This is a genomic window from Streptomyces sp. NPDC029169 (genome assembly GCF_055563935.1).
In genome coordinates this window covers 113146-170816 of the sequence record NZ_JBVHXA010000019.1, presented here as the reverse complement: position 1 = coordinate 170816, position 57671 = coordinate 113146, and the positions used below count along the sequence as shown (strand labels likewise).

Here is a 57671-nt window from a genome sequence, read left to right as displayed (position 1 = left end):
CGCCGGAGGTCTGGCCCCACTTCTGCTCGGCCGAGGAGATGAACTCGTCGACGACGGTCTGCGCGCCGTTGACGAAGTCACCGAACTGGGCCTCCCAGATGACCAGGGAGTCCGGGCGGGCCAGCGAGTAGCCGTACTCGAAGCCCATCGCCGCGTACTCGCTGAGCAGCGAGTCGTAGACGTTGTAGTGGGCCTGGTCCTCGGCCAGGTAGAGCAGCGGGGTGTAGTCCTCGCCGGTCTCCTGGTCCACCAGGACCGCGTGCCGCTGGCCGAAGGTGCCGCGACGGGAGTCCTGGCCGGACAGCCGGACCGGGGTGCCCTCCATGAGCAGCGAGCCGATGGCGAGGGTCTCGCCGAAGCCCCAGTCGATCGTGCCGTCGTCGATGGAGGCCGCGCGGCGCTGCATCTGCGGCATCAGACGCGGGTGGACCGTGATCCGCTCCGGGATGTTCACCTGCGACTCGGCGATCCGCTTCACGACCTCCTGGGAGACCGCGGTGGTGACCGTGACCGGGAACTCCGGCTTGGCGTCCGGGACGTGCGCCGGGGCCGGCGCCGAGGTGGCCTCGCGGACCTCCGCGAAGACCTTCTCCAGCTGGCCCTGGAAGTCCTGGAGCGCCTGCTCCGCCTCTTCGAGGGTGATGTCGCCGCGACCGATCAGCGACTCGGTGTACAGCTTGCGCACCGAACGCTTCTTGTCGATCAGGTTGTACATCTGCGGGTTGGTGAACTGCGGGTTGTCGCCCTCGTTGTGACCGCGGCGGCGGTAGCAGATGAGGTCGATCACGACGTCCTTGTTGAACGTCTGGCGGAACTCGAAGGCGAGCCGCGCGACGCGGACCACGGCCTCCGGGTCGTCGCCGTTCACGTGGAAGATCGGCGCCTCGATCATGCGGGCCACGTCCGTCGCGTACATCGAGGAACGCGAGGACTCCGGGGCGGCGGTGAAGCCGACCTGGTTGTTGATCACGATGTGGACCGTGCCGCCGGTGCGGTAGCCGCGCAGCTGCGACATGTTCAGCGTCTCGGCCACGACACCCTGGCCCGCGAAGGCCGCGTCACCGTGCAGGGCGACCGGCAGGACGGTGAAGTCCGTACCGCCCTTGTTGATGACGTCCTGCTTGGCGCGGACGACACCCTCCAGGACCGGGTCGACCGCCTCCAGGTGCGAGGGGTTGGCGGTGAGCGAGACCTTGATCTGCTCGCCGTCGAGGCCGGTGAAGGTGCCCTCGGCGCCCAGGTGGTACTTCACGTCGCCGGAGCCGTGCATCGACTTCGGGTCGAGGTTGCCCTCGAACTCGCGGAAGATCTGCGCGTACGACTTGCCCACGATGTTCGCGAGGACGTTCAGCCGGCCGCGGTGGGCCATGCCGATGACGACCTCGTCCAGGCGGGACTCGGCGGCGGAGTCGATGACCGCGTCGAGCAGCGGGATGACGGACTCGCCGCCCTCCAGGGAGAACCGCTTCTGACCGACGTACTTGGTCTGCAGGAAGGTCTCGAAGGCCTCCGCCGCGTTCAGGCGGCGCAGGATCCGCAGCTGCTCCTCGCGCTCCGGCTTGGAGTGCGAGCGCTCGACGCGGTCCTGGATCCACTTGCGCTGCTTCGGGTCCTGGATGTGCATGAACTCGACGCCGGTGGTGCGGCAGTACGAGTCGCGCAGCACGCCGAGGATGTCGCGGAGCTTCATCATCGACTTGCCGGCGAAGCCGCCGACCGCGAACTCGCGCTCCAGGTCCCAGAGCGTCAGTCCGTGCTCGGTGATGTCCAGGTCGGGGTGCTTGCGCTGGCGGTACTCCAGCGGGTCGGTGTCGGCCATGACGTGGCCGCGGACCCGGTAGGAGTGGATCAGCTCGAAGACACGCGCGGCCTTGGTGACGTCGTCGTCGTGCGAGGTGTCGATGTCCTTGAGCCAGCGGACCGGCTCGTAGGGGATGCGCAGGGCCTCGAAGATGTCGTCGTAGAAGCCGTCCTCGCCGAGGAGGTAGTTCGCGACGATCCGCAGGAACTCGCCGGAGGCGGCGCCCTGGATGACCCGGTGGTCGTACGTCGAGGTCAGCGTCATGACCTTGGAGATGCCCAGCTTGTTCAGGGTGTCCTGGGAGGTGCCCTGGAACTCGGCCGGGTAGTCCATCGAGCCGACGCCCATGATCACGGACTGTCCGGGCATCAGACGCGGCACGGAGTGGACGGTGCCGAGGCCGCCGGGGTTGGTCAGCGAGACCGTGACGCCGGTGAAGTCGTCCATCGTCAGCTTGCCCACGCGGGCGCGCTTGACGATGTCCTCGTAGGCCTGCCAGAACTCGAAGAAGTTCAGCGTCTCGGCCTTCTTGATGCCCGCGACGACGAGCTGGCGCTCGCCGTTCGGCTTCACCAGGTCGATCGCGAGGCCGAAGTTCACGTGGTCCGGCTTGACCAGGGTCGGCTTGCCGTCCTTCTCCGCGAAGGAGTAGTTCATCGACGGCATGGCCTTGATCGCCTGCACCATGGCGTACCCGATGAGGTGCGTGAAGGAGATCTTCCCGCCCCGGGCGCGCTTCAGGTGGTTGTTGATCACGATCCGGTTGTCGAAGAGCAGCTTCACCGGGACGGCGCGGACGGACGTGGCCGTCGGCACCTCCAGCGAGGCGTTCATGTTCTTCGCGACGGCGGCGGCGGGGCCGCGCAGGGTGATCAGCTCGGGGCCGGCGGGGGCCTCGGTGGCCGGGGCGGCGGGGGCCTTCGCGGCGGGCGCGGCAGTGGCGGCCTTGGCGGGCGCCGGAGCGGCGGCGGGCTTCGCCGGGGCCGGAGCCGGGGTCGGGGCCGGAGCGGCCGGAGCCGGGGCGGCGGGGGCCGGGGCGGCCTGGGCGGGCGCCGGAGCGGGAGCCGGGGCGGCGGGCGCGGCAGGTGCGGCCTGTGCGGGGCTCACCTGCGGCGCGGCGGCCGGCGTCTCCGTGGCACCGGGCTTGTAGTCGGCGAAGAAGTCCCACCAGGCACGATCGACCGAATTCGGGTCCTGGAGGTACTGCTGGTAGATCTCGTCGACGAGCCACTCATTGGCGCCGAAGGCGGTCGCAGGGTTCTGACCCTGCCCGTCCTGGCCGGTGGAGGTACTCGGGGTACTGGGGGACTGAGACGACACGGCGGTAACCGCCCTCTTCCGCTTCACAAGGTGATGGACAGCGGAAATAAAGGCTACGCCTCCCTGGCCGAGAGGTGCAGGCCGGGCACTCCAACGTCGCGCAAGTCACACTTGACGCGGTGTTTCGGAGCAGGGATTGGCGGGAAACAAGCGTGGTTCTGCCCTCTCGCGGGTACGAGAGACCCGGGGTGCGGCCCCTGAGGTACGCATCCCTGACCACGTCCTGATCGTGTCCTGTCCATCAACACGCAGAACATGTGCTTCCGGTTCGACCCTACGTCAATCCCGCGCCGGAAGGCTGCCCGGAAGAGTGAGCTGGATACGGCAGCCGCGTGACGATTCGGCCACACCGATCTCGCCGCCGTGCAGATCCACCGCCCAGCGGGCGATCGCGAGCCCGAGCCCCGTACCGCCGTCGCTCCCCGGACCGGCCTGGGCCGCCACCTGTCCCCGGTTGAACCGCTCGAAGACCGTGTGCCGCAGCGCCTCCGGGATGCCCGGACCCTCGTCCTCGACCTCCAGGGCCAGCGAGTCCGGCCACACCCCGCGCCGCGCCCGTACCGTCACGCGGCCGTGCGGCGGCGAGTGCTTCACCGCGTTGTCGATCAGGTTCGCCATCACCTGGTGCAGCCGCTCCGCGTCCGCGTGCGCGGTCAGCTCGGGCGGCGAGACGTCCAGGTGCAGATGGACGTCCGTACGGTTGTGCAGGCCGGACGTGGAGGACAGGCCGCGCTGGGACGCGGCCAGATTGGCCTCCCTGAGCACGCCCGAGAGGTACGGCCAGACCTCGAAGCGCCGTGCCTTGAGCGTGACGACACCGTTGTCGAGACGTGACAGGTCGAGCAGGGTCTCCACCAGCCTGCCGAGCCGCTCGGTCTGCTTCAGGGCCGTCCGCATGGTCTCCGGATCGGCCTCCGAGACGCCGTCGACGACGTTCTCGAGCACGGCCCGGAGCGCGGCGATGGGGGTCCGCAGCTCGTGCGAGACATTGGCGACCAGCTCCTTGCGGTGCCGGTCGACGGACTCGAGATCGTCCGCCATGCGGTTGATCGTCGAGGCGAGGTCGCCCAGCTCGTCACGGCGGTCCGCGCCGCGCACCCGGCGGCTGAAGTCGCCGCGCGAGATCGACCCGGCCACCGTGTTCATCTCGTCCAGCGGCGCCGTCAGCGACTGCGCCACGAACTGGGTGATCAGCAGCGTCGCGATCATCGCGAAGATCGTGATGTAGCGGAACTCCGTGGAGGTCCGTATCGCCACCAGCGCGAGCCCCGAGGTCAGCAGGACCGCCCCGACGACCAGCGTGCCCAGCTTGGTCTTGATCGAGATCACGATCCGGCGCCTTCTCCGGCGCTCGGGGCGCTGCCCCCGGCGGCTCATGACGCCGGCGTCTCCAGTGCGTACCCCACGCCGTGGACCGTACGGATGCGCTCCGCCCCGATCTTCCGGCGCAGCGCCTTGATGTGGCTGTCGACCGTGCGCGTACCGGAGGCGTCCGCCCAGTCCCAGACCTCGGCGAGGAGCTGCTCGCGGGAGAGGACCGCGCGCGGCGTGTTCGCCAGGCAGACCAGCAGGTCGAACTCGGTCGGCGTCAGGTGCACGTCATCGTTCCGGACCCGGACCCGGCGCTGCGCGTGGTCGATCTCCAGCTCGCCGAGGCGCAGGATCCCGCTCCGCGGGGTCACGGCCGCGAGCGCGGCCCGCTCCACCCGGCGCAGCAGGACGTGCACCCGGGCGGCCAGCTCGCGCATCGAGAACGGCTTGGTCATGTAGTCGTCGGCGCCGACGCCGAGCCCCACCAGCATGTCCGTCTCGTCGTCCCGCGCGGTGAGCATGAGGACCGGGACCGGGCGCTGGGCCTGGACCCGGCGGCAGACCTCCAGGCCGTCGAAGCCGGGCAGCATCACGTCGAGCACCATCAGGTCCGGCTGCCAGGCCTCGGCCGCGTCCACGGCCGCCGGGCCGTCGGTCGCCGTCTGGACGAGGAATCCTTCCGCCCGCAGCCGCGCGGAGATCGCATCCACGATCGTCGTGTCGTCCTCGACGACCAGCACTCGTCGCTGCGCACCCGGAGTGGCCGCCGCACCGTGGTGAGTGGTGTGTGTCTGCTCCATTGCCCCGCCTCGCATCGCTGGTGTCGGCCAGCAGCCTAGAGGCACGGAGAGTGTCCCGGCTACGCAGGCCGGACGCCGAGGTGCACCACGTCAGGGACGCCCCGGGCAACGGGGATCTCTTCCGTCCGTACCCCGTTGAATCCGGCATTCCGCAAGGACTCTTCGAAATCGGCGGACGGCTGGGCGGACCATACGGCGAGGATTCCGCCCGGGTTCAGGCGCCTGGCGCAGGCGGCCAACCCCTCGGCGGAGTACAGGCTTTGGTTGTCCTCGGTGACGGTCCAGTCGGGTCCGTTGTCGATGTCCAGGCAGAGGGCGTCATACGTGTCGGGGGCGGTACGGACGTACTCGACCAGGTCCGTGTGCAGGATCACGTTGCGCGGATCGGCCAACGCCTGGCCGGAAATCGAGGTCAGCGGCCCTTCGAGGTGCCAGTCGATGATCGCCTGCTCGCGCTCGACGACCGCGATACGGCTCCAGCGGGGGTCGGCGGCGGCGTGGGCGAGGGAGAAGCCGACGCCGAGGCCGCCGATCAGGACGGAGGCGCCGGGCCGGCCGCCGAGGGCGTCCATCGCCGCGTCGATGAGGAGCCGCTCCGAGCGCCCGTCGGAGGTGTCCATCAGGAAGGTGCCGTTGGCGATGATCTCGAAGTGCTCGTCGCGCCGGCGCAGCACGACTTCTCCGTACGGTCCCTCGCGACGGTCGAGGGTGACGGGGGTGGACATGTTCTCTCGCTCCGATCGGCTCGGGGGTCGTCTCCGCCATCCTTGCGGGAGGGGATAGGCCGGGACAAACCGATTCCCGACTGCTGACGCGCGGGGTCAGGGGCCGTTCGGCGGGTCAGGGGCCGGTCGGCGGGCCGCCGTCGGGCAGCGCCTCGAAGACGCGCTGGAGCGCGGGCGGGCGCTCGCCGTCCCCGGCGACCACGACGCGGTACCGGTGGGTGAAGACGTACTGGAAGCCGTCCGGCACCGGCTGCCCCGTCGGCCGGGCCGGCACCTTCGCGTACGCAGGGTCCTCCAGCGCCGCGCGCAGCTCGGCCACTTCGGCGGCGGTCATACGGCCGGTGCGCGGGGCGTCGGTGCCGGAGCGGGTGGTGTAGGTGCCGTCGTAATGGACGATCAGCTGGTTGCGGACGCCGGCGAGGCCGCCGTTGACGTTCACCTCGAGGAGGACCTCGCGGGGGCCGGGTTCGTGGTCGTTCTTCACGGTCCCGTCCGGTGAGGTGGGGACGGGAGGCGCAGGGGCCGTGCTGGTGGGGGCCGTGCTGGTCGGGGGTGCTTCGGGCGGGGTGTTCTGGTTGCCGCAGCCGCCCACCGTCAGCGCGATCGCCAGCACCGCCGACGCCGACCAGAGCCTCGCGTACCGCCCTCCGCTCACCATGCCCCCGAGCATGCCCCTCACCCGAGCCGGTTGACCAGAGCCGCGTGCAGGGCGTCGAGGCGGGGCGTTTTCCCCGGGCGCTCCCGTCCGCTCCCGCAAGGCCGGGCCAGGCGCCGGCCGACGGGGCCGGGTCCGCCGCCGGGCTGACGGGGCCGGGTCCCCGTGCCGGGCCGACGGGTTCGGGTTCCGCGCCGGGCCGACGGGTTCGGGTTCCGCGCCGCCCCCACGGGGCCGGGTCCCCGTGCCGGGCCGACGGGTTCGGGTTCCGCGCCGGGCCGACGGGGCCGGGTCCCGCGCCGCCCCCACGGGGCCGGGTCCCGCGCCGGGCCGACGGGGCCGAGTCCCCGCGCCAGGCCTACGCGTCGGGCCCGCGCGCCGAGATCCAGGCGTCGGTCCTGCGCGCCCGGGGCCACGGCCGGGCCCGTGCGCCTGGGGCCCGGCCCGGGCTCGGGCACCCGGCTCCCCGCGCCGGGCCGACGGGGCCGAGGCCCCGTGCCGGGCCGCGCGCCTGGCCCCGCGCGCCCGGGCCCACGGCCCTGCCCTGCGCGCCCGGGGCCAGCGCCCGGCCCCGCGCGCCCGGGCCCACGGGGCCCCGCTCCGAGCCTCGGCAGAGTGATCGCTCAGGGCGAACAGCCGGCCGGGAACATCCATCGAGCCCTGTGCATTGAGTCCACATAGCTCAACTTGACTGCCGAAGGGGAGATCATGGCTTCGACGTCCTCACCGCTCACTCTGCCTGTGCTGCCGCTCGACGACGAGGTCGTGCTGCCTGGAATGGTGGTGCCGCTGGACCTGTCCGACAACGACGTGCGCGCCGCGGTCGAGGCCGCCCAGGCCGCCGCTCGCTCCGGCAGCGGTAAACCCAGGGTGCTCCTCGTGCCGCGCGTCGACGGCACGTATGCCGGGACCGGTGTGCTCGGCACCGTGGAGCAGGTCGGCCGGCTGTCCGACGGCGACCCCGGCGCGCTCATCCGCGGCCGCGGCCGCGTCAAGATCGGCGCGGGTACGACCGGCCCGGGCGCCGCGCTCTGGGTCGAGGGCAGCGCCGTCGAGGAGACCGTGCCCGACCCGCTGCCCGGCTCCGTGACCGAGCTGGTCAAGGAGTACAAGGCGCTGGCCACCAGCTGGCTGAAGAAGCGCGGCGCCTGGCAGGTCGTGGACCGCGTCCAGCAGATCGACGACGTCTCCGCCCTCGCCGACAACTCCGGCTACTCACCCTTCCTCACCGTCGAGCAGAAGGTCGAGCTCCTGGAGACCGCCGACCCGGTCGCCCGCCTCAAGCTCGCCACGGCCCAGCTGCGCGAGCACCTGGCCGAGCAGGACGTGGCCGAGTCCATCGCGAAGGACGTCCAGGAGGGCGTCGACAAGCAGCAGCGCGAGTTCCTGCTGAGGCGCCAGCTGGAAGCCGTACGCAAGGAGCTGCGCGACCTCAACGGGGAGACCGAGGGCGACGAGTCCGACGACTACCGGGCCCGCGTCGAGGCCGCCGACCTGCCGGAGAAGGTGCGCGAGGCGGCCCTCAAGGAGGTCGAGAAGCTGGAGCGGTCCAGCGACCAGTCCCCGGAGGGCTCCTGGATCCGCACCTGGCTCGACACCGTCCTCGAACTGCCGTGGAACGAACGGACCGAGGACCAGTACGACATCCAGGGCGCCAAGGCCATCCTCGATGCCGAGCACGCGGGCCTGGAGGACGTGAAGGAGCGGATCACCGAGTTCCTGGCGGTCCGCAAGCGGCGCGCCGAGCGGGGGCTTGGTGTCGTCGGCGGGCGGCGGGGCGGGGCCGTACTGGCCCTTGTCGGGCCTCCCGGCGTCGGCAAGACCTCGCTCGGCGAGTCCGTCGCGCACGCGATGGGGCGGAAGTTCGTCCGGGTCGCGCTCGGCGGCGTACGGGACGAGGCGGAGATCCGCGGCCACCGGCGTACGTACGTCGGCGCCCTGCCGGGCCGGATCGTACGGGCGATCAAGGAGGCCGGGTCGATGAACCCGGTGGTCCTGCTCGACGAGATCGACAAGGTCGGCTCCGACTACCGGGGCGACCCGGCGGCGGCGCTCCTGGAGGTCCTGGACCCGGCGCAGAACCACACCTTCCGGGACCACTACCTGGAGGTCGAACTCGACCTCTCCGACGTCGTCTTCCTCGCGACGGCGAACGTCCTGGAGGCCATCCCGGAGGCGCTGCTCGACCGGATGGAGCTGGTCCGGCTCGACGGGTACACGGAGGACGAGAAGGTCGTCATCGCCCGTGACCACCTGCTGCCGAGGCAGCTGGAGCGCGCGGGCCTGGAGCCGGGCGAGGTGGTCCTGGAGGACGCGGCCCTGCGGAAGCTGGCGGGCGAGTACACCCGCGAGGCGGGCGTACGGAACCTGGAGCGGTCCATCGCGCGGCTGCTGCGGAAGGTCGCGGCACAGCACGAACTGGGCGACCGCGAGCTGCCGTTCACGGTCGGCGTGGACGATCTGCGCGGGCTGATCGGACGCCCGCACCACATCCCGGAGTCCGCCCAGGACCCGGCCGAGCGCCGGACCGCGGTCCCAGGCGTGGCGACCGGCCTGGCCGTCACGGGCGCGGGCGGTGACGTCCTCTTCGTGGAGGCCTCGCTCGCCGACCCGGAGACTGGTGCGGCGGGGCTGACCCTGACCGGTCAGCTGGGCGACGTGATGAAGGAGTCGGCGCAGATCGCGCTCTCCTTCCTGCGGTCGCACGGCGCGGAGCTGGAGCTGCCCGTGACCGGTCTGAAGGACCGGGGCGTGCACATCCACTTCCCGGCGGGCGCGGTGCCGAAGGACGGCCCGAGCGCGGGCATCACGATGACGACGGCGCTCGCCTCGCTGCTGTCCGGCCGGCTGGTCCGCACGGACGTGGCGATGACTGGTGAGGTGTCGCTGACCGGGCGGGTCCTCCCGATCGGCGGCCTGAAGCAGAAGCTCCTGGCGGCCCACCGCGCGGGCACCACGACGGTCGTGATCCCGAAGCGGAACGAGGCCGACCTGGACGACGTCCCGGCGGAGATCCTCGAGAAGCTGGAGGTCCACCCGGTGACGGACGTGCGCCAGGTCCTCGAGATCGCCCTCGCCCCGGCGGAGGTGACGGTGAGCGCGGCGGCGTAATCCGGTACGAGGAGCGGGGCGCCCATGGGTGGGGCGCCCCACGCTCGTTGTCAGTGGCGGCTGCCATCGTGGACGGCATGGACGAGGACGCCTTCTGGGCACTGATCGAGTACCTGCGCCGGCAGCCGGGCGGGCGGGACGAGCGGCTCGAGTGGCTGCGGACGGAATTGGTGCGTCGGTCGGCCGCCGACATCGTCGGATTCCAGGCCCGCCTTGAGCTGGCGCGCAACCGGGCCTACACCCGGGAGCTGTGGTCGGCGGCGCAGTACCTCTTGTCCGGCTTGTGTTCGGACGACGGCTTCCACTACTTCCGGGTCTGGCTCGTGAGCCAGGGGCGGGAAGCGTACGAAGCCGCTCTGGTCGATCCAGACTCCCTGGCGGACCTGCCTGAGGTGCGGGGACTCGCGGCGCGCACGTTGGACGACTGGGCCGACGACGAGTGGCCCGAGTGGGAGCTGCTGGGGTACGTCGGGCAGGGCGCGTTCGACGAGTTGACCGGACAGCCCGACGACTCCGGTGACGCCTTCTACGAGGCGGTGTCGGCCGAGCAGGGCGACGACGCACCCGATGTCCTCGCCCCACCTCGTGGCCGGTGGCTGGAGGTCGACGAAATACCCCGGCTCGCCCGGCTTTTCGGGGGCCCTTCCCTTTCGGGGAAAACCTCGGCCTGACATCCACGGGGTCGGGGGCAGATCCGTACAGTGGTATGTGCGACGGGACAACTGCACGGAAATGCGGGGGAGTTAACCCATGGCCAGAGGCAGGCGGCAGGACGCGTGGGAGTTCTTCGGGGAACTCCTGAAGGAGCGGCGGGAGGCGGCGGGGCTTTCCCAGGTGCAGCTGGGGACCATGGTGTTCGTGTCGGGGGCTACATCGGTCAGTTCGAGCAGGCGATTCGAAAGCCTCAATTGGATGTGGCTCAGCGAATCGACGAGGTGTTGAAGACCGGGGACATTTTCGAACGGACGTGTCGCAAGCTGATCGACAACTCACCGTACGCGTCGTATTTCCAGGCGGCTGCGGAGTTGGAGGCGCTGGCAACGAAGATCTGCGAGTTCGAGTCCACATCGATACCTGGACTGCTCCAGACGCCGGCTTACGCGCGTGCGGTCGTGCGGGCCAGCAATCCGCTCGCCACCGAGGAGTACGTCGAGGAGACGGTACGGGCACGGATGGATCGCGCCGCGATCCTCAAGGACGCCACGCGGCCGGTGTACTGGGTGATTCTGCACGAGACCGTTCTCCGAAGATGGGTAAACCCCTCAAGCTCATGGAGTTCGAGGATGCGCCGCCAACGGCCCATACAGAGGCGGTGTATTCGGGCAACCTGCTCGATGATCCGGCGGTGGTGAAGCGGGCGCAGGCCGCCTACGATCTGCTCAGGGCCGCCGCCCTGTCGCCGGCGGCGTCCCTGGCCCTGCTCGAATCGGCGGCTGAGGACTACAGACGATGCGCGAGTACGACCTGAGCAACGCTCGCTGGTTCAAGAGCAGCTACAGCGACGGTGACGGCGGCAACTGTGTCGAGGTGGCGTACGACTTCGTCGACGACGCCTGGCGCAAGAGCTCCTACAGCGACGGCAACGGAGGCAGCTCCGTCGAGGTCCTCGACGACGTCCCCGGTGTCGTCCCCGTCCGTGACAGCAAGGTCCCCGCCGGTCCGGTCCTCGTGGTCGCCGGACCTGCCTGGGCCTCGTTCGTCGCGGGGCTCACGGGCTGAACCTCCCCGTGAGCTTCTGATGGTGGCCGCCCTCTCTCCGAGTGTGGCGGGGGCAGGGCTGTCCATCTCCGACTCGGGCCCGGCCGCCCCGAGCCTTCACGCGGCCTCCGGTACCGGGTGAAGACTCGGCAGCGACGGTCACGGACCAATGGGAGGTGGGGGAGCGGGATCCCGGCAGGTTCGTGGGGTGCGAGCGTGCGCTCGGCCGAACGGCTCAGCAGCGGATGTGAGGGAGCACCGCGGATCGTAGCTTCCTGAGCAGTGGGGGACGCCCCCTGCCGGGGAGGCCGGCCAACGAAGGAGTATCCGTGCATTCCACCCGACCACCTGCCCTTGCCGGTCGACAGGCCCTGGCGATTATGGCCGTGGCCACCACTACAGCCGCACTCACCGTGGCCGGCGTCACCCCGGCGGCCGCGCAGAGCACCCCGCCCGGCTGTCAGCGCATCAACCGCCCTGTCGGCCCCGGCCAGACCATTGTGTGCCTGAGCGGCATCAGGGCGGGCGAGGTCCTCGAGGGGTCCCGCGGAGTCGACGACATCTACATCTTCAACATCGTGACGAGGCCCAATTCCTCCAATCCCGTGGACACGGTCGAGGGCACCGTCAAGTCCACGGGCGGCACGGTCAACATCTTCGGCCGCGACGGGACCGGCTCGACTCCCGGCCGCGCCGGGGTCGGCGGCACAGGACTGATCACGACCCGTCCCAACCCCGTCAACCTGACTCCCCCCGTCAGCATCAACGTGACGGGTGGCGTCGGCTCCACCGGCGGAAACGGCGTGAACGGCACCATCAACCCCAACGACCCGACGACCGAAGCCGGGGAGGAAGGCACATTCATCGTCACCATCACCGGCGGCGCCGGGCGTTCAGGTCCGGGCGGGGCGGGGATCGGCGCCGATGGCGCAGTCGTCACCAACATCCCCGGTAACTCCGTCGTCGCCACTGGCGGCGTCGGCGCCCCTGGCGGCGACGGGATCGCCGGTCTGGCCAACGGCCCGACCAGCATTACCGGCAACGGAGGCGCAGGTCGCACGGCGCAGCAGGGCGGTGAGGGAATCACCGGCACTGTCACGGGAACCGGAACGCGCATGATGAGTGTGACAGCCACAGGCGGCCAGGGTGGCGCGGCTGCGCTCCAGCCGGGCAGCGTCGCCGGGGACGGTGGGGCCGGGATCGGCGGCACCGGCCGGATCGGCCCCGAAATCCCCCCGCAACTGCCGGGTCCCTTCCCCCTCTCGGTCACGGCCCAGGGTGGCCTGGGCGGGACCGCCTCCGGCGAGGGCGCTACTGCCGGAGCCGGTGGGGCCGGGAACGCCGGCATGGTCAGAGGCACTGCCATGCCTGACACTCTTCGGGCCTCCGGCGGAAGCGGAGGTGCGGCGGTCAACGGCGCCGCCGGCGGAGCAGGCGGCCCCGGGAACACGGGCACGATCAGCGCCCGTGCCGGCAGCGACGACATCACTGCCGCAGGCGGGGAGTCCGGTGCGGGTGACGAGCCGATCGCCAACGCCTCCGGCGCCCTCATCGACGGGGGAGTCCCCAACCCTCCCGACCCTCCCGTGGACCCCGACACGTGCGTTCTCAGGGGCATCGACGACAACGTCCCCGGACGCGTGGTCAACTGCACCATTGTCGCGGACGAACCCCCACAGCAAAGCTGAACAGGAGCCGGCTCCAGCACTCCGGACCACCGGGCACGGCAGGGCGGGGGCGGTTCCCCGACAGCCGAAGGCCCCCGCGGGCGCGCCGCCGCGCACCCGGGGGGCCGTCGGCTGACCGCGATCGCGCTCAGCCGTACGCCAGCGCCTGCACCCGCGAGAGGTCGCCGTTGAAGTGGTTGTGGTCGCCGACCGTCGGGCCGGACGACGTGTACTGCCACATCGTGTAGTACGGCCAGCCCGCCGGGAGTTCGCCGACCGTCGTCGCGTACCGGGCGATCCACAGCGGGTTGGTCGAGCCGAAGCCCGAGTAGTTGCCGGTGCACTGCTTCCACCAGCTCGTCGCCGTGTAGATCACCGGGTCGCGCCCGGTCCGGTACTTGTACCGGTTCACGAAGTCACGGATCCAGGCGACCATCCCGGACTGCGTCTTGCCGTAACAGGTCGCCCCGTACGGGTTCCACTCGATGTCCAGCGCGCCCGGGAGCGTCTTGCCGTCCCTGGACCAGCCGCCGCCGTTGTTCACGAAGTAGTCCGCTTGCGCCGCGCCCGTCGTCGTGTCCGGGGTCGCGAAGTGGTACGCGCCGCGGATCATGCCCACGTTGTACGAGCCGTTGTACTGCTGCGCGAAGTAGGGGTTCTTGTAGTAGGTGCCCTCGGTCGCCTTGACGTAGGCCCACTTCACCCCGCTGTTCCACAGGGTCGACCAGGCCACGTTCCCCTGGTGGCTGGAGACGTCCACGCCCTCCGTCTGGACGGCCTGGATCGATATGCCGCCGGGCTTGCCGCCCTGGCCGTCGTGCTTGATGACGCCCATACCCATGTACGCGGAGCCGCGCGCGGGTACGGAGTCGGCGTCGGCGTCGGCCGCGTTCGCCGGGCCGGAGAGGGTGAGGGGCAGGAGGAGGGCCAGGGCCGCGAGCGCGGCGCCGGCGAGGGACTTTCCGGATCTGTGCACGGGCATTGCGTGCCTCCGAAAGGCTCGGTGGGAGCGCGGGAGACAGTCCTGGTGTGGACATGTCAGCGAAGACGCTACGCACGTAGACCGGTTCGGCGGAAGGGGGCCTGTGTCCTGCCGTTGGTCTACGCCTGCGAAATACTGGGAGAGCTGCGGCGATGGCCGCGGCCGGAAGAAACTTTCAGCCACTGGAAAGCGCGCGAGAGGTGCTGACGTGCACGGAAGCGGTACGGGGAGTGAAGGCGAGCCCACCGGCGGGCCGCGCGACGGGAGTGGTGTGGACCAGGAATTCCTCGCCCTGGAACGGGAACTGGCGGTCTTTCTGCGCCGCGCCCGCGCCCAGTCCGGCGAGATGGCCCGCGAGGTCCACCCCGAGCTCGAATCCTCCGCGTACGGACTCTTCGTCCGGCTGGACGACACCGGACCCCAGCGCGCCACCGAACTCGCCGGCTACTTCGGCGTCGGCAAGGCGACCATGAGCCGCCAGCTCCGCGCCCTGGAGGACCTCGGACTCGTCGCCCGCGACCCCGACCCGGCCGACGGGCGCGCCTCGCTCGTCCGCCTGACGGAGGAGGGCCGGCGCCGCTTCCGCCGGGTACGGGACGCACGGCGCGGGCGGTACGTCCGCAAGCTCGCCGACTGGGACCGCGGCGAGGTCGCCGAACTGGCCCGCCTGCTCCACCAGCTGAACGCGCGCGCGGAGGGCTAGGGGGCCACTAAAGGAGCGCGTACACAGCCGTGGCGTCGTCGTGCTGCTTCCAGCGGTGGGCGGCCGTGCCGGACTCCTCCAGGGACCGGACCCGGGTCAGCAGGCCGTGCGCGCCCTCCTTGCCGAGCAGGGCGACGCAGTCCGCCCAGTCGCCCACCCCGAACAGCTCCACCCAGCGCGCCGCGCCGTCCGTGAGCGCCGCCAGCGCCCGTACCGCAGCCCGGGGCGTCGTCCCGGTCACCGCGCGCCGTGCCACGTCCGGGTCCGCCGCCGCCGTGAAGAAGCCGCCCTCCTGGTTCCGCAGCTGGTCGGTCGCCTCCAGCGAGCGCCGGATCTCGTCCGGGACCCGGTCGAGCCGGTCGTCGAGCACCGCCCGCACGGACCCGTCCGGCGCCTCCAGGAGCAGCACGGAATCCGACAGGACCAGGTACTCGACGGTCGCCGCGTCCCAGCGTGCAAGCACTACGGTCGCCTGAGGCGTGCGGACGTGAGAAAGGTCACAGGTGTCCCGGTGGGCGTCCGCGGTGCGCCGGATTGCCTCCGCCAGGATCCCGGACAGCGTCATGTCGCGCCGCGAAGCGGACAGTTCGGTCAGAGCGCCGCCGAGGCGGGCGGTGAACCAGGGCACGTCGTGCACACAACCGTCATCGCCGGCCGGCGGAGTCACCCCGTCCAGCACCACGACCGTCCCGCCCCCGCCGGACGCGGGTAGAGCCGCAGCCGCCCAGTCCTCGTTGGGGCGTTCGGGACGGCCGGGAAGCGTGGCGACTTCGGTGCGCATGATCCCCAGTCTGCCTCCGGCCGAGGGGGTCTGCATCACTCCTTCACGGCGCCTCCAAAGGGCCGAATTTGGCCTGTACCAACCCTTCGAGGGTCGTACGAGAGGCGGAAGCGGAGCCTCCGGCGAGCTGCGGGCGGGCATCCTGCCAAAGCCCGGGCGGAAGATCCAACCGGCGCCCCGCACTGCCACGCGGAAAGTGCCACAGGAAGTTGTTCGCCAACTCAGGAGTGATGTTCACTCGTTCGGGTGGCGGCGCGGCCGATGCGCGTCCCCTTCCCGGAAGCGCTGGAATGGTCGGAAGCCGTACCAGGGGTGGGGGCGCTCTTTCACGTGACCGGTCGTCACCTCTGCTTCATGGGCGGACGAGTCGAGAATGCGAGCACCGGTGCAGAAGAAGCGGCCTCGGAGCAACAACGGCACGCGGAGCCAGGCCCCCGGTGACCCGCTGACCACGGGCGACGCCACGGGCCCCGGCGTCATACCCACACCGGCCGTGCCCACCCCAGCCGTGCCTACACAGGCCGTACCCACACCGGCCAGCACGAGCCGCCCCAAGCGCGTCCGCAACCGCCTCGTCGCCGGAGTCGCCCTCGTCGGCGTCACCGTCCTCGCCGCCGGCGCCCCCGCCGTCCTCACCGCCTCCGGGCAACTGACGGACTCCCAGCGCCTGGTCACCCTCGCCGAGCTCGACCGCCAGGCGGTCACCCTCGCCCACTCCCTCGCCGACGAGCGCGACGAGGTCGTCGCGTACATCGCCGCCGGACGGGACGAGCAGACGGGCGACAGCAAGAAGAAGCGGCAGGTCACCAGCACCCGCTCCACCCGCGTCGACCGCCAGATCGACGAGATCCGGCCCGCCGCCCCGGCCGAGCTGCGCCGCGACCTCGCGGGCCTCAACTCCATCCGCCGTACCGCCCTCACCGGCGAAGGCACCGCCCTCGAAGCCCACAAGGCGTACACGGACGTCATCGCCAAGCTCCAGGCCCTCGCCGACGAGCTCGCCGCGCAGACCCCCGCCCGCGCCGCCCAGGACACCCGGGCCCCCGCCGCCCTCGGCCGCGCCGTCGAGCAGGCCTCCGCCACCCGCGGACTGCTCCTCGCCGCCCTGGCCGTCCCCCAGCCCGAGTCGACCGGCGTCACCTACGACCCCGTCACCGGCACCTACGTCCCCGCCGAGGCGGAGGGCGCCGACGAGGCCGACCGCACCCGCAACGCCCTCACGGCCGCCGCCCAGCAGGCCCGGGTCCGCGAACTGGCCACCCTCGCCGACTTCGACCAGGCCGCCACCGCCACCGGCCGCGACTCCCTCGCCGCCACGGTCACCGGCCCCGACGTGAAGAACGCCGAGCGGCTCCTCGCCCGGCTCACCGACCAGCCGCAGCTCACCAAGTCCGAGCTCAGGACCGACCCGGAGAAGCTGGAGGCCGCGCTCTCCGCCCGCGTCGAGCAGATGCGCGGCGTCGAATCGGCCCTCGCCGCCACCCGGGTGGAGCGCCTCTCCCAGCTCCGCGACGACGACGTCACCGCCCTCGAAGTACGCATCGCCTTCCTCGGCGGCTGCCTGCTGGTCGCGATCGGCATCTCCACCTACGTCGCCCGCACCCTCACCCGCCCCCTCGCCGTCCTCCGCATCGGCGCCGCGCGCCTGGCCGCCGCCCCGGAGCCGGAGACCGAGGAGCCGGTCCGCTTCACGGGCCGCAACGACGAGTTCGCCCAGGTCGTACGGTCCCTCAACACCCTCCACGGCAAGCTGGCCGACCTCGGCCGGCGCGCCGCGCAGCTCGACAGCGAGTGCGCCGAACTGGCGGGCGCCCGCGAGGCCCTCGCCGCCGAACTCGCCGCCCAGCGCGCCGAACTCCAGGGCCACACCGCCCTCCTCACCGCCGAGCTCGAACGGCTCCGGCACAGCGTCCGGCACACCTTCGTCAACCTCTCGCTGCGCAGCCTCGGCCTGGTGGAGCGGCAGCTCGGCGTCATCGAGAAGCTGGAGGAGCGCGAGCAGGACCCCGACCGGCTCGCCACGCTCTTCAAGCTCGACCACATGGCGACCGTCATGCGCCGCCACAGCGAGAACCTCCTCGTCCTCGCCGGCCACGAGCACGTCCACGGTCACCCCGGTCCTGTCCCGCTCGTCGACGTGCTGCGCGCCGCCGTCAGCGAGATCGAGCGGTACGAGCGGGTCACCATCCAGTCCCTGCCGCCGCACGCCCAGATCGCCGGCTTCGCCGCGGACGACCTCAGCCACCTGATCGCCGAGCTCCTGGAGAACGCCACCTCCTTCTCGCCGCCCGACGCCCAGGTCCAGCTCTCCGGCTGGCTCCTGGAGAGCGGCGAGGTCATGCTCTCCGTCCAGGACGAGGGCATCGGCATGACCGAGTCCCGGCTCGCCGAGCTCAACGCACGGCTCGCCGAGGCCGACCCGGCCGACGTCGAGGGCGAGGGGCTCGGCATCCGCGTCACCGCCCTGCTCGCCGCCCGCCACGGCGTACGGGTGGAGCTGCGCGAGCAGAAGCAGGGCGGCATCGCGGCGGTCGTCGTGCTGCCGCAGCTGCTGCTCCCGACGGCCCCGCCGACCGCGGGCCCGCCGGCCGTCCCGGTGGCGGGTGCGGCGCCCACGCTGAACCTCCCGGGCTCGGTCGCCGAGGCGAACTCCAACGCCCTCCCGACCCGCACCCGCGACCCCCTCGTCGAGGCCGCGGAACGCGCCTTCGAGGCGGCGACCGAGACGGAGACCGAGGCCCCGGTGGACTCCCCCGCGGAGCCTCCGGAGCCTGCCGAGCCTTTCGAGCCGACGCCCGCCGAGACCACCCTCCAGGTCCGCCTCCCCGACCCGCCCCCGGAACCCGACGCCCACGAGCGCGCCCCCGAGGAGACGACGGAGACCGCGGAGACCGCGGAGACCGCGGAGACCGGGGAGCCGGACGTCCAGCGCGTCACTGACAAGGGACTGCCCAAGCGCACCCCGAAAATCGTCCAGCAGTCCGACACCACGCCCGCCCCGCGCGCCGGCGGCATGGACCCCGAGGTGCTGCGCCGCAGGCTCGGCGGATTCCACCAGGGTGCCGAGGAGGGCCGCAGGGAAGTCGAGGCCGAGATCGAAGCACGCACCGAGGAGAAGACGGGGGACACAGTCGAGGAGGCACGCAGTTGACTGCGACCGGAACATTCGGACTGAGCAAGGAAGCCCGCAATCTGCACTGGCTGCTGGGCAACCTCGTCGAGGAGGTGCCCGGGGTCCGCTCGGTCGCCGTCGTCTCCTCCGACGGACTGCTCCTGCTGTCGTCCGACCCCGCGGCCCAGAACGCCACGCCCGCCGAGGAACGCCCGACGGGCCCGCGGGGCTCCAGCGCCGACCTCGCCACGATCGTCTCCGGCATCGGCAGCCTCACCGTCGGTGCCGCCCGGCTGATGGACGGCGGCGGAGTCAAGCAGACGATGGTCGCGATGGACGAGGGCAGCGTCTTCGTCATGTCCATCAGCGACGGCTCGCTGCTCGGCGTGCACGCCGAGCCCGACTGCGACATGAGCGTCGTGGCGTACCACATGGCCCTCTTCGTGGGCCGCGCCGGACACGTACTCACCCCCGAACTCCGCAGCGAGCTGCGCAAATCGATGGAGAGCACCCAGTGACGTCCGCCTCCCACGCCCACAAGCTGCCGATGCGAGGCGAAGGCCGGCGCCCCGCGCGCGTACGCCCGTACTCGCTCACCGGCGGCCGCACCCGCTTTGGCCACGTCCTGCTCGTCGAGACCTTCGTCGCCGCCCTGGAGGCGTCGCCCGAGCGCAGGGTGCTCACGGACGGCGGGCCGGCCCGCCGGCTCATGCCGGAGATGCGGGCCATCGTCGAGATCTGCCGCCGGATGCGTACCGTCGCGGAGATCTCGGCGCTCCTGAAGATGCCCTTGGGTGTCGTCCGGGTGCTGCTCAGCGACCTGGCCGACCAGGGAAAGATCCGTGTGTACGGGACCGGTCACGGCACCGGCCAGCCCGACCGCGCGCTGCTCGAAAGGGTGCTGAGTGGACTCCGCCGTCTCTGAAGCCGCTGCCCCGGCTCTCGCCACCGTCCCCGAGGTGAACGCCGAAGACGGCGCCCGGGACTGGCAGCTCGACCACACCCGCGCGCCCATCGCGACCAAGGTCGTCGTCGCGGGCGGCTTCGGCGTCGGCAAGACGACCTTCGTCCGGGCCGTCTCGGAGATCACTCCGCTCCAGACCGAGGCCCTGATGACCCAGGCCAGCGAGGAGAGCGACGATCTCACCGCGACGCCCGACAAGCTCACCACCACCGTGGCGATGGACTTCGGCCGGATCACCCTCGACGACGACCTCGTGCTGTACGTCTTCGGTACGCCCGGCCAGCAGCGCTTCTGGTTCATGTGGGACGACCTGGTGCGCGGCGCGATCGGCGCGGTCGTCCTCGCCGACACCCGCCGGCTCACCGACTGCTTCCCCGCCCTCGACTACTTCGAGAGCTGCGGACTGCCGTACATCGTCGCCGTCAACCACTTCGAGGGCACCGAGCCGTTCGAGCCCGAGGATGTCCGCGAGGCTCTCACCGTGCCTCCGCACGTACCCGTCGTGATCATGGACGCGCGCAAGCGGTACAGCGTCGTCGAAACGCTGCTCGCGATGGTCGCGCACGCGCTCGAAGCCAGCCCCGAACAGCCCGAGTGACTCGTTAGGAACACCCGCCATGCGGAAGATACTCATCGTCGGAGCCGGCCAGTCCGGCCTCCAGCTCGCCCTCGGACTCCAGTCGCAGGGGTACGAGGTCACCCTCATGTCCAACCGCACCGCGGACGAGATCCGGTCCGGCCGGGTCATGTCCACGCAGTGCATGTTCGACACCGCGCTCCAGCACGAGCGCGACCTCGGCATCGACTTCTGGGAGTCCCAGGCCCCGCGGATCGAGGGCCTCGGCGTGTCGGTGGCGGCCCCCGACTCCTCCCGCGCCATCGACTGGGTCGGGAAGCTCGACGGCTACGCCCAGTCCGTCGACCAGCGCGTGAAGATGGCCGGCTGGATGGAGACCTTCGCCCAGCGCGGCGGCCAGCTCGTCATCCACGGCGCGGCGGTCTCCGACCTGGACTTCTTCTCCCGTACGTACGACCTGGTCCTGGTCTCCGCCGGCAAGGGTGAGCTGGTCTCCATGTTCGGCCGGGACGCCGCCCGTTCCCCGTACGGCGAGCCGCAGCGCGCGCTGGCCGTCGCGTACGTCCACGGCCTCGGCCCGCGCCCCGAACACCCGGACTTCGACGCGGTCCGCTGCAACCTGGTCCCGGGCGTCGGCGAGCTCTTCGTCATGCCGACCCTGACCACCTCCGGCCGCGCCGACATCCTCTTCTGGGAGGGCATACCCGGCGGCCCGCTCGATGTCTTCCAGGGCGTCAAGGACCCGGCGGAGCACCTCTCCCTGACGCTCGAACTGATGGAGAAGTTCACGCCCTGGGAGTACGCGCGGGCCACCAAGGTCGAACTGACCGACGCGGGCGGCACCCTGGCGGGCCGCTACGCCCCGACCGTCCGCAACCCGATCGGCCGCCTCCCCGGCGGCGGTCTGGTCCTGGGCGTCGCGGACGTCGTCGTCGCCAACGACCCGATCACCGGCCAGGGCTCGAACTCGGCCTCCAAGTGCGCCGCCGCCTACCTCGCGTCGATCGTGGAGAACGGCGACAAGCCGTTCGACGAGGCGTGGATGCGGTCCACGTTCGACCGGTACTGGAACACGGCGCAGCACGTCACCAAGTGGACGAACGCGATGCTCGGCGTCCCGCCGGAGCACGTCCTGAACCTGATCGGCGCGGCCGGACAGCTCCAGCCGGTCGCCGACCGCTTCGCGAACGGCTTCAACGACCCGGCCGACTTCGAGAACTTCTTCTACGACCCGGAGAAGACCTCCGCGTACCTGGCCGAGGTCGCTCAGGGCTGACCCTGGTCGAACCCCTCGTCCCCGCCGTCCGTCGCTCCCGCCGGGAGCTCGGGCGGCGTGTACGTGGGGAGCGCGGGGGCGGTCGGATCGGGGCGGACGGCGCCCAGGAGCGGGTTGGCGGCGATGGGGGACACCTTCACGCGGGCGCCCGGGCGCGGGGCCTGGACGACGAGGCCGTGGCCGAGGTAGATCGCCACATGGGTGGCCTCGGGGAAGTAGACCACCAGGTCACCGGGGCGCAGCTCGCGCAGCGGCACCCTGGGGAGGGTCCGCCACTGCTCCTGGCTGGTGCGCGGGATCTCCCGGCCGGCGCTCGCCCAGGCCTGCGAGGTCAGCCCCGAGCAGTCGTACGACTCCGGTCCCTCGGCGCCCCACACGTACGGTTTGCCGATCTGCCGCACCGCGTACCGCAGCGCCTCCCCGCCCGCCCGTGAGGGGGTCCGCTTGCCGTCCAGGACGCCCGTGTCGAGGAGGTCGCTTTGGGCACCGGCGGTCTGGGTCCGTTCGAGTTCGGTGAGCCGGGCGAGCTGGTGGGTGGGGAGCGAGGCGAGCAGCTTCTGGACCTCCTTCAGCCGTTTCTGGACGTCGTCGCGTTGCTTCTTCTGCCGCGCGACGAGCCCCTGCTGCCGGTCCAGGGCCTTGCGGGAGGCGCTCGCCAGCTCGTCGGCCTTCTTCTCGGCCGCCGTGAGTCGCGAGACGGTCGTGGCCCGTTCGCGGGCCGCACGGGCCATCAGATGGCTCTGGTCCAGGGCGTGCTCGGGGTCGTCGGAGAGCAGCAGCCGCAGGTACGAGGAGAGTTCCGACCGCCCCTGGTACTGCTCCCTGGCCAGCCGCCCGGCCGCGTTCCGCCCCTGGGCGAGGCGCTCGCGGGCGCGGGTGAGGGCGTCGGTGACCTTCTTGGTGTCGGTGGTCTGGAGGCGCAGGGCCTCGTCGGTGGCGTTGAAGGCCTCGCTGGCCTGCTCGGCCTGGCGGTAGAGGGTCTGGAGGCGCGCGAGGAGCCCGGCAACCGAGTCGCCGCCGGGGGGAGGGAGTTCGGCGGCGTCGTCGAGGGGGGTGGCGTCGGTGCCGTCGGTGGGGTCGGTGACGTCCGCCGGGTCCTTGGTGTCGGGGATCTCCCCCGAGCCGTCCGTCGGCGGATCGTCCTCCCCGACCGCGGCCGGCGCCTCCGCAGGCGCCTCCACCGGCGGGTCCACCGGATCGTCCGCCGTCGCTGCCGGGACCCCCGCCAGTGCCGTCGCCGCGGCCAGCACCCCCGTGTAGACCGTGCGCAGCAGCTTTCCTGACACGTCATCACCTCCATCGAGATGATGCGGGGGTCAGGGGGTGCGATGAGCCTACGAAGGGGCGATTCGGGCTAAGGTGCTCACCCGTTCGGCTTGGACCACGGCCACTTCAGCTCGCGCCGCTCACGGCCCTCGGGGGCGTACTCGTACACCCAGCCGCGCGGCAGCCCGAGCCGCTTGGTGTGTCCGGCCGGTTCGCGGCGGTAGGCGTGGACCGTCGGCGGTCCGCCGTCCGCGTCCGGGACCGGCACCTCGTACCACTTCGGTGGATGCCCGGTCGGTCCGAGGAGGACGGGCAGGACCCGGCCGTCCAGAGGGCCGCCGCGGAAAGGGGTGTTCTCGCTCTTCACGGGACCAGTCTCATATGAGGTGTGCCGCCTCGCTCACCACGGGGGTCACGCGCCGTGCCAGCGTGCCGACCGGCCCCTCGGCGGTCTCCTGCGCGAGGAGCTGCTTGACGACCCTCGCCGTCTCCTCGTCCGTCGCGGCCGTGGCGGCGAGCAGCGCGATCAGATGGTCGACCAGCCAGTCCCGCAGCTCGGGGGTGGCCGGTTGCTTGTCCTCGTCGAGCCAGATCAGCGAGGCGGCCTCCACCGCCGCGATCCAGGTGCGGACCATCATCCGCAGCCGGGGCCCGGGCGCCTCCACCCCGAGGTGGACGAGGATCTGCTCCGCCGCGGCGCGCCGCACCTCGTCCACGATGGCCGTGGTCCGGGACGTCTCGGCGACGCTGCCGCCACGGAGGAGGGCGCTGAAACCGGCGTCGTGCTCGTCCACGAAGGCCAGATAGCGGTCCAGGACCCGGCCGAGCCGCTCGGTCGGCGGGCCGATGGGGGGCTCGGCGAAGCAGCGCTCCAGCGCGTCGGCGGAGGAGCGCAGGGCCGCCTCGTACAGCTGCTGCTTGCCGCCGGGGAAGTACCGGTAGACGAGCGGGCGCGAGACGCCCGCCGCCTCGGCGACGTCGTCGAGGGAGACCTCGTCGGGCGCCCGGTGCGCGAAGAGCGTCAGGGCGGCGGCGAGCAGCTGCACCCGTCGTTCCTCGACGCTGAGGCGGCGGTACGCGGGCGAGGCGGCACTGGTCATGCCTCGCAGGGTAACTCCGGAGGGCGACACTCAGGCCAACAGCCCGGACGCTGTATGCGATGTGCGGCTCCGCCGCGTGGCCAGAGCCGCCGCCCGGGGCCCCAGGTCCTCACGCCAGCAGGCCCGACGACTTCCAGAGCCGCCGCCCCGCGCCCCGGAGCACGCCGATGTCGTCCAGGAAGTCGGTCAGCCTCCTCGCGCCGGACTGCATGACCTCCCGGCGGTGGCCGCTCGCCCTGACCTGGGCGACGGCCTCGCGGCGGTCCAGGCCCACGTTCTCGTACACCTGGGGGTTGATGAAGCAGACGGAGAAGACGCGGGCCGCCTCGCCGCAGCTGAGGCGGGTGAACTCCTGCTCCCAGCGCGGGGCGGTCACCATCTGGCGCCGCAGCTCCTCGCGGGCGTAGCGCACGTGCCGTGCCTCCTCGACGACGTGGATGCGGGTGACGCCCCGTACCAGCGTCTGGACGCGCTCGTCCGGGAAGGTCAGCCGCTGCATCCAGTCCAGGATCTCCTCGCCGAGAAGGGTCGCGGCGAAGGAGCCGGGGGTCGTGGAGACGGTCTTCAGGACGCGGGCGAGGTTGTGGTAGACCCGCGGCACCGGGTAGGCGGGCGCCCCGCCCTTCTGGATCATCTTCGCGAACATCATCGAGTGGCGGCACTCGTCGGCGATCTCGGTGAGCGCGTAGCGCACGTGGTCGCTGGTGAGGGACTTGTCGTAGATGTGCCGGACGAGCAGCTGCATCAGGATGATCTCGAACCAGATGCCGAGCGAGGCGAGTGAGGCGGTCTCGTGCCGGGCGAGGTCCATCCGCTGCTCCTCCGACATCCGCCGCCACATCGGGGTGTCGTAGAGGGAGACCAGCTCCGGAGGCCAGAACCACTTGCCGTCCTCGAAGGGCGCGTCCCAGTCGAGCTCGGTCTCGGGGTCGAAGGAATGCTTGAGGGAGGACTCGAGCAGCCGCGCGGCGACCTGCTCCCGGTCACGGAGCGGGCCGAGGGCGTCCCGGAGGAGGGTGAAGTCCTGCTCGGTGGGGGCGGTACGCGTGGTCATGACGGTGCGACACCTCGCTGTGCTCGCGGTCGGGTTACCGGCGGTCGCCTCTTATGAGACTGCTCGTCAGTAACCCCGTCAATCCCTTGTGCGCGACTTGTTGACTGGGTGTCTACCAAGGTGTCAGCCTGCCCGGAGGACCACGTCCGGCGAGCAGTCCAGTGAGAGCAAGGAGTCGTCAGTGTCGACGCACGACCTCTACACGAAAGCCCCGGCCGACCCCATCTGGCAGGTCCCGGCCACCGGTTCGGCGCGCTTCGGCTGGGAATACGAAGACGGCCGCGAACGGCTCCTCGCCCTCTACCAGAAGGGCAAGGACAAGCAGTGGGACGGCGCCAAGCGCATCGACTGGGAGCTGGAGGTCGACCCGTACGACCCGCTCGGCACCCCGGACGACGTCCTCACGCTCTACGGCACCCGGCACTGGGCCAAGATGACGGAGAAGGACAAGGGCGAGCTGCGCCGGCACTACACCTCCTGGCAGTTCAGCCAGTTCCTCCACGGCGAGCAGGGCGCGATGATCTGCGCCGCGCGGATCGTCGAGTCCGTCCCCGACCTGGACGCCAAGTTCTACTCGGCGACGCAGACGATGGACGAGGCCCGGCATGCGGAGGTCTACGGCCGCTTCCTGCACGAGAAGATCGGGATGCTCTACCCGATCAACGACAACCTCCAGGGCCTCCTCGGCGACACCCTGCGCGACTCCCGCTGGGACATGCCGTACCTCGGCATGCAGGTCCTGATCGAGGGCCTGGCGCTCGCCGCGTTCGGCATGATCCGCGACACCACCGACAAGCCGCTCCCGAAGCAGATCCTCGCGTACGTGATGCAGGACGAGGCCCGGCACGTGGCCTTCGGGCGGATGGCGCTGCGCGACTACTACAGGCAGCTGTCGGACGCGGAACTGCGCGAGCGCGAGGAGTTCGTGATCGAGGGCTGCTATCTGATGCGGGACCGGCTGCGCGGGGTCGAGGTCCTGGAGAACTTCGGGATCGGGAGGAAGGAGGCGGAGGAACTCAGCGAGCAGAGCGAGTTCCTGCACCTCTTCCGCAAGCTGCTGTTCAGCCGGATCGTCCCGTGCGTGAAGGACATCGGCCTCTGGGGCGAGCGCCTCCAGAAGGCCTACCTGGACATGGGCGTCTTCGACCTCGGCGACTCGAACCTGGACCTGCTGATGACCCAGGACGAGGAGATCGCGGAGGCGCTGGACCGTGAGCGGTTCGCGACGGAGGAGCGGGCGCGGGTCGCGGAGGTGGCGGAGGCGATCGCGGAGGGCGCGGGGGAGGGGTAGGGCGGCCCCGGGCCCACGGGTGTCCGCGCGGGTGACGTAGCGTGCCCGGCATGAGCATGCCGCCGCCGCCCGCCAGTCAGCCGCCTCACAACCCGTACGGCGGTCCTGTGCCGCCCCCGCAGCCGCAGGGATACCCGGCTCAGGGCTTCCCCCAGCCCGGCGTTCCCCAGCAGTACCCGGGGCCCGGAGCCGGCGCCTGGGGGCAGCCGCCCATGGGCCCGCCGCCGAAGAAGAAGCTGTCGGCCGGGGCGATCGTCGCGATCGTCCTCGGGTCCCTGGTCCTGGTCGGCGGTCTCGGTTACGCGGCCAAGGTCGGGATCTCCGGGGTCGCCGGGTCCTTCCCCGAGGCGACGCACAAGCTCGTCGTGCCCAAGACGCTCCTCGCAGGCGAGTACACGCTGGTCTCCGACCTCTCCGAGACCGAGGGCAAGGAGATCGAGGACACTCCCGATCTCACCGTGAAGGACGCCAAGGCGGCGGTCGGACAGTACAGCGGCAAGGACGGGTCCGCCCTCGTCATCTCCGGAATGCACGGGCGCATCAAGAACGCCGAGCTCACCCGTTCCTCCATTCTCAGGGGCGCTGCCACGGAGAAGGGCTCCACGCTCGTCGTCCGGCCCAAGGAGTTCACCCCCGCCGGATACGGCGTGACCGTCAGCTGCCAGGTCACCACGTCGAAGGACGGCCTCGCCACGACCACGCTCCCCATGTGCGCCTGGGGCGACGGCAACACCGCGGCCGCCGTGGCCCTCGTCACGCCCGAGTCGGCGACCGCCGACCCGAAGGACATCGACCTGGCCGAGCTCGCCGAGACCACGGCCAAGATCCGCGCGGAGATCCGCAAGCCGATCAGCGGCTGACACAACGTTGGGGAAGTAAAAGGGGTGAGCCCCCGGCGCGTCGCGCCGGGGGCTCACCGCTGTGCGGAACGGGATGTCAGCCGAAGGCCTTGATGGTCCTCCAGTCCACCGACAGCACGGTCTTGACCACTGCGCCGGTGCCGGTGGTGGTCGGGTGGTACACCTTGATGTTTCCGGTGTCCTCGAAGCGGGCCCAGATGTCCGGGACGCCGTCCCTGGTGGCGTTGATGTCCGGGATGCCGATCGCGACCCCCACGGCGGCCGCGGTCCAGCCGGTGCCGTAGGAGACGTCGCCGTTGAGCGAGTTGGCGGCCAGCTTGATCGACTCCAGGTCGACGCTGCCGGCGACCGCGCCGGGCTTGCCGTGACGGACGTACATGTTGCCGTTGTCGACGTTGCGCCAGAGCAGGTCCGGCGTCGCGTCCTTGTTGATGTCGGCGATGTTGACGATGTCACGCGGGGCCCAGGCGGTGCCCTCCATCAGCGTGGCGGTCTCGAAGGTGGCGCCGGTGTAGCCGGACAGCACCCAGAAGGCCGTGCCGGCCCGCAGGGCCAGGTCGGGCTTCTTGTCGCCGGTGATGTCGCCGATCGCCTTCATCTGCGTCCAGGTGGACGGAGCCGGGGCGTTGGACGGCAGACGGAGCTTGATGCGGTCGTCGACGTTGAAGCTGCCGTAGCCGTCGCCCGGGTAGAGCCAGAACTGGCCGTCCGGGGAGACCGCGAACAGGTCGGTCGAACCGTCGCCGGGGTAGACGTCGTCGTAGTGCGCGATCAGCGCGGCCTTGGTGCCGTTCCACCAGTGGCCGGCCGGGTCGAGCTTGGTGTTGACGGTCTCGTAGGAGGCGGCCAGGCAGGTGTACAGCTCGCCGTCGGGGGAGCCGACACAGTTGCGCAGGTTGCCGTCGGCGTTGATGACGATGAGGTCGGCGATGTCGTCGCCACCCGTGTCGCCGGGGCCGTCGGCCCTGTCGCGCGGTGGCAGGTAGAACCGGTAGTCCCCGCGGATGCTCTGGTTGCCGTTGACGTCGTAGGCGTAGACGGTCAGCACGTTCGGGCCGGCGTGCTTGGGCTGCACGCCGGTGATGGTGACCTTGCCGTTGACCGGAGTCGGCGCGTCGACGTAGCCGACGCCCTCGAAGGCCCAGCGGAACTTGCTGGCGCCGGCGGCGGTGAAGGTGAAGTCACCGGACGAGCCGAACTTCACCGACGCCCACGTCTTGCCGTCGCTCGTGGCCTCCGTGAACACGGTGCTGGTGATGTCCGGCTGCGGCGGGGCGGTCGGGTCGACGGTGATCCGGCAGGGCTCGCTGCCGGTCGGGAAGAAGTACGAGGTGGAGCCTGCGGCCGGGTACGTCTCGTCCTCGGCGCGTACGTCCCACGAGTAGAGGGTGTTGGTCGTGATGCCCGCCAGCAGCGGGTCGTCGGCCTGGATGATCATCTTGCCGTAGCCGGTGCCGTCCGGGGCGACGGTGAGCTCCTTCTTGGTGGTCTCGCCGGTCTTCCAGAAGCGGAAGTGCAGATTGGGCAGGGTGCCGTCGGGGTCGTAGCCCTTGGCCTTCAGGGTGATGGTGGTCCGGCCGATCAACACGCTGTCGGTCGGGCCGGGCACGCAGTCGCCACCGGGCGAGGAAGTGCCGGAGGTCGGCTGGGCCGGGGGACGGTTGAACTGGCCCTCCATCACGGCACCCGTGGCCTTGAACTTGCGCCAGGTCTGGGTGTCGGTCTCGCTGGTCGCCCGCATGCCGAAGGTGATGTTCGACCAGCCCTTGTCCGCGCCTTCCTGAGCCGCGGACGTCACCGTGAATGCCTCGTACGCGTCCGGGCAGGAGCTCGACCAGCCGTGCGCGAAGGACTTCTTCTGCAGGACGCGCGACCAGCTCGGCTGCGCGTTCCAGGTCGTACCGGAGGAGATGGAGCCGGTCAGCCAGAACTCCATCTGACGGTCGCTGCAGGACCACGAATGGTTGTTGAGGATCTTGAACGAGGCCCAGTCGAACTTCGCGCCCTCGTAGGTGGAGGAGAACCGCATCCGCCAGAACGAGCGGGCCAGGCCGCCGGTCTCGCTCTCGTAGCCGACACGGGCGTCGGAGGTGCCGGAGGAGAAGTTGGTGCCGTTCCAGAAGCTGGAGTTCGGGTACTTCTTGTACGCCACGGTCCACGCGAGCCAGTCGCTGTTGAGCGGCGGGTCGATGAAGACCGGGAACTTCGTGTCCTTGTGCGTGAGCAGGCCGGTCTCGGCGACGTTCAGGTGGAGCCGGGCTTCACCGGTGTCGTTGCCGTCGAGGGTGACGGGCAGCTGCGCGGAGCGGGCGCCGGGCTCGATGCCGGTCAGACCCGACAGCTTGAGCACGTCGGCGGAGGTGGCCACCGAGGTGCGCGGCGGGGTGCCCGCCGGGAGTTCGGAATCGCGGCCGGAGGAGTCCCAGGCGAACGGGGTCGGGATGGAGCCGACCTCCTGGCCCGCCTTGTCCAGGACCTGGATCCGGTTCGCCTTCGCGTCGGTACGGAAGACCGCGGTCTTCGAGCGCAGGCCGTACGCGACGGTGGCGAGGTCCTTGTTCTGCGCGGCCTGCTTGTCCTTGACGATGAGGAGCTGGCCGAAGCCGCCCTCCTCACGCACGATCAGCAGCAGGTCGACGCCCGGGAAGACCTCGGGGTAGAGGGCACGCGGGCCGTCAAGGACCGGCTCGGGCAGGGTGCCCGGCCAGGTGTAAGCGATGGTGTGGCCACCGAGGTCGACCTCGGCGAGCAGGGTCTCGTTCGCGACGCCCTCGGCGAGGGGCAGACGGCTGTACGAGCGGTCGGCGCGAGCTGCCTCGGTGCCGCCGGCGAAGCGGACAGGCGTGGCGGCGTTCACCGGGCGGATGCCCAGCGGGCCGGCGTTCTTCGTCCGGCGCAGTGTGTTGTCGATCGGCGCCCAGTTGCCCTGGGCGTTCTTCGCACGCTGCGGCAGGGCGTGGATCTGGGTGTGCATCTTGCCGTTGGGCATCGCCCAGATCAGCTGGGTCTGGGTGGTCGCCGTGTCGACGAGCACCTTCTTGCCGGTCCGCTTGGCCTCGGCCGCGGCGGCGGCCTCGTCACGCGGGCCGGTCGACGCCTGCTTGGCGTCCGTGACGGGGGACTTGGCGGTCGGGGGCGCGCTCGGCTGCCACCAGGGCAGGAGCGCTGCGGTGAGTGCGGCCAGTACGAGGCCGAGGGTGAGTGACAGCCGTGTGCGCGTGCGCACGAATGGGCTGAGAAGACGAGGCGGCGCTGGCACGGCGGTCTACTCCCGTGTGAACCAGAGGGATTTCGGACAGCACAGACAGCCCCGTCGGACGGGACGCGGGGCGTAAGGCGCGCACACGATCACACGAACGGCAGGTGACGTCCATATCCTCAAGGTTTTATGGACATGTGACCTACCGTGGGGTAGGGCATAACGAGCCATCAGTTCATCCAGGTTTATGGCCTCCTGATAAGCCATTAGGTGGCGATCACCGCCGATGCCCGATCTATCGCGAAGGTCGACAGTGCGGGAATCTGTTTGCGCTTGCACTGTGGCCAATCTCACATCTGTGGCATCTCGGCCACCATCCGCGATGTTGAAAATCCAGCGGACATGACAGAAAGTGCGCACGCACGCGCCTGATCCAGGCGCGTGCTCTTTGGTGTTTCCGCACCTCGGTGTTTCCGCACCTCCTCCGTTGTCTTGTTCGTCTGGGTGGGAGTCGACGCGTATGCGTGCTTCAGAACCACTGTCATGGGTGGGGCGGGATCGCCTAGCCATGACAGAGTCACAACGACGGCGCCGTCGGCGAAGCCGCACGGCGACCGTCCTTTTGTTGTCATCGATATTGACGGTGACGAGCCTGGGCGGGCAGGCCCTGGCCGTTCCCGGCGACGGGATGAGCCGTGAGGAGCAGACCTCTCAGGTCGACCTCCCCGATATCCCGAAGAGCACCACGCTCCCCGATGACACCACGGCTCCGAAGGCGCTGAGCACGGCGCCCGAGCAGCCGATCACGCCATACACGCCGGTGGCGGTGGACCCCTGGGCGGCGGATACCGGTAAGGCGGACCCGTCGACGGCGACGCCGGGTACGACGGTCCAGGTCAAGAACTCGACGACCCAGGCGCTCCTGCCGGTCGGCGTGGGTGTGCCGGTGGGTCAGGACCCGGCGACCATCGCCGGTGACTGGCAGGTCGCGGTCAAGGCGACGACCACGTCCGAGGACACGGGCGTGCCCGGCATGATCATGGAGGTCGTGCCGCCGGCGACGGCGAACCCGACGGCGCAGGTGCTGCTTGACGTCGACACGACCGCTTTCAAGGACCGCTACGGCCAGCTGGCCGCTGAGCGTTTCGGTCTTGTCCTGCTGCCGAGCTGTGTGATCGACTCCCCGGAGACCGGTGACTGTGCGCCGGACACGGGCGTCGAGACCATGGCCGGCGAGAACGAGCCGGACGTCGAGGTCGAGCGGCTGCGCAGCACCGTCAAGGTGGTGCCTGCGGCGAAGACCAAGCTGAAGGCGACGTCGGCGAAGACCAAGGGTTCTGCGACCCGCCAGATCCTGTCCGGCACGGTTCCGGTCGCGAACCTGCTGCCGGACAAGGGCGATTCGTCGAAGGTCTCGGGCGCCTCGGTGCACAAGGCCGCCTTCTCGTCGAACGTGGGTGCCTCGGGCCGTCAGGTCGTGGGCGCGATGGACACCGGCTCCTCGGCGTCCGGTGACTTCACCGCCTCGCCGCTGCTGTCCTCCGGTTCCTGGGCGGCCGGCTCGTCGAACGGCGCGTTCACCTACAACTACCAGGTGCAGGTGCCGGAGACCGCCGGCGGCCTGATGCCGAAGGTGAACCTGTCGTACAACTCGCAGTCGGTCGACGGCCGCACCTCGGCGACGAACAACCAGGCCTCCTGGATCGGTGACGGCTGGGACTACAGCGCGGGCTCGATCACCCGGACCTACAACAACTGCCGCCAGGACTCCAAGAAGGCCGGGTCCAACAACTCGGACCACAAGACGGCCGACCTGTGCTGGGGCTCGGAGAACGCCACCCTGTCGCTGGGCGGCATGACCACCGAGCTGGTGTGGGACGCGTCCAAGGGCCAGTGGTTCACCGCCAACGGTGACGGCTCGAAGATCGAGCGGATCAAGGACACGTCCAAGGACCCGCGTTCGGGGATGAAGGACGCGGACGGCGAGTACTGGGTCGTCACGACCAAGGACGGCACCCGCTACCACTTCGGTCTGAACAAGCTTCCGGGCTGGTCGGACAACGGCACCGCCGCCGACGACCCGTACACCGACTCCGTCCTCGCGGTGCCGGTGTACGGCAACCACTCGGGAGAGCCCTGCTACGCGGGCCCGACCACCACGGACTGGAAGAACTCCTCCTGCAACCAGGCCTGGCGCTGGAACCTCGACTACGTCGAGGACATCCACGGCAACGCCATGTCCCTGTGGTGGGAGCGCGAGGAGAACTACTACGCGAAGAACTTCTACTTCAAGGGCCCGGTCAAGTACCACCGCGGCGGCTACCTGTCGCACATCTACTACGGCCAGCGCAAGGACTCGATCTTCTCCGCGTCGGCCCCGGCCAAGGTCGGCTTCACCGTCGCCGAGCGCTGCTACGACGCGTCGACGACGCACACGTGCAGCGACGACAACTTCAAGTCGAAGGACCCGGGCAAGTACCGTATCTGGTACGACACCCCGGCCGACCTGCGCTGCCAGGCCGTCACCACGACGTACACGCAGAAGTGCTGGAACGCCGGTCCGACGTTCTGGACCCGCAAGCGCCTGGACAAGATCGAGACCTTCACCCAGCGACTGAGCGGCTCGACCATCCGTCATCTGGTGGACTCCTACCAGCTGAAGCAGAGCTTCCCGGTCCTGAAGACGGGCGCGAACACGGCGCTGTGGCTGGAGTCGATCCAGCGCACCGGCTACGCCCGCAACGGCGCGACGGACGCCTCGGTGACGCTGAACGCGGTGCGGTTCGAGTCGAACTCCGACGACATGCCCAACCGCGTCTACCGCGGCGGCAGCGGCGCGACCGACCCGCGGCCCGGCTTCTCGCGGCTGCGCATCGAGCGCGTGATCAACGAGTACGGCGGCGAGACGGTCGTCACGTACAAGAAGCGTGAGGGCGAGTGCCTCTCCGGCACGGGCCTGCCGGGCAAGACCGACACCGCGTTGCTGAAGTCCAACACGCGTCTGTGTTACCCGCAGTTCTGGCACCCGGACGCCGAGATCGAGGACATCGACTGGTTCAACAAGTACGTGGTCGCCTCGATCGAGGAGCTGCCGAACGTCGACGGCTCGTACTCCACTCTGACGTCGTACGAGTACAAGAACGCCGGCTGGAAGCTGGCCGACGCCGAGTTCACGAAGAAGTCCACCCGGACCTACTCGAACTTCGCGGGCTTCGAGCAGACCGCGGTGATCACGGGCGAGAAGAAGGCCGCCGCCGACAGTGGCGAGGGCTCCACCCCGGCCGAGGAGGTCCCCGGCGCCGAGGGCCCGAAGACCAAGGCCGTCACCCGCTTCTTCCGCGGCATGGGCGACACCGTCCCTATGAAGGACATCACGGGCGCCACGCTCACCCACGACGGCCAGACCGTCTACGACCGTGAGGCGTTCGCCGGCCGGATCGCCGAGGAGTTCAGCTACTCCAACGCGACCGACGCCGACACCAACTGGCTCACCCGCAGCCTCACCGTCCCGCAGGCCACCGAGCTCGCGAGCCGCGACCGCGGCGACGGCCTGGACCCGCTGAAGGCATGGCGCGTCACGGAGCCCGAGGAGATCGCGTACACGAAGTCCTCCGGCACGGGTGACGACACCCGCACCCTGCGGACTGTGCGGACCAAGACGACGTTCGAGTCGACCTACGGTCTGCCGATCCTGGTGGAGTCGCTCGGCGACGCCGACCCCACCAAGACCAATGACGACTCCTGCACCAAGCTGGAGTACCTGCACCACACCGGCAAGAACCTGATCGGTCTGTCCAAGCAGGTCCTCGTCTCCCCGACGCTCTGCGCGAACGCCAACTGGCTCGACCTCAGCACGCTGAGCAGCGCCCAGCGGACGGCGTACGACGGCACCGCGTACGACACCGCTCTCGGTTCCACGACCCGCGGTCTGGCGACCGAGTCCTGGTCGCTGAACGACAAGGGCACCGGTTTCCAGACTGGCGGCACGGTCGGCTTCGACGCCATCGGCCGGGTGATCCGGCTGACAGACCCGGACCAGATGGCCCAGCCGGTTCCGAAGCCCTCCACGATCGCCTTCGACCCCCCCACCGGGCAGGCCTTCAAGGTCACCGAGACCAACCCGCTCGGTCACACCCAGGTCCAGGAGCTGGAGCCGGGCCGCGCGGTCGCGCTGAAGACGACCGATGCCAACGGTCACGTGAGCGAGGCCAAGTACGACCCGCTGGGCCGGATGGCCGAGGCATGGGCTCCGGGCCGCACCCCGGGTTCGGGCGTGGCGGACTTCCGTGCCGAGTACACGATCCCGGCCGAGGAGACCGACCCGACCGACCCCGCCGGCCGAAAGATCCGCAAGCCTCCGTACGTCACGACCTACAGCCGTGGCTACGAGGACCGGGTCGAGAAGTCCGTCACGATCTACGACGGTCTGGGCCGTGAGCGGCAGTCGCAGGAGGAGGCGGACGGCGGCGGCCGTCTGATCACCGACACGCTGTACAACAGCGCCGGTGAGGTCTATCAGACCAACAACGCCTACCTGAACGAGGCCGACCCGAGCGGTGAGCTGTTCACGCCGCGCGCGGACACCACGGTTCCGAACATCACCCGCTACAAGTACGACGGCCTCGGCCGCGTGGTCGAGGAGATGCCGGTCCTCAAGGTGAAGGCCCCCGGGACCACCGAGGCCATCTCCCAGCCGGTCCCCGAGAAGGCGACCCGCTACGAGTACGGTGCCGACTGGTCGAAGGTGATCCACCCGCAGGGGGCCTCCTCCTACCGGGTCTGGACCGACGCGCTCGGCCGCACCGTCCGCACGGACACGATCGACCCGGCGGCGCCCGGCGGCTTCACGTCGACGAGCTACGAGTACAACAACCGCGGCCAGGTGGCGAAGGCGACCAGCTCCGCCGACACCGCGCACCCGTGGTCGTGGACCTACGACCGCCGCGGCCAGTTGGAGACCGCGACCGACCCGGACACGGGCACGACGCGGAACACCTACGACCACCGCGGTCGTCTGCTGACCACCACCAACGCACGTGGTGTGACGGTCTGGAACGGCTACGACGAGCTGTCCCGGCCGGTGGCGCAGAAGCTCGACGGCCCCACCGGTACCCCGCTCGCCGCCTACTCGTACGACTCCGTCGTCGGCGGCAAGGGCATGCCCGCCTCCGCCACCCGCTACACGGACGGTCAGGCGTACACGCAGAAGGTCAACGGCTACACGAAGGACTACCAGCCGACGTCCACGACGCTGTCGCTGCCGTCGACGCTGGCCACCACGTGGGGTCTGCCGGCCGAGTACACCTACGGCTACACGTACTCCGACACCGGCATGCTGGAGGAGGCGAGCCTCCCCAAGGCCGGCAAGTTCGATGCGGAGAAGCTGGTCGTCCGCTACAACAAGGACGGCAAGCCGGTCTCCCTCTCGGGCAAGGACTGGTACGGCACGGAGACCGTCTACTCGCCGTACGGTCAGGTGATGCGTTCGACCCTGGGCGCGCTGCCGTACCGGGTGTGGGCGCAGAACTCGTTCGACGAGTCCACTGGTGAGCTGAAGAACCAGCAGGTCTACCGCGAGCAGACCCCGCTGCCCAACAACAACCTGGTGACGAACCGCGAGTACACCTACGACCCGGCCGGCAATGTCACGGGCATCCGTGAGCACGCCACCGGGATCGAGGAGCGGCAGTGCTTCACCTACGACCCGCTGGGTCAGCTGAAGGAGGCCTGGACCTCTAAGGACCAGACCGCCTGCACCTCGCCGACCAACACCGACGGCACCCTGAACGTCGCCGCCGGCACGGACAGCTCCGGTTACTGGCAGCAGTACGAGTACGACCTGCTGGGCAACAGGAAGAAGCTGGTTGAGAAGGACCTGACCGGCGCCACGGCCAAGGACGCCACGACCGACTACGCCTATGGCAAGGCGGACGGCTCCCAGCCGCACACGCTCACCAAGGTGTCGAAGACCTACACCACCCCCGCGGGTGCGCGGGTCAAGGCAGAGGCCGAGCGTCTGTACGAGCTCACCGGTGAGACCAAGTCGATCACCTCGATCCAGAACGGCGACAAGCAGACGCTGACCTGGACGGCGGACGGCCAGGTCGACCGGATCACAGGTCAGGGCAACGGTGGCAAGACCCCGTACGTGGGCCTCGCCGACAAGTGCCTCGACCTCAAGTCAGGCCTCGCGGCTGCCTCCCAGCCGATCCAGCTCTACAGCTGCAACACCTCGGTCGCCCAGAACTGGAAGTTCACCCCGACTCCGGCCCCCGTGGCCGGGACGCAGACCGACCCCAACCGGGGCACGCTCACCGTCTACGACAATTGGTGTGTCCAGCCGGCCGCGAACACGGCCGGGGCTGCGGTCCAGATCCAGAAGTGCAATGCCACGGCCGCGCAGGAGCTGCAGCGGAACACCGCCGGTCAGCTCACGCACATCGTGTCGGGCCTGTGCCTGGCGGTGCAGGGCGCCAACTCGGCCAGCGGCACGCCGATCGTGCTGGCCACCTGCGACGGCACGTCCGCCGCGCAGCTGTGGGCTCCGCAGAATGACACCCGTCACATCTACGGCCCCGACGGTGAGCGCCTGCTGACCATCAAGGGCAAGCAGGCCACGCTGCACCTGGGCGAGGCCGAGGTGACCGTCCAGCAGGGCGGTGTCCTGATCAACTCGCAGCGCACCTACGCCACCCCCGGTGGTCAGGTCATGCGCTACGCCTACGGCACGGGTACCGAACAGCTGGTCGCTCAGACAGGTGACCACCAAGGCTCCACCTACGCCGAGGTCGCCATGAGCGGCACCATGGCGGTGCGGATCCGGAAGCAGGACCCGTTCGGCAACCAGCGCGGCGCCGACACCGTCGGCGCCAACCTGCAGAGCCACAAGGGCTTCCTGGGCAAGACGAGGGACGACGCCTCCGGCTTCCAGCCGCTGGGCGCACGTCTGTACGACCCGGTGGTCGGACGGTTCCTGTCGGCCGACCCGTTGATGGACCTGAACGACCCGCTGCAGGCCAACGGGTACGTCTACGCCCACAACAACCCGGTCACGCACTCCGACCCGACCGGTCTGGCGATCACCCTGACCGCCTCGGAGAAGGCGGCGGCCCTCGCGGGCGCGGGCCTGTCCGCGGCCCAGGTCGCGCAGGCGCAGGCCACCATGGGCAAGTCCCTGACCTCGGTGATTCTCGCGGCTGCCTGGAGCATCCTGAGCGACTTCATCGGACTCAGCGACGCCATGGCCTGCTTCGGCGGTGACATGTGGTCCTGCGGCAGCTTGATCATCGGGGCCATCCCGTGGACCAAGCTGGGCAAGATCCCGTCCGTTCTGAAGGCGGTCAACCGCACGATCGACGCCATTCAGGCGTTCAAGGCGGCGAAGAAGGCCGCCGAGGCCGTCCTCAAGGCCGCCAAGGCCGCCGAGGCCGCGGCCTTGAGAGCCAAGAAGGCCGCCATCGAGAAGGCCAAGAAGGAGGCCGCGCAAAGGGCCAAGAAGAAGGCGGCAGAAGCCGCCAAGCGGAAGGCCGATGCAGCGGCCGCCGCGAAGAAGAAGACCGGTAACCCCGTCCAGAAGAGGGCGCAGGCCAAGGCCGCTCCGAAGTCCTCGTCCCACTCCGGTGGAGGCAAGGGCAAGGGCGGCGGGGGCCCGGGCGGGGGCGGCAAGGCCGGCACTTCCAAGGCCGGCACCTCCAAGCCGGGCGGCAGTTCCGGCGGCTCTTCGCGCAGCAACGGTGGTTCGAGCGGCAGCGGTAGCTCTGGCAAGGCCGAGGAAGGCGCCACCTGCAACAGCTTCGTGCCCGGCACGAAGGTGCTGATGGCCGACGGCTCCACCAAGCCGATCGAGAAGGTCAAGACGGGCGACAAGGTCGTCGCGACCGACCCGAAGACCGGGGAGACCCGGATCGAGACGGTCACCGCCGAGATCAAGGGCCAGGGCATTAAGCACCTGGTCAAGGTCACGATCGATGTCGACGGCAAGGCCGGCTCGAAGACGGCCCAGGTCACCGCGACCGATGGCCACCCCTTCTGGGTCCCCGAGCTGCGTGAGTGGATCAAGGCCACCGACCTGAAGTCCGGTCAGTGGCTCCGGACCAGTGCCGGCACCTTCGTCCAGATCGCGTCCATCCAGCGCTGGACCACACAGCAGGCCTCCGTTCGCAACCTCACCGTCAGCGACCTCCACACGTACTACGTGCTGGCGGGAGCTACGTCCGTCCTCGTCCACAATTGCACTACCAGCCCCCACTCCGTGGAGCGGACCGAGCAGCTCGGCGGTGCGTACGACCGGGAACGGGTCGACCAGATCGCCGAAAGCATGAGCGCAGACGGTTGGGTCGGAGAGCCCATCGAGGTCTTCGAACAGCATGGTCGGATCTACGTGATCAACGGCCACCACCGAGTTGCGGCGGCCAAGAAGGCGGGGATCGACGTTCACTATCGATCTCTTACGCTTGAGGAGGTCTTGGCTTACAAGTACAAGTCCGCCGACGACGTGGTCTGGGCGGCCGTCGAGGTGGGCCCGGACTTTCCCGAGGAAAGGAGAGGGAGGAGGCGCCGGTGAGCCAGTCGAGTGAAGCCGCTGTCTGTGTGCGTTCCTTCCTGCGGAATCGCACGCTCATCATGACGGCGCTGGCAGCCGAATACCCCCAGTTCGACGCTCTGGAGCGTGTTCTGCAGGCTGTCCGCGCAGGTGAGCTGGACAAACGAGCGCGCACAGAAGCCGGCTTCTCGTACGCGGTCCATGGGCGCGGGTGTCGGATGGTCGCCCCCGACGGGGCCGAGATCGACATGGACCTGCTCCTGGACGGGGCAGAGGCGTTTGACGCTTGGCGCTTGGAGGTTCTGGCGCGAAGCGTCGGCATGAGTCCCGTTCCCCCTAAGGACGACCTTGTTCGGGAGTGCCGTGACATGGTGCGCAAGGGAGTCCTCGATGAGCCGGAGCCAGGATGGTTCCGACTCGTCGGATGACGAGTAATCGCTCGGGTGGGCATTCCATCGGATGTGGAATGCCCACCCCGCGAAGGTGGCCCGCTCCCGGGTCCAGCGTGCAGACATGCCGCAGCGGCCCCTCCGGATATGTTGCCGGAGGGGCCGTTGGCATGTGCGACGGCGCGGTCGGCGCAAGACGGGAGAGGCTCGTTGCGCAGGGGGCGAGAGCCTGCATATTCCAGGGTCAATATCGTGGCGGTTCGTCGCTCGTCAGAGGGGCGGTCCGGCGTTCACCCTGGGTAGCCTGGCTGTACCAGGCAGACTCCGCCCCGTGGGAGCAATCATGAGCGCCGCACGCGAGTACGGGCTGGACGACCAGTACGAGTGGCCTCGCCCGCCGGAGGGCGGCTGGACGGCGGACGACCTGGACGGGCTTCCGAACCTGCCTCCGCACACGGAGCTGATTGACGGGAGCCTCGTCCTGACGAGTCCGCAGACCCGGTTTCACACGCGTGCCATGCGCCTGCTGAGAACGCGTTGATGGCCCAGGCGCCGCGGACACCGGCCCCCGCCAGACCTGGTTCAAGCCCGAGGACGTACTCCTCGCGGTCGAGGTCGTCGCCGACGACTCCGTGGAGCGGGACCGCGAGGTCAAGCCCCGCAAGTACGCGCAGGCCGGCGTCACGCACTTCTGGCGTGTGGAGGAGAACGACGGTCTTCCGGTGGTGTACGTCTACGAGCTCGACCCGGCCACCAAGGCGTACGCGCTGACCGGCATCCACCACGACCGCCTCAAGACGAGTGTCCCGTTCCCGATGGACATCGACCTGACGGGCATCAACCGCCGCCACCCATAGCACCCCGCCCCGCCCTCTCCAGCCGCAGCGCCTCCGCCATCACCGCCAGGCGTAGGGGTGCCCGTGTTGCCCAGGCCGTGCTGGGCCGTTCCCGTCTTGCCGCCGACCGTCACGCCCGGGCCAGGGCCATCTGGAGAGGCGTCGCCACCTCCTGGCGGTTCAGTCAGTTCCTCCACGGCGAGTAGGGCGCGATGGTCCGCGCCGCGCGGATCATGGAGTCCGTCCCGGACCTGGATGCCACGTTCTACTCGGCGACGCAGACGATGGACGAGGCGCGGCACGCGGAGGTCTATGGCCGTTTCCTGCACGAGAAGATCGCGGAGGCGCTGGACCGTGAGCGGTTCGCGACGGAGGAGCGGGAGCGGGTCGCGGAGGTGGTGGCGGCTGGTTTCGGACGTCTCCGAGAGATCCGCGCGGAGATCCGCAAGCCGATCAGCGGCTGACACAGCGGCCGGGAAGCACGGGAAGCACGGGAAGCACGGGAAACGGGGTGAGCCCCCGGCGCGTCGCGCCGGGGGCTCACCGCTGTGCGGTACGGGGCATCAGCCGAAGGCCTTGATGCCGTTCCAGTCGACCGACAGGACGGTCTTGACCGCCGCGCCGGTGTCGGTCGTGGTCGGGTGGTAGACCTTCATGTTTCCGGTGTCGGTGAAGCGGGCCCAGATGTCCGGGATCTTGTCGTTGTTGACGTCCGGGATGCCGATCACGGTGGAGACGGCCGCCCCGGTCCAGCCGGTGCCGTAGGAGACGTCGCCGTTCAGGGAGTTGGCGGCCAGCTTGATCGACTCGAGGTCGACGCTGCCGGTGACCGCGCCGGGCTTGCCGTGACGGACGTACATGTTGCCGTTGTCCGTGTTGCGCCACAGCAGGTCGGGCGTGCCGTCGAGGTTGATGTCGGCGATGTTGACGATGTCACGCGGGGCCCAGGCGGTGCCCTCCATCAGCGTGGCCGTCTGGAAGGTGGCGCCGGTGTAGCCGGACAGCACCCAGAAGGCCGTGCCGGCCCGCAGGGCCAGGTCGGGCTTCTTGTCGCCGGTGATGTCGCCGATCGCCTTCATCTGCGTCCAGGTGGACGGAGCCGGGGCGTTGGCGGGCAGGCGGATCTTGATCCGGTCGTCGACGTTGAAGGTGCCGTAGCCGTCACCGGGGTAGAGCCAGAGCTGACTGTCGGGGGTGACCGCGAACAGGTCGGTCGAACCGTCTCCCGGGTAGACGTCGTTGAAGTGCGTGATCAGCGAGGCCTTGCCGGCGGTGTTGATCCAGTGGTTCGGCGGGTCGACCTTCTTGCCCGCGGTCACGTAGGACGCGGCCAGGCAGCTGTAGAGCTCGCCCTCGGGGGCACCCACACAGTTGTCCAGCGTGCCGTCCGGGTTGAGGACGAGCAGGTCGGGGATGTTGTCGCCACCGGTGTCCCACGGGCCGTCGGCCACGTCGCGCGGCGGCAGGTAGAAGCCGTAGCTGCCGCGGATGCTCTGGTTGCCGTTGGCGTCGTAGGCGTAGACGGTGATGGTGTTCGGGCCGGCGTGCTTGGGCGTCACACCGGTGATGGTCACCGTGCCGTTGACCGGAGTCGGCGCGTCGACGTAGCCGACGCCCTCGAAGGCCCAGCGGAACTTGGTCGCGCCGGCGGCGGTGAAGGTGAAGTCACCGGGCGCGCCGAACTTCACCGACGCCCAGGTCTTGCCGTCGGAGGTGGCCTCCGTGAACACGGTGCTGGTGATGTCCGGCTGCGGCGGGGCGGTCGGGTCGACGGTGAGCTGGCACGGCTCGCTGCCGTCCGGGAAGAAGTACGAGGTGGAGCCTGCGGCGGGGTACGTGGAGTCCTCGGAGCGCACGTCCCACTTGAAGAGCGTGTTCGCCGTGAGGCCCGTCAGCAGTGGGTCGGTGGCCTCGATGACCATCTGGCCGTATCCCGTGGAGTTCGCGGTGGCGACGTACTCCTTCTTGGTGGTGCTGCCGTCCTTCCAGAAGCGGAAGCGAAGCTTCGGCACGGCGCCGTCCGGGTCGGAACCCTTGGCCTTCAGCGTGATCGTTGTACGGCCGATCAGCATGCTGTTCGTCGGGCCGGGCACACAGGCGCCGCCCGGGGACGAGGTGCCGGAGGTCGGCTGGTTGGGCGGGCGGTTGAACTCGCCCTCGATCCGGGCGCCGGTGGCGCCGAACTTGCGCCAGGTCTGGGTGTCGGTCTCGCTGGTGGCCCGCATGCCGAAGGTGATGTTCGACCAGCCCTTGTCCGCAGCCTCCTGGGCGGCGGAGGTCACGGTGAAGTACTCCCAGGCGTCGGGGCAGGAGGTGGACCAGCCGTGCGCGAAGGACTTCTTGTGCAGGACGCGCGACCAGCTCGGCTGGGCGTTCCAGGTCGTACCGGAGGAGATGGAGCCGGTCAGCCAGAACTCCATCTGGCGGTCGGTGCAGGACCAGGAGTGGTTGTTGAGGATCTTGAACGTGGCCCAGTCGAACTTCGCGCCCTCGTAGGTGGTGGAGAACCGCATCCGCCAGAACGAGCGGGCCAGGCCGCCGGTGTCGCTCTCGTAGCCGACACGGGCGTCGGACGTGCCGGAGGAGAAGTTGGTGCCGTTCCAGAAGCTGGAGTTCGGGTACTTCTTGTACGCCACGGTCCACGCGAGCCAGTCGCTGTTGAGCGGCGGGTCGATGAAGACCGGGAAGTTCGTGTCCTTGTCGGTGAACAGGCCGGTGGCCGCGACGTCCAGGTTCAGCGTCGCGGAACCGGTGCCGTCACCGTCGAGGACCACGGGAAGCTGCGCGGACTTCGCGCCGGGCTCGATGCCCGTCAGGCCCGACAGCTTCAGCACGTCGGCCGGGGTGGCCACGGAGGTGCGCTGCGGCGTGCCCGGCGGCAGCTCGGAGTCGCGGCCGGCCGAGTCCCAGGCGAACGGGGTCGGGATGTTGCCGACCTCCTGGCCCTTCTTGTCGAGGACCTGGATCCGGTTGGCCTTCGCGTCCTGGCGGAAGACGGCCGTCTTCGAGCGCAGGCCGTACGCGACGGTGGCGAGGTCCTTGTTCTGCGCGGCCTGCTTGTCCTTGACGATCAGGAGCTGGCCGAAGCCGCCCTCCTCACGCACGATCAGCAGCAGGTCGACGCCCGGGAACACCTCGGGGTAGAGGGCACGCGGGCCGTCGAGCACCGGCTCGGGCAGGGTGCCCGGCCAGGTGTAGGCGACGGTGTGGCCGCCCAGCTCGACCTCGGCGAGCACGGTCTCGCCGGTCAGCGGCGCGCGGACGTACGAGCGGTCGGCGCGCTCCGCGGACCGGGTACCGCCGGCGAAACGCAGCGGCGTGGCCGCGTTCACCGGACGGATGCCCAGCGGACCGGCACCCTCCGTCCGGCGCAACGTGGTGTCGATCGGCGCCCACTTGCCCTGGGCGTTCTTCGCGCGCTGCGGCAGGGCGTCGATCTGGGTGCGCAGCTTGCCGTTGGGCAGCGCCCAGAGCAGCTCGTTGGCGGTGGTCGCCGTGTCGACGAGCACCTTCTTGCCGGTCCGCTTGGCCTCGGCCGCGGCGGTGGCCTCGTCACGCGGGCCGGTCGACGCCTGCTTGGCGTCCGTGACGGGGGACTTGGCGGTCGGGGGCGCGCTCGGCTGCCACCAGGGCAGGAGCGCTGCGGTGAGTGCGGCCAGTACGAGGCCGAGGGTGAGTGACAGCCGTGTGCGCGTGCGCACGAATGGGCTGAGAAGACGAGGCGGCGCTGGCACGGCGGTCTACTCCCGTGGGAACCAGAGGAATTCGGACAGCACAGACAGCCCCGTGGCAAAGACCACGGGGCGCAGGCGCGCACACGATCACACGATCGTCAGGCGCCGTCCATATCTGAAGGATTTATGAAGACGTTATGTGGTTCCGTGCGAGAATCTGACGTCCATATGAAGACGCCTATATTTTGGCGATTTGACGGAGCGTTAAGTTCCGCTTGACCCGGATGCCCGATCTATCGGATAGGCCGCCACCGCGGCAGTCTGTTTGCTAATGCGCCGTGGTGAATCTCACCTCCGGGCCCCTCTGTTCGCTCTCGGCGATCTTGAATCTGGGGCGGACATGACAGAGAGTTCGCACGCACGCGACTGATCCAGGCGCGTGCTCTTTGGTGTTTCCGCACCTCGGTGTTTCCGCACCTCCGTTGTCTTGTTCGTCTGGGTGGGAGTCGACGCGTATGCGTGCTTCAGGTCCACTGTCATGGCTGGGGCGGAACCGCCTAGCCATGACAGAGTCACAACGACGGCGCCGTCGGCGAAGCCGCACGGCGACCGTCCTTCTGTTGTCATCGACATTGACGGTGACAAGCTTGGGCTCGCAAGCCCTGGCCGTCCCCGGCGACGGGATGACCCGCGAGGAGACGACCTCTCAGGTCGACCTCCCCGACATCCCGAAGAGCACCACGCTCGCCGATGACACCACAGCTCCGAAGACGCTGAGCACGGCGCCGGAGCAGCCGATCACGGCGTACACGCCGGTGGCGGTGGACCCCTGGGCGGCGGACGCCGGCAAGGCGGACCCGTCGACGGCGACGCCGGGTACGACGGTCCAGGTCGTGAACTCGACGACTTCGGCGCTGCTGCCGGTCGGCGTGGGTGTGCCGGCGGGTCAGGATCCGGCGACGATCAACGGTGACTGGCAGGTCGCCATCAAGTCGACGACCACGTCCGAGGAATCGGGCGTGCCGGGCATGGTCCTGGAGGTCGTGCCTCCGGCGGACGCGGATCCGACCGCGCAGGTGCTGCTGGACGTCGACACGACCGCCTTCAAGGACCGCTACGGCCAGCTGGCCGCCGAGCGCTTCGGTCTGGTGCTGCTGCCGAGCTGCGTCCTGGACTCCCCGGAGACCGGTGACTGTGCGCCGGACACGGGCGTCGAGACCATGGCGGGCGAGGCCGAGCCGGATGTCGAGGCCGAGCGGCTGCGCAGCACCGTCAAGGTGGTGCCGGCGGCGAAGTCCAAGCTGAAGGCGACGTCGGCGAAGACCAAGGGTTCCGCGACCCGCCAGATCCTGTCGGGCACGGTTCCGGTCGCGAACCTGCTGCCGGACGAGGGTGCTTCGTCGAAGGTCTCGGGCGCCTCGGTGCGCCAGGCCTCCCTCCCGTCGGCGGACGGCCGTCAGGTCGTGGACGCCTCGGGCCGTCAGGTCGTGGGCGCGATGGACACCGGCTCCTCGGCGTCCGGTGACTTCACCGCCTCGCCGCTGCTGTCCTCCGGTTCCTGGGCGGCCGGCTCGTCGAACGGCGCGTTCACCTACAACTACCAGGTGCAGGTGCCGGAGACCGCCGGCGGTCTGATGCCGAAGGTGAACCTGTCGTACAACTCGCAGTCGGTCGACGGCCGCACGTCGTCGACGAACAACCAGGCTTCGTGGATCGGTGACGGCTGGGACTACAACCCCGGCTCGATCACCCGGACGTACAACAACTGCCGCCAGGACTCCAAGAAGGCCGGGGCCAACAACAAGGACCACAAGACCGCCGACCTGTGCTGGGGTTCGGAGAACGCCACCCTCTCGCTCGGCGGCATGACCACCGAGCTGGTATGGGACGAATCCAAGGGCCAGTGGTTCACCGCCAACGGTGACGGCTCGAAGATCGAGCGGATCAAGGACACCTCCAAGGACCCGCGCTCGGGGATGAAGGACGCGGACGGCGAGTACTGGGTCGTCACGACCAAGGACGGCACCCGCTACCACTTCGGCCTGAACAAGCTGCCGGGCTGGTCGGACAACGGCACCGCCGCCGACGACCCGTACACCAACTCCGTCCTCGGTGTGCCGGTCTACGGCAACCACCCGGGCGAGCCCTGCTACGCGGGCCCGACGACCACGGACTGGAAGAGCTCCTCCTGCAACCAGGGCTGGCGCTGGAACCTCGACTACGTCGAAGACATCCACGGCAACGCCATGTCCCTGTGGTGGCAGCGGGAGGAGAACTACTACGCGAAGAACTTCTACTTCAAGGGCCCGGTCAAGTACCACCGCGGCGGCTACCTGACGCACATCTACTACGGCCAGCGCAAGGACTCGATCTTCTCCGCGACCGCCCCGGCGCGCATCGGCTTCACTGTCGCCGAGCGCTGCTACCCCGAGGCGGGCCTGACCTGCACGGACGCTCAGGATCAGGTCGACAACTTCACGGACAAGGACCCGGGCAAGTACCGCATCTGGTACGACACCCCGGCCGACCTGAACTGCAAGCAGGTCACCTCGACCTACACCCGCAAGTGCTGGAACGCCGGTCCGACGTTCTGGACCCGCAAGCGCCTGGACAAGATCACCACCTCCGCGCAGCGTCTTACCACCACCTCCGCGCGCCAGGTCGTCGACGAGTACCAGCTCAAGCAGAGCTTCCCGGTCCTGAAGACCGGCGCGAACACGGCGCTGTGGCTGGAGTCGATCCAGCGCACCGGCTACGCCCGCGAGGGCTCCACCGACGCGTCGGTGAAGCTGAACCCGGTGCGGTTCGAGTCGAACGCCGACGACATGCCCAACCGGGTCTACCGCGGCGGCAGCGGCGCGACCGACCCGCGGCCCGGTTTCTCGCGTCTGCGTATCTCGCGTGTCGTCAACGAGTACGGCGGCGAGACGGTCGTCACGTACAAGCCCCGTGAGGGCGAGTGCCTCTCCGGCACGGGCCTGCCGGGCAAGACCGACACTGCGGCGCTGAAGTCCAACACGCGCCTGTGCTACCCCTCGTTCTGGCACCCGGACGCCGAGATCGAGGACATCGACTGGTTCAACAAATACGTGGTCGCCTCGATCGAGGAGCTGCCGAACGTCGACCAGTCCTTCTCGACGCTGACCGCGTACGAGTACAAGAACGCCGGCTGGAAGCTGGCCGAGGCCGAGTTCACGAAGAAGTCGACCCGGACGTACTCGCAGTTCGCCGGCTTCGAGCAGACCTCGGTCATCACCGGTGAGCGCAAGGCCGCGGCCGACAGCGGCGAGGGCACCACGCCCGCCGAGGAGCTCCCCGGCGCCGAGGGCCCGAAGACCAAGGCCGTCACCCGCTTCTACCGCGGCATGGGCGACACCGTCCCCATGAAGGACGTCCACGGCAACACGATCACGTACAACGGCCAGCCCGTGTACGACCGTGAGGCCTTCGCCGGCCGCATCGCCGAGGAGCTGTCCTACACCAACGCGACGGACGCGGACACCAACTGGCTGACCCGCAGCATCACGATCCCGGAGGCGACCGAGCTGGCCCGCCGCGACCTCGGCGACGGACTGACCCCGCTGCAGGCCTGGCGGGTGACCGAGCCCGAGGAGATCGCGTACACGAAGTCCTCCGGTACGGGTGACGACACTCGGACGCTGCGGACGGTCAGGACCAACACGACCTACGAGTCGACCTACGGTCTGCCTACCTTGGTCGAGTCCGTCGGCGACACGGGCAAGACCGGTGACGAGTCCTGCACCAAGCTGGAGTACCTGCACAACACGGCCAAGAACCTGATCGGTCTGTCGAAGCAGGTCCTGGTCTCCTCGACCAGCTGCGCGAACGCCAATTGGGCCGACCTGACGACCCTCAGCGGGGGGCAGCGCACTGCCTTCGACGGCACTGCCTACGGCACTCCACTCGGCGCCACCACCCGTGGTCTGGCGACCGAGTCGTGGTCGCTGAAGGGCGACGGTACCGACTTCCAGAGCGACGGCACGGTCGGCTTCGACGCCCTCGGTCGCGTGATCCGGGAGACCGACACCGACCAGAAGTCGAACACGCTCACGTACGACCCGCCCACCGGGCAGGCCTTCAAGATCACCAGCACCAACATGCTCGGCCACACCCAGGTCCAGGAGCTGGAGCCGGGCCGCGCGGTCACGCTGAAGACCACCGACGCCAACGGTCACGTGAGCGAGGCGAAGTACGACCCTCTGGGCCGTCTCGCCGAGGCCTGGGCCCCGGGCCGCACGCCGGGTTCGGGCGTGGCGGACTTCCGCGCCGAGTACGTGATCCCGGCCGAGGAGACCGACCCGACCGACCCTGCCGGCCGCAAGATCCGCAAGCCTCCGTACGTCACGACCTACAGCCGTGGCTACGAGGACCGGGTCGAGACGTCCGTCACGATCTACGACGGTCTGGGTCGCGAGCGGCAGTCGCAGGAGGAGGCGGACGGCGGTGGCCGTCTGATCACCGACACGCTGTACAACAGCGCCGGTGAGGTCTACCAGACCAACAACGCCTACCTGAACGCGGCCGACCCGAGCGGCCAGCTGTTCACCCCGCAGGCGGACACGACCGTCCCGAACATCACCCGGTACAAGTACGACGGTCTCGGCCGCGTGCTGGAGGAGATGCCGGTCCTCAAGGTCAAGCTCCCGGGCACGACCGAGGCCATCTCCCAGCCGGTCCCCGAGAAGGCAACCCGGTACGAATACGGTCCCGACTGGTCGAAGGTGATCCACCCGCAGGGAGACGCCTCCTACCGGGTCTTCACCGACGCCCTGGGCCGCACCGTCCGCACGGACACCTTCAACCCGGCTGCGCCCGAGTACACCAACCCGATGGGCACCAAGGAGCGCTACACGTCGACGCGCTACGAGTACGACAACCGCGGTCTGATGTCGCAGGCGACGAGCTCCGTCGACCCGACGCATCCGTGGAGATGGACCTACGATCACCGGGGCCGGATGGAGACCTCCACCGACCCCAACTCGGGCACCGTCAGGACCACGTACGACCAGCGCGGTCGCACACTGACCAGCAGCAACGACCGCGGTGTGACGGTCTGGAACGGCTACGACGAGCTGTCGCGGCCGAAGGAGCAGCGCCTCGGAAGCTCGACGGGTACGCTGCTGGCCCAGTTCACGTATGACTCCGCCCCAGGCGGCAAGGGCATGCCCGCCACCGCCACGCGCTACACGGACGGCCTGGCGTACGTCCAGAAGGTCAACGGCTACACGAAGGACTACCAGCCGACGTCCACGACGCTGTCGCTGCCGTCGACGCTGGCCACCACGTGGGGTCTGCCGGCCGAGTACACCTACGGCTACACGTACTCCGACAACGGCATGCTGGACGAGGCGACTCTTCCGAAGGTCGGCAAGTTCGATGCGGAGAAGCTGGTCGTCCGCTACAACAAGGACGGCAAGCCGGTCTCGGTCTCGGGCAAGGACTGGTACGGCACGGAGACCGTCTACTCGCCGTACGGCCAGGTCATGCGCTCGACCCTGGGCGCGATGCCGTACCGAGTGTGGGCGCAGAACTCGTACGACGAGTCCACCGGTGAGCTGCAGAAGCAGCAGGTCTTCCGCGAGCAGACCCCGCTGCCCAACAACAACCTGGTGACGAACCGCGAGTACACCTACGACCCGGCCGGCAATGTCACGGGCATCCGTGAGCATGCCACCGGGATCGAGGAGCGGCAGTGCTTCGCGTATGACCCGCTGGGTCAGCTGAAGGAGGCCTGGACCTCCAAGGACCAGACCGCCTGCGCCTCGCCGACCAACACCGATGGCACGCTGAACGTCGCCGCCGGCGCTGACGGCTCCGGTTACTGGCAGCAGTACGAGTACGACCTGCTGGGCAACCGGAAGAAGCTGGTCGAGAAGGACCTGACGGGCAACACGGCCAAGGACGCCACGACCGACTACGCCTACGGCAAGGCGGACGGCTCCCAGCCGAACACCCTGACGAAGGTGTCGAAGACCTATACGACCCCTGCGGGTGCGCAGGTCAAGGCCGAGGCGGAGCGTCTGTACGAGCTCACCGGTGATACCAAGTCGATCACCTCGCTCCAGAACGGCGACAAGCAGACGCTGTCCTGGACCTGGGACGACAAGGTCGACCGGATCACCGGTCAGGGCGCCGGCGGCAAGACCCCTTATGTGGGCCTCGCCGACAAGTGCCTCGACCTCAAGTCCGCCCTCGCCGCGGCGAGCCAGCCGATCCAGCTCTACACCTGCAACAGCTCCGTCGCCCAGAACTGGGAGTTCACCCCCACCCCGGCTCCGGTCGGCGGGTCGCAGCCCGACCCGAACAAGGGCACGCTCTCCGTCTACGACGACTGGTGCCTCCAGCCGGCGGCCAACACGGCCGGCTCGGCGGTCCAGCTGCAGAAGTGCAACGGTTCGGCCGCGCAGGAGCTGAAGCGGAACACCGCTGGTCAGCTGACGCACATCGCGTCGGGTGGCAGCCTGTGCCTGGCGGTGCAGGGCGCCAACTCGGCGAGCGGCACCCCGATCGTCCTAGCCACCTGTGACGGCACCTCCGCCGCGCAGCTGTGGGCGCCGCAGAACGACACCCGTCACATCTACGCCCCTGGCGGCAGCAGGCTGCTGACCATCAAGGGCAAGCAGGCCACCCTGCACCTGGGCGAGGCCGAGGTCACCGTCCAGCAGGGCGGCGTCCTGGTCAACACCCAGCGCACCTACACGGCACCGGGTGGCGCGGTCATGCGCTTCGCCTACGGGACCGGTTCGGAGTCGCTCGTCGCCCTGACCGGTGACCACCAGGGTTCCACCTATGCCGAGGTCGCCATGAGCGGCACGATGGCGGTGCGGATCCGCAAGCAGGACCCGTTCGGCAACCAGCGCGCCGCCGGCGCCACCAGCGCCAACCTGCAGGCCCACACCGGGTTCCTCGGCAAGACCAGGGACGACGCCTCCGGCTTCCAGCCGCTGGGCGCCCGGCTGTACGACCCGGTCGTCGGACGCTTCCTGTCCGCCGACCCGATCGTCGACCTGAACGACCCGCTTCAGTCCAACGGCTATGCGTACGCCCACAACAACCCGGTCACGTACTCGGACCCGACCGGTCTGGCGATCAGCCTGACTGCTTCCGAGAAGGCCGCGGCCCTCGCAGGCGCGGGTCTGTCCGCGGCGCAGGTCGCGCAGGCGCAGGCCACCATGGGCAAGTCGCTGTCCTCGGTGATCCTCGCGATCGCGTGGGAGACGCTGAAGGACTTCATCGGCATCAACGACGCCATGGCCTGCTTCGGCGGCGACATGTGGTCCTGCGGCAGCATCATCCTGGACGCGATTCCGTGGACGAAGCTGGGCAAGATCCCGTCGGTCATCAAGGCGATCAACCGCACCATCGACGCCATCCAGGCGTTCAAGGCCGCCAAGAAGGCCGCCGAGGCCGTCCTCAAGGCCGCGAAGGCCGCCGAGGCGGCAGCCTTGAGAGCCAAGAAGGCCGCCATCGAGAAGGCCAAGAAGGAGGCCGCACAACGGGCCAAGAAGAAAGCCGCCGAACAAGCCAAGAAAAGGGCCGACGCGGCGGCGGCCGCAAAGAAGAAGACCGGTAACCCCGTCCAGAAGCAGTCCCAGGCCAAGGCGGCCCCCAAGGCCTCTTCCCAGCCCAAGGGCTCCGGAGGCGGCAAGGGATCCGGTGGAGGCAGCAAGAGCAGCGGCTCCAAGCCTGGCGGCGGTTCCGGCGGTTCCGCCCGCAACAGTGGCGGGTCCAGCGGCAGCGGCGGCTCGGGCAAGGCCGAGGAAGGCGGCACCTGCAACAGCTTCGTGCCTGGCACGAAGGTGCTGATGGCCGACGGCTCCACCAAGCCGATCGAGAAGGTGAAGGCCGGCGACAAGGTCGTCGCGACCGACCCCGAGACCGGCAGGACCCGGGTCGAGACGGTGACCGCCGAGATCAAGGGCCAGGGCCTCAAGCACCTGGTCAAGATCACCATCGACACCGATGGCAAGGCCGGCTCGAAGACCGCTCAGGTCACCGCGACCGACGGTCACCCTGTCTGGATCCCCGAGCTGCGTGACTGGATCAAGGCCACCGACCTGAAGTCGGGCCAGTGGCTCCAGACCAGCGCCGGCACCTACGTCCAGGTCGCGTCGGTCGAGCGCTGGAGCGCTCAGCAGGCCGCCGTCCACAACCTGACCGTCTCCGACACCCACACGTACTACGTGGTCGCGGAGTCGACTCCGGTTCTCGTCCACAACTGCAACGGCGAGATCGACTACGGAAGCGTCTCGCCCGACGGGCGCCGCTCCGGAATCGTCGCCATCGTCACGCCGGAAATGGTCGACGCCGACAACCCGCACGGCAAGGCGCAGCGGCGGATCAAGCCGCCGGGCTTCGTGAGTGGCGACAACGGCGATGCCCGCGGCCACCTGCTCCCCGCTGCACTGGGCGGCTCCGGCAGGATCGATTCGAACCTCGTCAGAACCAATGCCAGGGTCGACAACGAAGACATGAACGAGTTCGAGCAGCAGATCGCTGCCTATGTGAGCAGCAGCAGAAACACGATCATGTATGCGTCGACGCCGCAGTACCGTCCTGGAGAAAACGTCCCCTTCGCCGTCACCATCGAAGCCTTCGATGACACCGGCTGGTTCATGGGACGGACGTTCTTCCAACCGTAGCGGCAGTCAGGACCCGTTCGCCGGTTCGGGGGCTCGTTGAGTCCCTCGACCGGTGACGGGTTCGGGGACGCCTGAGAACACCGAGGGCGGAGCTTCGACACGAAGCTCCGCCCTCGGTGCTGTTTCAGGGAGCAGGTCTCCTGCGGTGGTGTCTGTCAGCGCCGTCGCCACTCGTATGCACCGGGCGCCGTCTCGATGACCTCACGGGGCCAGGTCCGCCGCACCGCGTCAAGGTGGGCGCGCTGCTCTTCCAGCCACTTCCGTTCGACGGCGAGAGGAATGGTGGCCGACGCGCCGGAGCCCGTCGGATCCTCGACGAACACCGCGATCTCGGCGGGATCGTCTTCCGGCCTGCTGATCCTCACCATCGGCCCGTCCCCCTTATCCAGCCATTCGACGTCTTTGCCTGCGTCGAGCTCGGCGAGGCACCGCGACCAGTCTTCGATGTCCGACGGAGACAAGGAGATGGCCAGGCGGCCGCTGAGGAAACTGGTGCCCACCAGAATTTCGGCATTCAGGGAATCGTGCAGGGGAAGTACGCCCGGCATTCGTCTTCCGAGAACGCGCACGCGAAAGTGCGAGTCGGCGTCCAAAATCGTGATCAGGTCTGTGGCGTCATCGGCGTGCGTCATGATTCGGTAGATTACCGAGCCGGATCCCACAGCTCCCTACGGACGCCCCCGCCCCTCCGCCTCCAGCCTCAGCCCCTCCGCCATCACCGCCCGCGCGATCGGCGCCGCGCTCCCGCCCCCGCTGATGTCCGTGCGCAGGGCCTCCGCGTCCTCGATGACGACCGCGACCGCCACCGCCGGCTGGGCCGAGTCGGCGGCCTGGGCCCAGGCGATGAACCAGGCGTACGGGGTGCCCGTGTTGCCCAGGCCGTGCTGGGCCGTGCCCGTCTTGCCGCCGACCTTCGCGCCCGGGATCGCCGCGTTCGTGCCTGTGCCCTCCTCCACCGCCTTGACCATCAGCCGCTGGAGCTGGGTCGCGGTCGAGGGGCGCATCGCCTGGCGGTAGCTGCGGCGGCCGGTCGTGTCGACCGTCGTGCCGCCCGCCGTCGTCGTCCGCTCGACCAGGTACGGGTGGGCGATCTCCCCGTTGTTGGCGACCGCCGCCGCCACCATCGCCATCTGCAGCGGCGTCGCCGTCGTGTTGAACTGGCCGATCGACGACAGGGCCAGCTGGTCGTCGCTCATGTCCGTGTCGAAGTTGGACCGGGCGACCCAGGACGGGATCGTCAGGTCCGTGTCGTCGAAGCCGAACCTCTTCGCCGCGTCCACCATGCCCGCCAGGCCCACCTCCACCCCGAGCCCCGCCATCACCGTGTTGCACGACCACTGGATCGCGTACGCCAGTGACGCGTCCTCGCATCCCTTCGCCGCGTTCGGGAGCACCCGCCGGGTGCCCGGCAGCACGAACGGGTCCGGGGTGTCCGTCGCCGCCTCGACGTCCGTCACCACGTCCGCGTCCAGCGCCGCCGCCGCCGTCACGATCTTGAAGGTCGAGCCCGGCGGATACGTCTGCCGGATCGCCCGGTTCAGCATCGGCTGGTTCGGCGAGGAGTTCAGCCGCGCCCACGCGTCCTCGACCGCCGGACCCGTCCCGGACAGCGCCCCCGGGTCGTACGAGGGTGAGGAGACCAGCGCCAGGATCCGCCCGCTCGACGGCTCGATCGCCGCCACCGCGCCCCTCTTCCCGCCGAGCCCCCGGTACGCGGCCTCCTGCATCGACGCCCGGATCGTCGTCACCACGTCCCCGCCGGCCAGCCGCCCCCCGCTGAGATCGTTCAAGAACGGCAGCGGCGCAAGGATCGGATCCGTACCGGCCAGCACGCCGTCCTCGGCATGCTCCACGAGCGTGGAGCCGTAGGTCTGCGAGGCGTAGCCGGTCACCGGCGCGTACAACGGCCCCTTCTTGTACGTCCGTTCGTAGCGCAGCTGCTGGCCGCTGTCCCGCGAGCCGGTCACCGGACGACCGTCGACCACGATCTCGCCCCGCGGATCGCCCCAACGGCTGATCGCCAGGCGCCGGTTGGCCGGGTTCTCGTCCAGCGATTCGGCCTGGAACAGCATCACCCGCGCCGCGTTGACCAGCAGGGCCGCCAGCAGGACGAGACAGAGCCCGGCCGCGCGCCGGATGTACGGGATCACCGGGCGTCCTCCACGACCGGCGCGACGACCCCGGTCTCCACGGTCTCCGGGCGCGGTGCGCGCGCCGAGTCGCTGACCCGGATCAGCAGCGCCACGATGATCCAGTTGGTGACGACGGACGAGCCGCCCTGCGCGAGGAACGGCATCGCCATGCCGGTCAGCGGGATCAGGCCCATCACCCCGCCGGCGATGACGAAGACCTGGAGCGCCAGGATCGAGGCGAGGCCGATCGCGAGCAGCCGCCCGAACGGGTCGCGCAGGGCGAGCCCTGCCCGGTACCCGCGCGCGACGAGTAGTGCGTACAGCAGGAAGAGGGCGGTGAGTCCGACCAGGCCGAGCTCCTCGCCCGCCGTCGCGAGGATGAAGTCGGACTTCGTGGCGAAGCCGATCAGGATGGAGTGGCCGAGGCCGAGACCGGTGCCGAGCATCCCGCCCGCGGCGAAGGAGAACAGCGACTGCGCGAGCTGGCTCGGTCCGTCGCCCGCCTCGATGGAGGCGTAAGGGTTCAGCCAGTCCTCGACGCGGCTGTGCACGTGCGGTTCGAGCGAGCCGACCGCGAACGCCCCGACGCCCGCCAGGAGCAGGCCGACCGCGATCCAGCCGGTGCGGCCCGTCGCCACGTACAGCATGATCACGAAGAGTCCGAAGAAGAGCAGTGAGGTGCCGAGGTCCCGCTCCAGGACCAGCACGCCCACGCTCAGCACCCAGATCGCCACGATCGGCCCGAGCACCCGGCCGGTCGGCAGCTGGAGCCGCCAGATCCTGCGGCCGGTGAACGCCAGCGCGTTGCGATTCGCCGCCAGGTACGCGGCGAAGAAGACCGCGAGCAGGATCTTGGCGAACTCGCCCGGCTGGAAGGAGAGTTCGCCGATCCGGATCCAGATCCTGGCCCCGTTCACCGCCGGGAAGAAGATGGGCACGAGCATCAGGAACAGGGCGCTGGCCATCGACACGTACGCGTACCGCTGGAGCACCCGGTGGTCGCGCAGCAGCACGACGACGGCGCCGAAGAGCGCCACCCCGAGCGCCGACCAGACCAGCTGGGTGAAGGCCGCCTGGTCCGTCGGCGTCTCCAGGTCGAGCCGGTAGATCAGCACCAGGCCGAGGCCGTTGAGCAGGACGCCGATCGGCAGCAGCAGCGGATCGGCGTACGGAGCCCGGAACCGCACGGCGAGATGCGCCAGGAGCGCGAGCCCGCCGAGGCCGGCTCCGTAGCGGAGGGCGTCCGGCGGCACGGCGCCGTTCCGGGCGAGGCCGACGTCGGCGTAGCCCAGGACGGAGATGAGGACGGCGCAGACGAGGAGGGACAGTTCCACGCCGCGGCGCTTTGCGGTCATGGTGCGCAACGTAGCAAGCGATATGGCTTATATCCCTTATGTGTGACGGTGTGCCGTCAGGGGTCCGGTCCGCATCCCTGACGGTGTGCCGTCAGGGCTCCGGGTCCTCTTCCCTGACGGTGTGCGTCAGGGCTCCGGGTCCTCCTCCGGGTCGCCGAACCGTACGTACTCCGGCAGCGTCAGCCGTGCCTCGGCTCCGCCGCCCTCGTCCTCGTCCGGCGCGTTGGCGAAGACCAGCTCCGCGCCGATCACTTCGGCCTGGCCGACGGCGATCGTGAGCCCGAGCCCGTGCCCCTTGCCGCCGCTCTCGGTACGGAACCGCTGCGGCCCGGTCGCCAGCAGGTACTCCGGGTAGCCCGGGCCGTGGTCCCGTACCGTGACGACCGCGCCGTCCACGGTCAGGACGACCGGCGGGGCGCCGTGCCGGTGGGCGTTGGCGACCAGATTGCCGAGCACCCGTTCCACGCGCCGTTTGTCCGTCTCGACCGTCGCGTCCCGCAGGACCCGCACCTCCGTCTCGGTCCCGGACGCCCGCACGACCCGTCGCGCGAGCGGGGCGAGGTCGTGCACCGCCAGGTCCACGGTCTCGTTGCGGGCGTCGAGCCGCGAGATCTCCAGGAGGTCCTCGGTCAGCGCGCGCATCGCCTGCACCCGGTCCCGTACGAGCTCCGACGGCCGCCCCTCCGGCAGGAGTTCGGCGGCGGCCGACAGGCCGGTCAGCGGGGTGCGCAGCTCGTGCGCCACGTCCGCCGTGAAGCGCTGCTCGGTCTGGAGCTTGCGCTGGAGCGAGGAGGCCATCGTGTCGAGCGCCCCAGAGACCGTGGCGACCTCGTCCTGCGGGCGCGCGGGGTCCTTCGTACGGGGGTCGTCGACGCGCGCGTCGAGATCGCCCGCGCTGATCCGCCGGGCCACCTGGGCGGTCAGGTGCAGCCGCCGGGTGACCCGGGTGACCGCGAACGCGCCCACGAGCAGCGTCGCCCCGATCGCGAGCACCGAGGAGCCCAGGATCGACCGGTCGAGGCCGTCGATGATCTCCGCGCCCGCGGAGTAGTCCACCCGGACGGCGAGGGCGCGGCCGTCGGCCGGTCCCGCCGCCCACATCGTCGGCCGTCCCTGGTAGTCCTCGACCACCGTGCCGCGCTCACCCCTGAGGGCGAGTGCGCGCAGCTCGTCGGGGAGGCCCACGGGGTCGATGCCGGCGGACCGGGGGAGCGGTTCGCCCGCCTCGTACGCGCGGGTGGCGCTGGTGAGCCGGGTGAGCGCCCGCTCCCGGAAGTCGTCGACGGTCTGCCCGGACACGGACACATGGACGAGGATGCCGAGCAGGGCCGCCAGGGCGCAGCACATGACGGTGATGAAGACCGCGGACTTCCAGGTCAGGGTCGCGGTCCAGGCGGGCAGCCGGGGCCGCCGTCGGCGCGCCGTCACCGGGGCTCCCCGAAGGCGTCGTCGGTGTCGGAGGGCACCGGCGTGGGGAGAGGTGCGGGCTCGACGGGACGGGTCTCGGGCGCCCGGGAGACGGACGGGCCGGGCGCCTTGATTCGGACGATCTCGTCCCGGGTCGGCAGTATCGCCCGCTGCTGCTCGTCCCAGGACCAGGCGGTGCGGTACTCGTACCCGGGGATGCCGGCCGAGGAGGCCCGCACGATCACGTCCCGGCCCGCCAGTTCGACGCTGATCACCTGGTCGACGGTGGACATGATCCGGGTGAGCCCGCCGTTCTCGGCGAGATACACCCGCAGGCCCACCTGCTGGTCGGGCATGCGGACGCCGACGATCAGCTCGTCACGGCCGTTGCCGGTCAGATCCCGGTAGTACGGCCGCATG

At 69.8% G+C, this 57671-nt stretch carries 33 protein-coding genes and 3 pseudogenes (2 of these 36 only partly in view); 18 read left to right on the top strand and 18 right to left on the bottom strand.

The window, feature by feature from the left end:
- From ACZ4VI_RS29720 to ACZ4VI_RS29700, 5 genes are all read right to left on the bottom strand, one after another.
- A protein-coding gene (locus ACZ4VI_RS29720) for a multifunctional oxoglutarate decarboxylase/oxoglutarate dehydrogenase thiamine pyrophosphate-binding subunit/dihydrolipoyllysine-residue succinyltransferase subunit (protein WP_468004169.1) crosses the window boundary here: on the bottom strand, positions 1–3121 show its 5' portion. The gene continues 680 nt to the left of window position 1, outside the view; 3121 of the gene's 3801 nt are visible here — the first part of the coding sequence; it begins with the start codon at positions 3119–3121; its stop codon lies beyond the left edge, outside the window.
- Positions 3122–3400: 279 nt separating this feature from the next.
- Complete coding sequence (locus tag ACZ4VI_RS29715) at positions 3401–4498, bottom strand: HAMP domain-containing sensor histidine kinase (RefSeq protein ID WP_468004168.1); 1098 nt, start codon at positions 4496–4498, stop codon at positions 3401–3403.
- Positions 4495–5232: a response regulator transcription factor gene (locus ACZ4VI_RS29710; protein ID WP_315891128.1), complete on the bottom strand. Its 738-nt coding sequence runs from the start codon at positions 5230–5232 to the stop codon at positions 4495–4497. Before ACZ4VI_RS29710 ends, ACZ4VI_RS29715 begins: the two co-directional genes overlap by 4 nt.
- A gap of 59 nt (positions 5233–5291) precedes the next feature.
- Positions 5292–5957, bottom strand: coding sequence for a spermidine synthase family protein (locus ACZ4VI_RS29705; protein WP_468004165.1), 666 nt, complete (start codon positions 5955–5957; stop codon positions 5292–5294).
- Between the two features lie 115 nt (positions 5958–6072).
- Positions 6073–6615: a hypothetical protein gene (locus tag ACZ4VI_RS29700; protein ID WP_468004163.1), complete on the bottom strand. Its 543-nt coding sequence runs from the start codon at positions 6613–6615 to the stop codon at positions 6073–6075.
- 705 nt (positions 6616–7320) lie between these two features.
- Between ACZ4VI_RS29700 and lon the strand changes: the two genes are divergently transcribed.
- The 5 genes and pseudogenes from lon (at position 7321) to ACZ4VI_RS29675 (ending at position 13109) form a co-directional block, all read left to right on the top strand.
- On the top strand, positions 7321–9723 hold the full coding sequence (gene lon, locus ACZ4VI_RS29695; RefSeq protein WP_468004161.1) for an endopeptidase La: 2403 nt from the start codon (positions 7321–7323) through the stop codon (positions 9721–9723).
- 53 nt (positions 9724–9776) lie between these two features.
- Positions 9777–10394, top strand: coding sequence for a DUF4240 domain-containing protein (locus ACZ4VI_RS29690; RefSeq protein WP_468004160.1), 618 nt, complete (start codon positions 9777–9779; stop codon positions 10392–10394).
- 79 nt (positions 10395–10473) lie between these two features.
- Positions 10474–11191, top strand: a pseudogene (locus tag ACZ4VI_RS29685) (helix-turn-helix domain-containing protein).
- Positions 11173–11442 (top strand): DUF397 domain-containing protein, encoded by a 270-nt coding sequence (locus tag ACZ4VI_RS29680; RefSeq protein ID WP_468004159.1) that lies wholly within the window; start codon positions 11173–11175, stop codon positions 11440–11442. Before ACZ4VI_RS29685 ends, ACZ4VI_RS29680 begins: the two are co-directional and overlap by 19 nt.
- A gap of 308 nt (positions 11443–11750) precedes the next feature.
- Positions 11751–13109: a hypothetical protein gene (locus tag ACZ4VI_RS29675; protein WP_468004158.1), complete on the top strand. Its 1359-nt coding sequence runs from the start codon at positions 11751–11753 to the stop codon at positions 13107–13109.
- Positions 13110–13236: 127 nt separating this feature from the next.
- Here ACZ4VI_RS29675 and ACZ4VI_RS29670 read toward each other — a convergent pair whose 3' ends face one another.
- Positions 13237–14070, bottom strand: coding sequence for a lysozyme (locus tag ACZ4VI_RS29670; protein WP_468004157.1), 834 nt, complete (start codon positions 14068–14070; stop codon positions 13237–13239).
- A 208-nt stretch (positions 14071–14278) separates the two neighbouring features.
- Here ACZ4VI_RS29670 and ACZ4VI_RS29665 point away from each other — a divergent pair, with 208 nt between their 5' ends.
- Entirely contained in the window at positions 14279–14773 is a 495-nt protein-coding gene (locus tag ACZ4VI_RS29665) for a MarR family winged helix-turn-helix transcriptional regulator (RefSeq protein WP_468004156.1), read from the top strand.
- Between the two features lie 7 nt (positions 14774–14780).
- Here the strand turns inward: ACZ4VI_RS29665 and ACZ4VI_RS29660 are convergent, their stop codons facing one another.
- Positions 14781–15554: a hypothetical protein gene (locus ACZ4VI_RS29660; RefSeq protein ID WP_468004154.1), complete on the bottom strand. Its 774-nt coding sequence runs from the start codon at positions 15552–15554 to the stop codon at positions 14781–14783.
- Positions 15555–15927: 373 nt separating this feature from the next.
- Here ACZ4VI_RS29660 and ACZ4VI_RS29655 point away from each other — a divergent pair, with 373 nt between their 5' ends.
- The 5 genes from ACZ4VI_RS29655 to ACZ4VI_RS29635 are packed head-to-tail and all read left to right on the top strand — an operon-like array spanning position 15928 to position 21483.
- Positions 15928–18705, top strand: a complete 2778-nt coding sequence (locus ACZ4VI_RS29655) for a sensor histidine kinase (RefSeq protein WP_468004152.1) — start codon at positions 15928–15930, stop codon at positions 18703–18705.
- Positions 18702–19184, top strand: a complete 483-nt coding sequence (locus tag ACZ4VI_RS29650; RefSeq protein WP_468004151.1) for a roadblock/LC7 domain-containing protein — start codon at positions 18702–18704, stop codon at positions 19182–19184. Before ACZ4VI_RS29655 ends, ACZ4VI_RS29650 begins: the two co-directional genes overlap by 4 nt.
- A gap of 29 nt (positions 19185–19213) precedes the next feature.
- Positions 19214–19591, top strand: coding sequence for a DUF742 domain-containing protein (locus ACZ4VI_RS29645; RefSeq protein WP_468004199.1), 378 nt, complete (start codon positions 19214–19216; stop codon positions 19589–19591).
- A complete protein-coding gene (locus ACZ4VI_RS29640) occupies positions 19572–20228 on the top strand; it encodes a GTP-binding protein (RefSeq protein WP_468004149.1) in 657 nt (218 codons plus the stop codon). The genes ACZ4VI_RS29645 and ACZ4VI_RS29640 overlap by 20 nt, the downstream gene beginning before the upstream one ends.
- A gap of 19 nt (positions 20229–20247) precedes the next feature.
- A complete protein-coding gene (locus ACZ4VI_RS29635; RefSeq protein WP_468004147.1) occupies positions 20248–21483 on the top strand; it encodes a styrene monooxygenase/indole monooxygenase family protein in 1236 nt (411 codons plus the stop codon).
- Here ACZ4VI_RS29635 and ACZ4VI_RS29630 read toward each other — a convergent pair.
- From ACZ4VI_RS29630 to ACZ4VI_RS29615, 4 genes are all read right to left on the bottom strand, one after another.
- Positions 21474–22769, bottom strand: coding sequence for a C40 family peptidase (locus ACZ4VI_RS29630; protein ID WP_468004145.1), 1296 nt, complete (start codon positions 22767–22769; stop codon positions 21474–21476). The two genes, ACZ4VI_RS29635 and ACZ4VI_RS29630, sit on opposite strands and share 10 nt — an antisense overlap.
- A 77-nt stretch (positions 22770–22846) precedes the next feature.
- Positions 22847–23116: a hypothetical protein gene (locus ACZ4VI_RS29625; protein ID WP_468004144.1), complete on the bottom strand. Its 270-nt coding sequence runs from the start codon at positions 23114–23116 to the stop codon at positions 22847–22849.
- Positions 23117–23126: 10 nt separating this feature from the next.
- On the bottom strand, positions 23127–23849 hold the full coding sequence (locus ACZ4VI_RS29620) for a TetR/AcrR family transcriptional regulator (RefSeq protein ID WP_468004142.1): 723 nt from the start codon (positions 23847–23849) through the stop codon (positions 23127–23129).
- A gap of 109 nt (positions 23850–23958) precedes the next feature.
- On the bottom strand, positions 23959–24903 hold the full coding sequence (locus ACZ4VI_RS29615; RefSeq protein ID WP_468004140.1) for an AurF N-oxygenase family protein: 945 nt from the start codon (positions 24901–24903) through the stop codon (positions 23959–23961).
- A 181-nt stretch (positions 24904–25084) separates the two neighbouring features.
- Between ACZ4VI_RS29615 and ACZ4VI_RS29610 the strand changes: the two genes are divergently transcribed.
- Together ACZ4VI_RS29610 and ACZ4VI_RS29605 are read left to right on the top strand one after the other, a co-directional pair.
- The gene (locus tag ACZ4VI_RS29610) at positions 25085–26194 is read left to right on the top strand and encodes a ferritin-like domain-containing protein (RefSeq protein ID WP_468004138.1); all 1110 of its coding nucleotides are present in this window, start codon (positions 25085–25087) and stop codon (positions 26192–26194) included.
- 50 nt (positions 26195–26244) lie between these two features.
- Positions 26245–27054 (top strand): hypothetical protein, encoded by an 810-nt coding sequence (locus ACZ4VI_RS29605; RefSeq protein ID WP_468004136.1) that lies wholly within the window; start codon positions 26245–26247, stop codon positions 27052–27054.
- Between the two features lie 76 nt (positions 27055–27130).
- On the opposite strand, the gene ACZ4VI_RS29600 is transcribed toward ACZ4VI_RS29605, so the two are convergent.
- Complete coding sequence (locus tag ACZ4VI_RS29600; protein ID WP_468004135.1) at positions 27131–30280, bottom strand: DNRLRE domain-containing protein; 3150 nt, start codon at positions 30278–30280, stop codon at positions 27131–27133.
- A 661-nt stretch (positions 30281–30941) separates the two neighbouring features.
- Between ACZ4VI_RS29600 and ACZ4VI_RS29595 the strand changes: the two genes are divergently transcribed.
- From ACZ4VI_RS29595 to ACZ4VI_RS29580, 4 genes and pseudogenes are all read left to right on the top strand, one after another.
- Positions 30942–38816 carry a ricin-type beta-trefoil lectin domain protein gene (locus tag ACZ4VI_RS29595; RefSeq protein WP_468004197.1) on the top strand — a complete coding sequence of 2625 codons (7875 nt, stop codon included), beginning with the start codon at positions 30942–30944 and terminating at the stop codon, positions 38814–38816.
- The gene (locus ACZ4VI_RS29590; protein WP_468004133.1) at positions 38813–39223 is read left to right on the top strand and encodes a DUF6896 domain-containing protein; all 411 of its coding nucleotides are present in this window, start codon (positions 38813–38815) and stop codon (positions 39221–39223) included. Before ACZ4VI_RS29595 ends, ACZ4VI_RS29590 begins: the two co-directional genes overlap by 4 nt.
- A 304-nt stretch (positions 39224–39527) precedes the next feature.
- Positions 39528–40041, top strand: a pseudogene (locus ACZ4VI_RS29585) (Uma2 family endonuclease).
- A 146-nt stretch (positions 40042–40187) separates the two neighbouring features.
- Positions 40188–40358, top strand: a pseudogene (locus ACZ4VI_RS29580) (ferritin family protein); the annotation flags it as partial.
- Between the two features lie 225 nt (positions 40359–40583).
- On the opposite strand, the gene ACZ4VI_RS29575 reads toward ACZ4VI_RS29580, so the two are convergent.
- On the bottom strand, positions 40584–43721 hold the full coding sequence (locus tag ACZ4VI_RS29575; RefSeq protein WP_468004131.1) for a DNRLRE domain-containing protein: 3138 nt from the start codon (positions 43719–43721) through the stop codon (positions 40584–40586).
- Positions 43722–44332: 611 nt separating this feature from the next.
- Between ACZ4VI_RS29575 and ACZ4VI_RS29570 the strand changes: the two genes are divergently transcribed.
- On the top strand, positions 44333–52357 hold the full coding sequence (locus ACZ4VI_RS29570; protein ID WP_468004129.1) for a polymorphic toxin-type HINT domain-containing protein: 8025 nt from the start codon (positions 44333–44335) through the stop codon (positions 52355–52357).
- A 155-nt stretch (positions 52358–52512) separates the two neighbouring features.
- Here ACZ4VI_RS29570 and ACZ4VI_RS29565 read toward each other — a convergent pair whose 3' ends face one another.
- From ACZ4VI_RS29565 to ACZ4VI_RS29545, 5 genes are all read right to left on the bottom strand, one after another.
- Complete coding sequence (locus ACZ4VI_RS29565) at positions 52513–52989, bottom strand: DUF5959 family protein (RefSeq protein ID WP_468004127.1); 477 nt, start codon at positions 52987–52989, stop codon at positions 52513–52515.
- A gap of 36 nt (positions 52990–53025) precedes the next feature.
- A complete protein-coding gene (locus ACZ4VI_RS29560; RefSeq protein ID WP_468004125.1) occupies positions 53026–54507 on the bottom strand; it encodes a penicillin-binding transpeptidase domain-containing protein in 1482 nt (493 codons plus the stop codon).
- A complete protein-coding gene (locus ACZ4VI_RS29555; RefSeq protein WP_468004123.1) occupies positions 54504–55844 on the bottom strand; it encodes an FtsW/RodA/SpoVE family cell cycle protein in 1341 nt (446 codons plus the stop codon). Before ACZ4VI_RS29555 ends, ACZ4VI_RS29560 begins: the two co-directional genes overlap by 4 nt.
- 126 nt (positions 55845–55970) lie before the next feature.
- Positions 55971–57272 (bottom strand): ATP-binding protein, encoded by a 1302-nt coding sequence (locus ACZ4VI_RS29550; protein ID WP_468004121.1) that lies wholly within the window; start codon positions 57270–57272, stop codon positions 55971–55973.
- A protein-coding gene (locus tag ACZ4VI_RS29545) for a hypothetical protein (protein WP_468004120.1) crosses the window boundary here: on the bottom strand, positions 57269–57671 show its 3' portion. 371 nt of this gene lie beyond the right edge of the window; 403 of the gene's 774 nt are visible here — the last part of the coding sequence; its start codon lies beyond the right edge, outside the window; its stop codon occupies positions 57269–57271. Before ACZ4VI_RS29545 ends, ACZ4VI_RS29550 begins: the two co-directional genes overlap by 4 nt.

Coding starts and splice junctions, on each gene's coding strand:
- ACZ4VI_RS29715 (WP_468004168.1), bottom strand. CDS start 4,498: ATGAGCCGCCGGGGGCAGCGCCCCGAGCGCCGGAGAAGGCGCCGGATC.
- ACZ4VI_RS29710 (WP_315891128.1), bottom strand. CDS start 5,232: ATGGAGCAGACACACACCACTCACCACGGTGCGGCGGCCACTCCGGGT.
- ACZ4VI_RS29705 (WP_468004165.1), bottom strand. CDS start 5,957: ATGTCCACCCCCGTCACCCTCGACCGTCGCGAGGGACCGTACGGAGAA.
- ACZ4VI_RS29700 (WP_468004163.1), bottom strand. CDS start 6,615: ATGGTGAGCGGAGGGCGGTACGCGAGGCTCTGGTCGGCGTCGGCGGTG.
- lon (WP_468004161.1), top strand. CDS start 7,321: ATGGCTTCGACGTCCTCACCGCTCACTCTGCCTGTGCTGCCGCTCGAC.
- ACZ4VI_RS29680 (WP_468004159.1), top strand. CDS start 11,173: ATGCGCGAGTACGACCTGAGCAACGCTCGCTGGTTCAAGAGCAGCTAC.
- ACZ4VI_RS29670 (WP_468004157.1), bottom strand. CDS start 14,070: ATGCCCGTGCACAGATCCGGAAAGTCCCTCGCCGGCGCCGCGCTCGCG.
- ACZ4VI_RS29660 (WP_468004154.1), bottom strand. CDS start 15,554: ATGCGCACCGAAGTCGCCACGCTTCCCGGCCGTCCCGAACGCCCCAAC.
- ACZ4VI_RS29655 (WP_468004152.1), top strand. CDS start 15,928: ATGCGAGCACCGGTGCAGAAGAAGCGGCCTCGGAGCAACAACGGCACG.
- ACZ4VI_RS29645 (WP_468004199.1), top strand. CDS start 19,214: ATGCGAGGCGAAGGCCGGCGCCCCGCGCGCGTACGCCCGTACTCGCTC.
- ACZ4VI_RS29635 (WP_468004147.1), top strand. CDS start 20,248: ATGCGGAAGATACTCATCGTCGGAGCCGGCCAGTCCGGCCTCCAGCTC.
- ACZ4VI_RS29620 (WP_468004142.1), bottom strand. CDS start 23,849: ATGACCAGTGCCGCCTCGCCCGCGTACCGCCGCCTCAGCGTCGAGGAA.
- ACZ4VI_RS29615 (WP_468004140.1), bottom strand. CDS start 24,903: ATGACCACGCGTACCGCCCCCACCGAGCAGGACTTCACCCTCCTCCGG.
- ACZ4VI_RS29605 (WP_468004136.1), top strand. CDS start 26,245: ATGAGCATGCCGCCGCCGCCCGCCAGTCAGCCGCCTCACAACCCGTAC.
- ACZ4VI_RS29595 (WP_468004197.1), top strand. CDS start 30,942: ATGAGCCGTGAGGAGCAGACCTCTCAGGTCGACCTCCCCGATATCCCG.
- ACZ4VI_RS29565 (WP_468004127.1), bottom strand. CDS start 52,989: ATGACGCACGCCGATGACGCCACAGACCTGATCACGATTTTGGACGCC.
- ACZ4VI_RS29555 (WP_468004123.1), bottom strand. CDS start 55,844: ATGACCGCAAAGCGCCGCGGCGTGGAACTGTCCCTCCTCGTCTGCGCC.